At 61.2% G+C, this 56,371-nt stretch carries 46 protein-coding genes and 11 pseudogenes (2 of these 57 running past the window's edge); 43 read left to right on the forward strand and 14 right to left on the reverse strand.

Annotation, left to right across the window (positions count from 1 at the left end):
- A pseudogene (gene flhB, locus JCM21793_RS23295) lies at window positions 1-795 on the forward strand (flagellar biosynthesis protein FlhB); it begins 273 nt to the left of the window's first position.
- Between the two features lie 16 nt (window positions 796-811).
- Window positions 812-1,252: a BspJ family T4SS effector nucleomodulin gene (locus tag JCM21793_RS00320; protein ID WP_025029097.1), complete on the forward strand. Its 441-nt coding sequence runs from the start codon at window positions 812-814 to the stop codon at window positions 1,250-1,252.
- Between the two features lie 63 nt (window positions 1,253-1,315).
- On the opposite strand, the gene JCM21793_RS30815 is transcribed toward JCM21793_RS00320, so the two are convergent.
- The 7 genes and pseudogenes from JCM21793_RS30815 to JCM21793_RS23300 all read right to left on the reverse strand — a co-directional run bounded on the left by JCM21793_RS30815 (window position 1,316) and on the right by JCM21793_RS23300 (window position 9,444).
- Complete coding sequence (locus tag JCM21793_RS30815) at window positions 1,316-1,969, reverse strand: helix-turn-helix transcriptional regulator (protein ID WP_025029098.1); 654 nt, start codon at window positions 1,967-1,969, stop codon at window positions 1,316-1,318.
- 12 nt (window positions 1,970-1,981) lie between these two features.
- Window positions 1,982-2,674: a helix-turn-helix transcriptional regulator gene (locus JCM21793_RS00330; RefSeq protein ID WP_025029099.1), complete on the reverse strand. Its 693-nt coding sequence runs from the start codon at window positions 2,672-2,674 to the stop codon at window positions 1,982-1,984.
- 246 nt (window positions 2,675-2,920) lie between these two features.
- Window positions 2,921-4,009 (reverse strand): ABC transporter ATP-binding protein, encoded by a 1,089-nt coding sequence (locus JCM21793_RS00335; protein ID WP_025029100.1) that lies wholly within the window; start codon window positions 4,007-4,009, stop codon window positions 2,921-2,923.
- Window positions 4,006-5,694, reverse strand: a complete 1,689-nt coding sequence (gene bglA, locus JCM21793_RS00340) for a beta-galactosidase BglA (protein WP_025029101.1) — start codon at window positions 5,692-5,694, stop codon at window positions 4,006-4,008. Before bglA ends, JCM21793_RS00335 begins: the two co-directional genes overlap by 4 nt.
- An 8-nt stretch (window positions 5,695-5,702) precedes the next feature.
- On the reverse strand, window positions 5,703-6,839 hold the full coding sequence (locus tag JCM21793_RS00345; protein WP_025029102.1) for a carbohydrate ABC transporter permease: 1,137 nt from the start codon (window positions 6,837-6,839) through the stop codon (window positions 5,703-5,705).
- Entirely contained in the window at window positions 6,836-7,990 is a 1,155-nt protein-coding gene (locus tag JCM21793_RS00350; protein ID WP_025029103.1) for a carbohydrate ABC transporter permease, read from the reverse strand. The genes JCM21793_RS00345 and JCM21793_RS00350 overlap by 4 nt, the downstream gene beginning before the upstream one ends.
- An 84-nt stretch (window positions 7,991-8,074) precedes the next feature.
- A pseudogene (locus tag JCM21793_RS23300) lies at window positions 8,075-9,444 on the reverse strand (ABC transporter substrate-binding protein).
- A gap of 311 nt (window positions 9,445-9,755) precedes the next feature.
- Between JCM21793_RS23300 and JCM21793_RS29870 the strand changes: the two are divergent.
- The 3 genes and pseudogenes from JCM21793_RS29870 to JCM21793_RS23310 all read left to right on the forward strand — a co-directional run.
- A pseudogene (locus tag JCM21793_RS29870) lies at window positions 9,756-9,833 on the forward strand (hypothetical protein); the annotation flags it as partial.
- Window positions 9,834-9,982: 149 nt separating this feature from the next.
- Entirely contained in the window at window positions 9,983-10,783 is an 801-nt protein-coding gene (locus tag JCM21793_RS23305) for a substrate-binding domain-containing protein (protein ID WP_244439602.1), read from the forward strand.
- A 64-nt stretch (window positions 10,784-10,847) separates the two neighbouring features.
- A pseudogene (locus tag JCM21793_RS23310) lies at window positions 10,848-12,178 on the forward strand (GH1 family beta-glucosidase).
- Window positions 12,179-12,463: 285 nt separating this feature from the next.
- On the opposite strand, the gene JCM21793_RS00370 reads toward JCM21793_RS23310, so the two are convergent.
- Window positions 12,464-13,246, reverse strand: a complete 783-nt coding sequence (locus tag JCM21793_RS00370) for an SDR family oxidoreductase (protein ID WP_025029104.1) — start codon at window positions 13,244-13,246, stop codon at window positions 12,464-12,466.
- A 302-nt stretch (window positions 13,247-13,548) separates the two neighbouring features.
- On the opposite strand from JCM21793_RS00370, the gene JCM21793_RS00375 reads away from it, so the two are divergent.
- The 9 genes from JCM21793_RS00375 (at window position 13,549) to JCM21793_RS00415 (ending at window position 22,374) form a co-directional block, all read left to right on the forward strand.
- Entirely contained in the window at window positions 13,549-15,150 is a 1,602-nt protein-coding gene (locus JCM21793_RS00375; RefSeq protein ID WP_025029105.1) for an OpgD/OpgG family glucan biosynthesis protein, read from the forward strand.
- Complete coding sequence (locus JCM21793_RS29065) at window positions 15,134-15,289, forward strand: hypothetical protein (protein WP_155983348.1); 156 nt, start codon at window positions 15,134-15,136, stop codon at window positions 15,287-15,289. The genes JCM21793_RS00375 and JCM21793_RS29065 overlap by 17 nt, the downstream gene beginning before the upstream one ends.
- A gap of 56 nt (window positions 15,290-15,345) precedes the next feature.
- On the forward strand, window positions 15,346-17,142 hold the full coding sequence (gene mdoH / locus JCM21793_RS00385) for a glucans biosynthesis glucosyltransferase MdoH (RefSeq protein ID WP_025029106.1): 1,797 nt from the start codon (window positions 15,346-15,348) through the stop codon (window positions 17,140-17,142).
- A gap of 9 nt (window positions 17,143-17,151) precedes the next feature.
- On the forward strand, window positions 17,152-18,330 hold the full coding sequence (locus tag JCM21793_RS00390; protein ID WP_025029107.1) for an OpgC family protein: 1,179 nt from the start codon (window positions 17,152-17,154) through the stop codon (window positions 18,328-18,330).
- A gap of 272 nt (window positions 18,331-18,602) precedes the next feature.
- On the forward strand, window positions 18,603-19,235 hold the full coding sequence (locus JCM21793_RS00395; protein WP_025029108.1) for an amino acid ABC transporter permease: 633 nt from the start codon (window positions 18,603-18,605) through the stop codon (window positions 19,233-19,235).
- Window positions 19,232-19,903 (forward strand): amino acid ABC transporter permease, encoded by a 672-nt coding sequence (locus JCM21793_RS00400; protein WP_007008660.1) that lies wholly within the window; start codon window positions 19,232-19,234, stop codon window positions 19,901-19,903. The genes JCM21793_RS00395 and JCM21793_RS00400 overlap by 4 nt, the downstream gene beginning before the upstream one ends.
- Window position 19,904: 1 nt before the next feature.
- A complete protein-coding gene (locus JCM21793_RS00405) occupies window positions 19,905-20,639 on the forward strand; it encodes an amino acid ABC transporter ATP-binding protein (RefSeq protein ID WP_025029109.1) in 735 nt (244 codons plus the stop codon).
- 3 nt (window positions 20,640-20,642) lie between these two features.
- Window positions 20,643-21,560 (forward strand): isoaspartyl peptidase/L-asparaginase, encoded by a 918-nt coding sequence (locus JCM21793_RS00410; protein ID WP_025029110.1) that lies wholly within the window; start codon window positions 20,643-20,645, stop codon window positions 21,558-21,560.
- A 19-nt stretch (window positions 21,561-21,579) separates the two neighbouring features.
- Window positions 21,580-22,374 (forward strand): transporter substrate-binding domain-containing protein, encoded by a 795-nt coding sequence (locus tag JCM21793_RS00415; RefSeq protein ID WP_025029111.1) that lies wholly within the window; start codon window positions 21,580-21,582, stop codon window positions 22,372-22,374.
- Between the two features lie 46 nt (window positions 22,375-22,420).
- Here JCM21793_RS00415 and JCM21793_RS29070 read toward each other — a convergent pair whose 3' ends face one another.
- Both JCM21793_RS29070 and JCM21793_RS23315 read right to left on the reverse strand, forming a co-directional pair.
- Window positions 22,421-22,660 carry a type 1 periplasmic-binding domain-containing protein gene (locus JCM21793_RS29070; protein ID WP_155983349.1) on the reverse strand — a complete coding sequence of 80 codons (240 nt, stop codon included), beginning with the start codon at window positions 22,658-22,660 and terminating at the stop codon, window positions 22,421-22,423.
- Window positions 22,651-23,421 (reverse strand): LacI family DNA-binding transcriptional regulator, encoded by a 771-nt coding sequence (locus tag JCM21793_RS23315; RefSeq protein WP_155983350.1) that lies wholly within the window; start codon window positions 23,419-23,421, stop codon window positions 22,651-22,653. Before JCM21793_RS23315 ends, JCM21793_RS29070 begins: the two co-directional genes overlap by 10 nt.
- 70 nt (window positions 23,422-23,491) lie before the next feature.
- Between JCM21793_RS23315 and JCM21793_RS00425 the strand changes: the two genes are divergently transcribed.
- Complete coding sequence (locus JCM21793_RS00425) at window positions 23,492-24,394, forward strand: ROK family protein (protein ID WP_025029112.1); 903 nt, start codon at window positions 23,492-23,494, stop codon at window positions 24,392-24,394.
- Window positions 24,375-25,114, forward strand: a pseudogene (locus JCM21793_RS23320) (copper homeostasis protein CutC). The gene JCM21793_RS00425 and the pseudogene JCM21793_RS23320 overlap by 20 nt, the downstream one beginning before the upstream one ends.
- A 24-nt stretch (window positions 25,115-25,138) precedes the next feature.
- Here JCM21793_RS23320 and JCM21793_RS00435 read toward each other — a convergent pair.
- Window positions 25,139-25,789 (reverse strand): TetR/AcrR family transcriptional regulator, encoded by a 651-nt coding sequence (locus JCM21793_RS00435; protein WP_025029113.1) that lies wholly within the window; start codon window positions 25,787-25,789, stop codon window positions 25,139-25,141.
- A 112-nt stretch (window positions 25,790-25,901) separates the two neighbouring features.
- Window positions 25,902-26,845, reverse strand: a pseudogene (locus JCM21793_RS23325) (nucleoside hydrolase).
- A gap of 98 nt (window positions 26,846-26,943) precedes the next feature.
- Here JCM21793_RS23325 and JCM21793_RS00445 point away from each other — a divergent pair.
- From JCM21793_RS00445 to JCM21793_RS00460, 4 genes are all read left to right on the forward strand, one after another.
- Window positions 26,944-27,960 carry an isopenicillin N synthase family dioxygenase gene (locus tag JCM21793_RS00445; RefSeq protein ID WP_007008669.1) on the forward strand — a complete coding sequence of 339 codons (1,017 nt, stop codon included), beginning with the start codon at window positions 26,944-26,946 and terminating at the stop codon, window positions 27,958-27,960.
- A 108-nt stretch (window positions 27,961-28,068) separates the two neighbouring features.
- Entirely contained in the window at window positions 28,069-28,929 is an 861-nt protein-coding gene (locus JCM21793_RS00450) for an ABC transporter substrate-binding protein (RefSeq protein WP_007008670.1), read from the forward strand.
- A 38-nt stretch (window positions 28,930-28,967) separates the two neighbouring features.
- Window positions 28,968-29,918, forward strand: a complete 951-nt coding sequence (locus JCM21793_RS00455) for an amino acid ABC transporter permease (RefSeq protein ID WP_025029114.1) — start codon at window positions 28,968-28,970, stop codon at window positions 29,916-29,918.
- Window positions 29,915-30,721: an amino acid ABC transporter ATP-binding protein gene (locus tag JCM21793_RS00460; protein ID WP_025029115.1), complete on the forward strand. Its 807-nt coding sequence runs from the start codon at window positions 29,915-29,917 to the stop codon at window positions 30,719-30,721. The genes JCM21793_RS00455 and JCM21793_RS00460 overlap by 4 nt, the downstream gene beginning before the upstream one ends.
- A gap of 38 nt (window positions 30,722-30,759) precedes the next feature.
- On the opposite strand, the gene dgoD is transcribed toward JCM21793_RS00460, so the two are convergent.
- On the reverse strand, window positions 30,760-31,908 hold the full coding sequence (gene dgoD, locus JCM21793_RS00465) for a galactonate dehydratase (protein WP_025029116.1): 1,149 nt from the start codon (window positions 31,906-31,908) through the stop codon (window positions 30,760-30,762).
- 19 nt (window positions 31,909-31,927) lie between these two features.
- On the reverse strand, window positions 31,928-32,650 hold the full coding sequence (locus tag JCM21793_RS00470; RefSeq protein ID WP_036539206.1) for a FadR/GntR family transcriptional regulator: 723 nt from the start codon (window positions 32,648-32,650) through the stop codon (window positions 31,928-31,930).
- A 214-nt stretch (window positions 32,651-32,864) separates the two neighbouring features.
- Between JCM21793_RS00470 and JCM21793_RS00475 the strand changes: the two genes are divergently transcribed.
- The 23 genes and pseudogenes from JCM21793_RS00475 to JCM21793_RS00575 all read left to right on the forward strand — a co-directional run.
- A complete protein-coding gene (locus JCM21793_RS00475) occupies window positions 32,865-33,848 on the forward strand; it encodes an arabinose ABC transporter substrate-binding protein (RefSeq protein WP_007008675.1) in 984 nt (327 codons plus the stop codon).
- Window positions 33,849-33,953: 105 nt separating this feature from the next.
- The gene (araG, locus tag JCM21793_RS00480; protein ID WP_025029117.1) at window positions 33,954-35,465 is read left to right on the forward strand and encodes an L-arabinose ABC transporter ATP-binding protein AraG; all 1,512 of its coding nucleotides are present in this window, start codon (window positions 33,954-33,956) and stop codon (window positions 35,463-35,465) included.
- Between the two features lie 11 nt (window positions 35,466-35,476).
- A pseudogene (araH, locus tag JCM21793_RS23330) lies at window positions 35,477-36,426 on the forward strand (L-arabinose ABC transporter permease AraH).
- 84 nt (window positions 36,427-36,510) lie between these two features.
- Window positions 36,511-37,298: pseudogene (locus tag JCM21793_RS23335) on the forward strand (SDR family oxidoreductase).
- Between the two features lie 10 nt (window positions 37,299-37,308).
- A pseudogene (locus JCM21793_RS23340) lies at window positions 37,309-38,227 on the forward strand (2-dehydro-3-deoxygalactonokinase).
- A 2-nt stretch (window positions 38,228-38,229) separates the two neighbouring features.
- Window positions 38,230-38,867 (forward strand): annotated as a pseudogene (locus JCM21793_RS23345) (2-dehydro-3-deoxy-6-phosphogalactonate aldolase).
- A 274-nt stretch (window positions 38,868-39,141) separates the two neighbouring features.
- The gene (locus tag JCM21793_RS00505) at window positions 39,142-40,080 is read left to right on the forward strand and encodes a DUF6963 family protein (RefSeq protein ID WP_025029118.1); all 939 of its coding nucleotides are present in this window, start codon (window positions 39,142-39,144) and stop codon (window positions 40,078-40,080) included.
- A complete protein-coding gene (locus JCM21793_RS23350; protein WP_202901380.1) occupies window positions 40,067-40,633 on the forward strand; it encodes a TetR/AcrR family transcriptional regulator in 567 nt (188 codons plus the stop codon). The genes JCM21793_RS00505 and JCM21793_RS23350 overlap by 14 nt, the downstream gene beginning before the upstream one ends.
- Before the next feature lie 93 nt (window positions 40,634-40,726).
- A complete protein-coding gene (locus JCM21793_RS00515; protein WP_025029119.1) occupies window positions 40,727-42,391 on the forward strand; it encodes a thiamine pyrophosphate-dependent enzyme in 1,665 nt (554 codons plus the stop codon).
- A 50-nt stretch (window positions 42,392-42,441) separates the two neighbouring features.
- A pseudogene (locus JCM21793_RS31365) lies at window positions 42,442-42,495 on the forward strand (hypothetical protein); the annotation flags it as partial.
- Between the two features lie 172 nt (window positions 42,496-42,667).
- Complete coding sequence (locus JCM21793_RS29875) at window positions 42,668-43,651, forward strand: FAD-dependent oxidoreductase (RefSeq protein WP_244439594.1); 984 nt, start codon at window positions 42,668-42,670, stop codon at window positions 43,649-43,651.
- Window positions 43,652-43,721: 70 nt separating this feature from the next.
- Complete coding sequence (locus JCM21793_RS00525; protein WP_025029120.1) at window positions 43,722-45,320, forward strand: ABC transporter substrate-binding protein; 1,599 nt, start codon at window positions 43,722-43,724, stop codon at window positions 45,318-45,320.
- 7 nt (window positions 45,321-45,327) lie between these two features.
- On the forward strand, window positions 45,328-46,269 hold the full coding sequence (locus JCM21793_RS00530; RefSeq protein ID WP_025029121.1) for an ABC transporter permease: 942 nt from the start codon (window positions 45,328-45,330) through the stop codon (window positions 46,267-46,269).
- An 8-nt stretch (window positions 46,270-46,277) separates the two neighbouring features.
- Window positions 46,278-47,189 carry an ABC transporter permease gene (locus tag JCM21793_RS00535; RefSeq protein ID WP_025029122.1) on the forward strand — a complete coding sequence of 304 codons (912 nt, stop codon included), beginning with the start codon at window positions 46,278-46,280 and terminating at the stop codon, window positions 47,187-47,189.
- Window positions 47,186-48,841: an ABC transporter ATP-binding protein gene (locus tag JCM21793_RS00540; protein ID WP_025029123.1), complete on the forward strand. Its 1,656-nt coding sequence runs from the start codon at window positions 47,186-47,188 to the stop codon at window positions 48,839-48,841. The genes JCM21793_RS00535 and JCM21793_RS00540 overlap by 4 nt, the downstream gene beginning before the upstream one ends.
- An 11-nt stretch (window positions 48,842-48,852) precedes the next feature.
- Window positions 48,853-49,695, forward strand: a complete 843-nt coding sequence (locus JCM21793_RS31120) for an N-acyl-D-amino-acid deacylase family protein (RefSeq protein ID WP_306306716.1) — start codon at window positions 48,853-48,855, stop codon at window positions 49,693-49,695.
- A complete protein-coding gene (locus tag JCM21793_RS31125; protein WP_306306717.1) occupies window positions 49,670-50,320 on the forward strand; it encodes an amidohydrolase family protein in 651 nt (216 codons plus the stop codon). The genes JCM21793_RS31120 and JCM21793_RS31125 overlap by 26 nt, the downstream gene beginning before the upstream one ends.
- A gap of 99 nt (window positions 50,321-50,419) precedes the next feature.
- Window positions 50,420-51,559: a M20 aminoacylase family protein gene (locus JCM21793_RS00550; protein ID WP_025029124.1), complete on the forward strand. Its 1,140-nt coding sequence runs from the start codon at window positions 50,420-50,422 to the stop codon at window positions 51,557-51,559.
- Window positions 51,559-52,467, forward strand: a complete 909-nt coding sequence (locus tag JCM21793_RS00555) for a LysR family transcriptional regulator (protein ID WP_025029125.1) — start codon at window positions 51,559-51,561, stop codon at window positions 52,465-52,467. Before JCM21793_RS00550 ends, JCM21793_RS00555 begins: the two co-directional genes overlap by 1 nt.
- Window positions 52,468-52,574: 107 nt before the next feature.
- Entirely contained in the window at window positions 52,575-53,462 is an 888-nt protein-coding gene (locus JCM21793_RS00560; protein WP_025029126.1) for an NAD(P)-dependent oxidoreductase, read from the forward strand.
- Window positions 53,455-54,999, forward strand: a complete 1,545-nt coding sequence (locus tag JCM21793_RS00565) for an aldehyde dehydrogenase family protein (RefSeq protein WP_025029127.1) — start codon at window positions 53,455-53,457, stop codon at window positions 54,997-54,999. Before JCM21793_RS00560 ends, JCM21793_RS00565 begins: the two co-directional genes overlap by 8 nt.
- 86 nt (window positions 55,000-55,085) lie before the next feature.
- Entirely contained in the window at window positions 55,086-55,910 is an 825-nt protein-coding gene (locus tag JCM21793_RS00570) for a DUF3100 domain-containing protein (protein WP_007010788.1), read from the forward strand.
- 2 nt (window positions 55,911-55,912) lie between these two features.
- Window positions 55,913-56,371: the 5' portion of a hypothetical protein gene (locus JCM21793_RS00575; protein ID WP_007010787.1), read on the forward strand. It continues 18 nt past the right edge of the window; the window shows 459 of its 477 coding nt (coding positions 1-459); its start codon is at window positions 55,913-55,915; the stop codon falls past the right edge of the window.

Here is a 56,371-nt window from a genome sequence, read left to right on the forward strand (position 1 = left end):
GCAAAGGTTGTCGGTATCGTCATGCTTCTGCTCGTGACGGCTGGCGTTGCCGCATCCGTCTTGCAGAACACGCCGCGCTTTGTGCTCGACCGAATCAACCGAAACTTTCACGAATCTCGCTGAAAGAAGGCTGGAGCCGGATTTTTGGGGCCAAAGGTTTCGTCGAATTTGCAAAATCAGTAGGAAAGATCATCGTTGCAGGTGGTTTTCTGGTTCTGGCGATGCGTGAGGCCGAGACCCGCCTCCTTGCGGGTATGATCACCAACTGTCGAGTTCACGTCCGTCATCCGCGACATCGCGGTTCAAAGTCTTGTGGTCGTGACCCTGGTGGTCGCGGTTATCGCAGTCGCGGATCTTTTCTGGTCGCGTCACCAGTGGCGGGTGGACCTGCGCATGACGAGGCAGGAGGTGAAGGACGAGCACAAGCAGACCGAAGGTGACCCGATCGTCAAGGCGCGGCTGCGATCGCTTGCGCGCGACCGCGCCCGTCAGCGCATGATGTCGGCTGTGCCTCAGGCGACGCTCGTGATCGCCAATCCGACCCATTTCGCCATCGCGCTTCGCTATCGGCGGGATGAAGATGCAGCGCCGGTTGTCGTGGCAAAGGGGCAGGATCTCATTGCGCTCAGGATCAGGGAGATCGCCACGGAGCACAACATTCCCGTCTTCGAGGAACCGGTGCTCGCGCGCTCCATGTACAAACAAGTTTCGGTTGATAATTTGATTCCGTCACAGTTCTACAAGGCCGTGGCGGAGCTGATCCGCCGCATCTACAGAACCGGTGAAAGACCGTAGTCAGCAGGGATACACTATGGACAAGCAGCCGCATTCGCCTGCTCGAGAAATTATCGTTGCCAACGCCATTCGCGCGGTGGCCAACGAGTTGCGTCTTATCGACGTGGCCGACTACATCGCTTTCATTCGGCTGGAGAGCCTGGCGAGCGTCGCGGATATCGTGGAGTCGGCTGCGGAACTGTATTTCATGCCGGGCACATTGCGGCTTGGCCATGGCTGCGACGCGCATGTGACATGGGGGGGAAGCCCTCGCATATCGCTTGACCTTGAGCTTCGCCCGCAGGGGGCTACGGTTTATTTCACGCTGGAGCTGAGTGCCGACAATGCCGGCGTGGAAGTCAATTATGTGGCCTTCGATAACCCCTCGGACGACCCGGAAGCGAACTCGCGCTATCTCGCCGAGACCCTGCAGGCTTCGCGCATCGTGCGCACGGAAAGACCCTTGATCAACGGATAGCAGCGCCGCCCGTGGTCGGTTGCCGCCTCGTGTCCCTTGAAGTGATACTGACAGGTCCCGAACCTAATCGATGAGGCCTTTGCGTAGCGCCTTGGCAACCGCGTGGACGCGATTGACCGCGTTCAGTTTCTGGGTGGTGTTTGCCAGATATTGATTGGCGGTGTGCACCGAAAGCCCCAGCCGCTTTGCAATTTCATCGCTGGTCAGGCCGTTCGCGGTGAGTTTCAGGCACTGGAGTTCACGCCTCGATATGGCCGGGCCGCTGGTTCCGCCGGGAAGCGGATCGTGCTCCAGAAACCGGGTGAAAAGGGCGTGACACCGGCTATGGAGATCGAGCAATGCATCGCGCTCCAGGCAGATTTCTCCGCCGAGAAAGAAGATGGCGCCATGATGTCGCTGGTCCGTCGCAAGCGGCAGTACCAGGCCACTTTCCTCCTCAAGCGGTGGAATCTCCTCCCAATGCACTCCAAAAGTCTCTTCCGGCATGGCGATGCCCCAGAGAAGCGGATGGAACGTTTCGGACAGCTTGTCCACGAAGCGCTTGCTTAATCGGCCGGCGAGTTCGAGGGCTTCAGTGTGGTTCTGCGTGCCCGTCTGCTCCAGACAGGGGGTCAGCCTTGGTTTCCCAAGACCATTGACCAGATATAGATGAGATCGGGCGGCGCTGACGCTTTCGGTGAGCTCCTGCAGCTCGACTGCCATGTCCGAAAGCGTCATCGATCCACCGCTTTATATAAGGCCGTTGCGAATGGCCGTCGCAATTGCCATCGCGCGATTTTTGGCTGCCAGCTTGTGGATCGCGTGGGCGACGTAACTGTTCACAGTGTTCGATGACACGTTGATGATGAGTGAGACCTCATCGGCGGTTTTTCCTTCGGAAACCCAGTAAAGACATTCGCGTTCGCGCTCGGAAAGCGGCTCGCCGATCGGATTTGTTCTTGCCTTGTAACCGGAAAGCAGGTGGCACAGCCCCATCTGCAGGCGCTGGAGTTCTGTTGTGTCGAGTGCATCGGCCTCATCTGCCGAAATCAGGGCGACGTAGCGCTTCTTTCCCGAGGGGAGCTTGAGGAGGAACACTTCCTGTTGTTGGTGAAGCGAAAGGTGTGCAACCTCGTCACAGGCGACGAGTGCCGCAAGCGCAAGCGGGTGCCAGCCGCGCGGAGCTGCACCGGGAAATGTGGAAATGGGACTTTCGACAAGGCGCGTGATGGCATTGAGGCCCACATCCTCGATGGTGTCGAAACTCCAGTTGGAGACCAGGATGCTTGCCATTCCTGTGGCGCTGTCAGGCGCAGCCTCAGCGATCAGGTAGGAAATGTTTTTGCCGGAACGGCAATAACCGCGCGCGAGGCTGGAGACGTCGCGCCGCGATGCGGCTTTGTACTGCCGGGCACTGCGTTTCTCTTTCGTCTCAGTCGCCATTCGGTCTCACCGCAGATCCGCACCGCCGGATGGCCGGTGCTTTAGGGTTCGCGGATACGCAATACGAGGCCCGCTATTTGCCCGCTCCAAGTGAGATGATGGTGAAAAGGTCGAAACCGGTCACTTCAAAACGGGCAGCACAAGAGAGCAGATCCAGTGTGGATTTTTGGCTGCCCCCAGTCACCCGCTTATGGTTAGGTAAGCTTTCGATTCGGGTCAAGAAATCCTCAAATCGGTTAAAATGTGTCAGATATGGAGGAGCGAGCGGCCCTCTTCGGTGAAAAGATGCATCTTTTCCGGGGCCGCGGCGATGCGCAGCCGGTCGCCCTTGGCGTATTTCTGGACACCGGCCACCTTCACCACCACCGCGTCATCCACATCTTTCACATTCATGTAAACATTTGTCACTTCTCCAAGGCGTTCGACGAAGTGCACGTCGCCCTCGAAGAGGAAGTCGTCCCCCTCCGCGATCCGCATATCTTCCGGGCGCACACCGAAATGGACCGGCGCTCCGGAGAGCGTTTCAGGCGAGGGGATTGGCACCACGGTTTCGCGCCCGGCAAGGCTGACAACCGTCTCACCGCCCGTCTTCGCGATTCGGGCGGGCTGGATGTTCATGGCGGGCGAGCCGATAAAGCGGGCGACGAACAGGTTGGCCGGCTTTTCGTAGAGCTCGATCGGGCCTCCCACCTGTTCGATGCGGCCTGCCGACAGAACCACGATGCGGTCGGCAAGCGTCATGGCCTCCACCTGGTCATGCGTGACATAGATCATGGTGGTTTCAGGCATGGAACTTTTCAGCTTGGCGATCTCGATGCGCGTGGCGACACGCAGCGCTGCATCCAGATTGGAGAGTGGCTCGTCGAACAGGAACACTTTCGGATTGCGGACGATGGCGCGCCCGATGGCGACCCGCTGGCGCTGACCGCCTGACAGCGCCTTTGGCAGCCGGTCAAGATAGGGTGTCAACTGGAGAATGTCGGCGGCCGTCTGCACGCGTTTGTCGATTTCCTCCTTCGGCGCTTTGGCAATCTTCATGCCGAAGGCCATGTTGTCGTAGACTGTCATATGCGGATATAGCGCGTAGGACTGAAACACCATGGCGATACCGCGCTGTGAGGGCGGTATGTCGTTGACGCGCTGGCCGCCTATGAACATGTCACCGCCGGTGATGTTTTCCAGCCCGGCGATCATCCGCAGCAGGGTGGACTTGCCACAGCCCGACGGACCGACGAAGACGACGAACTCCCCATCCTCGATCTTCAGGTCGATGCCGTGAATGACACGGGTTGCGCCGTAGCTCTTGTGGATGTCTTTCAGGTCGAGCGCCGTCATTGTCCCACTCCCCTGCTGCCGAACCAGTATCCATAGGCCGGCAGCTTCAATATGCCGTTTTCCGCGGCTCCGCTGCTTTCCGCGCCCTGCATGGTCGCGTATGCTCCAGCATCGAACGCGAGCTCAACCGGATGACCGGCCATGTTGATGGCCACCAGTATCGAATGCGCAGCCATCGAGCGTTCGAAAACGATAACGTCCTCGCCGGCATCGCGAAACGCAATATCGCCCTTGGCGAAGACCGGGTGGCGGGCGCGGAAGGCAAGCGCCCGGCGATAATGAGCGAGGAGAGAGTTCGGCCCGTCCTGTGCCGAGACCGCCAGATGGAGATGTTCCGGCGGGACTGGCAGCCAGGGCTTTGCCGCCGAAAAGCCTGCATTGACCTGTGTTTCCGACCAGACCATTGGCGTACGGCAGCCGTCACGCCCCTTGAAGGTCGGCCAGAACTGGATGCCGTAGGGATCCTGTAGATCCCTGAAGTCGAGCACCGCTTCCGTGAGACCGAGCTCTTCTCCCTGATAGAAGCAGACCGAGCCGCGCAGCGACAGAAGCAGTGTTGTCGTCATCTTCAGGAAAGCTTCGCGGTCGTGTACCTGGTCGGCCCAGCGCGAGGCGTGGCGAACCACGTCATGATTGGAAAAACTCCAGCACGACCAACCATCCGGAGCCTTTTCTTCAAAGGCCTCAAGGACGTCCCGAACGCGTTTCGGTGTGAGAGGCTTCTGCGAGAGGAAATCGAAGGAATAGCACATATGCACCTTGTCGCCGCCGCTCGTATATTCGGCGACGATATCGAGGCCACGCTGCGCGTCACCCACTTCGCCGACGGCCGTGGTGCCGGGGAATTCATCGAGCAGGGCGCGGAAGCGCTTCAGAAACTCCAGGTTTTCCGGCTGGTTCTTGTCGTAGAGATGTTCCTGGTAATTGTAGGGATTGACCGCCGGTGCGATTGAGGCGTTGCGCTCGTCCTGATTAAGCGGCGGATTGTCTTCCAGACCGGCCGAATGAACATAGAAATTGATCGTATCGAGCCGGAAACCGTCGGCACCGCGCTCGAGCCAGAAGCGCACCGCGTCGAGCAGCGCATCCTGCACGTCCGGATTGTGAAAGTTGAGGTCGGGCTGGCTGGCCAGGAAATTGTGCAGATAGTACTGGCAGCGGCTCGTATCCCACTGCCAGGCCGAGCCGCCGAAGATCGACAGCCAGTTGTTGGGCGGGCTGCCATCTGGCTTCGGGTCGGCCCAGACATACCAGTCGGCGCGCGGATTCGTGCGGTTCTGCCGACTCTCGATGAACCACGGGTGCTGGTCGGATGAGTGGGAAATCACCTGGTCAATCATAACCTTGAGGCCGAGCCGGTGCGCTTCGGTGATCATGGCGTCGAAATCGGCCAGCGAGCCGAACATCGGGTCCACTTCTCTGTAGTCAGATACATCGTAGCCGAAGTCGAGCATGGGTGATTTGAAGAAGGGCGAAATCCAGATCGCGTCCACACCGAGCGAGGCGATGTAGGGGAGGCGCTGGGTGATCCCCTTCAGGTCTCCGATCCCGTCTCCGTTGGAATCCTGAAAGGAGCGCGGATAAATCTGGTAGATGACCGCGCCGCGCCACCAGTCGGTGTCTTCTGCATGGCGGCTGATGGCTCCAGGGGCATGTTCGAAGGGAACATCGTGCAGGACATTCATGGGAGCGGTCAGCCTCCTTTGACGGACCCGGCCAGAAGGCCGCGGACCAGGTAACGTTGCATTGCGAAGAAAACGAGAATGGGTACCACGATGGCCACGAAGGCCGAGGCGGTGAGGATTTCCCAGTTGCCACCGCGCGAGCCGAGCAGTTCGCGCAGGCGACCTGTGAGCACAAGCTGTTCCTCATTGTTGCCAAGGAAAACCGTGGCAACGAGCAGGTCGTTCCACACCCAGAGAAACTGGAAGATGGCGAAGGAGGCGAGTGCGGGGAAGGACAGGGGCAGGATGATCTTGCGAAAGATTTCGAAATCCGAGGCGCCATCGACGCGCGCGCTCTCGATGATTTCGCGCGGCAGGCCGGCCATGTAGTTGCGCAGGAGATAGATGGCGAGCGGCAGGCCGAAGCCGGTATGCGCGAGCCAGATGCCGATGAATGACTTGCCGATGCCGACCGTGTTGTAGAGGCGCAGGAGCGGGATGAGCGACATCTGAAGCGGCACGACAAGCAGGCCGACAATCGCGGCAAGCAGAAGCGCGCGGCCGGGGAATTCCATCCAGGCCAGGGCATATGCCGCATAGGCGGCTATCAGAATCGGGATGACGGTGGCTGGAATGGTCACGGTCATGGTGTTGATGAAGCTCTTGCCGAGTCCTTCGGAGAACAGGACGTTCTCGTAATTTGCGGTGGTGAATTTCGGTGGCTCGACGGAGCTTACGAAAATACGCTGGCCGCGGCCGGGTTCGGGCTCTCCGGCATAGGCAATCGTGTAGTCGCCATTGGCCTCGACGGTGAGTGTGGCGTCACCGCGCAGCTCGGCTTCCTCGCCGACTGCGAAGGCCGACGGGTCGCGTGAAGAAATGCCAAAGCCAGTGACCTCTCCGCTGCCGCCCTCGAACACATTGCCGGTCAGCACATAGCGGCCGCCTTCCAGCGTGGCATTCTCCGGCGGTGCCGCGCGTGCGACCAGGTTGCGCTCGGATGAGGTCAGTGCCGTCCACCAGCCGCTGACGGCGAGTTGATCCTTGTCGCGCAGCGAAGAGACGAGAATGCCGAAGGTCGGCAGTGTCCAAAGGGCCACAAGCAGAATGACGGAAATGTTGACGACCCATGCAAGCGCGGGCCGGGAACCGACGGGCGTGCTCATTTCATGTCCTTCCGTGCTTCGCGGATGTTCCACACCATGATGGGGGTGACCATGGCCATGATGACCAGCGCGATGGTGGATGCGCGGCCGAAGTCCAACCCGCGGAACATCCAGTCGAACATGTAGTTGGCGAGCACCTGGCTGCCCCACTGGCCGTTGGTCATGGCCAGCACGATGTCGAACACCTTGAGAACCAGAATGGTGATCGTGGTCCAGACAACGGCGATGGTGCCCCAGATTTGCGGTACCTTGATCTTGTAGAAGATCTGAAAGGGAGAAGCGCCGTCGATGATGGCGGCTTCGATTGTTTCCTCCGGAATGCCGCGGAGGGCGGCGGAAAGAATGACCATGGCAAAACCGGTCTGGATCCAGATCAGGATGACCATCAGGAAGAAATTGTTCCAGAAGGGGATGGTGATCCACGCCTGCGGCTCTGCCCCGAAGAAAGTAACGATGGCGTTGAGGATGCCGATCTGATCGGAGCCTTCGGCGCGGTAATCATAGATGAACTTCCAGATCACGCTCGCGCCGACGAACGAGATCGCCATGGGCATGAAGATGAGGCTTTTGGCAACATTGCCCCAGCCGATGCGGTCGGTCAGGGCTGCTGCGATGAGGCCGAAGAAGGTGGCGGCGGCGGGCACGACGATGAGCCAGAGAATGTTGTTGCGCATGCTCTCGCGGAAGGCCGCATCCTTGGCGAGCCAGGCGTAATTGGCCCCGCCGACCCAGGTCTCGCCGCTCGGTCCGTGGAAGGACAGGACGATCGAATTGATAACCGGATAGACCAGATAGATGCCGAGAATGACAACCGCGGGCCCAAGGAACAGCCACGGCCGGATGCCGTTGGCCGCGTTGATGTTTTCGGCCACCCGGCTGCCGCGGGGCGGGTAGATTACGTCGAGCAGCCGGTTGGAACCCCAGAAATAGCCGAAACACGCCGCCACGCCGAGCACCATGACCAGCATCGCCTGGACAAGCTTGATATCGGGGAGGACCGTGTTGAGCGCGGCAAAGACGGCGACGGCACACAGCACCGCGAAGACGATGCCAGCCACCATGATGACGAGCGCAATCGCCAGATTCAGAAGGAAACCACCGGGGCCGGGAGAGCCGGCGGGCGAGGCTGTTTCGGTCGAGGAAATTGCCATGACTGCCTCCTGGGGCGCATGCGCAGAAGTTGGCCGTTTCCCGCCGTCTACGGTTCGGGCGGCGGGCTCGTCAGATGTTTGCGCCTATTTGATGGCGTCCCACTCCTTCTGGATGTCGCCGGCGACATCCCCGGCGGACTTGCCGCCGACATAGTCGATCATCCCGGTCCAGAACGCGCCGGCGCCGATCTTGCCGGGCATAAGGTCCGAGCCGTCGAAACGGAAGGTGGTCGCACTGGTCAGGATTTCACCCTGTTTGCGAAGGGCATCATTGGCGTAGGCCTCGGGGTTCACACCCTTGTGCGGGGTCAGGAAACCGGCCTGCGCCATCCATATTTCATGCGCGATGGGGGTTTTCAGGAACTCGATGAAGGCGCGCGCCACTTCCGATTCCTTCGTGATGGCAAACACCGTGCCCGCACCGAGCACCGGTTTGCCCAGGTCTCTGTCTGCATAGGCCGGCAGGTAGAAGAAGTCGGCATCGCGGCCAAGCTGTGTCCCTTCCGGGAAGAAGGATGGGATGAAAGATGCCTGCCGATGCATGTAGCATTTGGGCGGTACGGCAAAGAGCCCCTTGGGGCTGTCGCGGAAGTCGGTGGAGGCCACGGCGCCCGCGCCGCCATCCACATAGTCGTCGTTGCGGGCAAACGCTCCGAATTCCTCGATTGCAGCAACGATCCGTTCATCGTTGAACGGGATTTCATTGGTCACCCACTGGTCGTAGACCTCGGGCGACTGTGTGCGCAGCATCATGTCCTCCACCCAGTCGGTGGCAGGCCAGCCGGTCGCGCCGCCGGAGCCAAGGCCGATGCACCAGGGCGTCTCGCCGTCGGCGACGATCTGCTCGGAGAGGGCTTTCAGCTCTTCCATGGTCTGCGGCACTTGATAGCCGGCATCCTCGAAATTCTCCGGGACGTACCAGGCGAGCGACTTCACATCTGCCTTATAGGGAAAAGCGAAGAAAGCTCTGGTCCCGTCCTGGTTTTCATACGTGCCAAGATCCACCCAGGATTGACCGGCTGCATAATTGTCCTTCATCCATCAGCGGTATCGCTGCCGAGCGGCACGAGCAGGCCTTTGGAGGCAAGGTCGGCGGCGAGGCCCGGTTGCGGAAAGACGGCGACATTCGGCGCACTGCCGGCCTGCGTGTCGATGACGATCTGTTGCTCGAAGGAATCGGAGCCCGAATAGTTGACCTTCGCGCCCGTGGCCTCCTCGAAATAGGCGGTGACGGATTCGATCAGATCCTTGTCGGCGCTGAGCCAGGGGCCGAACAGGCTCATCTCCTGACCGGAGAGGTCGTTTGCGGCCTTGAAATCCTCAAAACTCTGCCAGTTGAAGCGGGCATCCTCGCCCGGAGCGAACTTTAGGTCGGCGGCCTGGGCTGCCGTGACGGCGGCGGTGGTGCCGGCCAGCGCCAGGGCAAGCGCGCCGATTAGCATGGACGTCTTCATGGTTCCTCCACTTGCGGCGCAAGGCCGCTCCTCCTCGGGTCTCTGCATGTCCGGCGCAATGACAACGATTTAAACAAAATTCAAAGCGCTTTGGATATGTGCAGCATCAATCTGTGACGCTCGCGAGTCAAGAGGACAAGGAATCTGTCGACGAAATTTCGGAAAAATACCGATTTAATGGAAGTTGCTCTGGAAATTATTGTTCCTGGAGAGAGAAGGGCTTGATCTGCCTGAAAGGCTATGACACCAATTTTTTAAAGCGCTTTGAAAAAGGAAATGTGTTGTCTGCCCGTAAAGCGATCAATCTGAAGATGCTCTCGGAAGCTCTAGGACTGTCCCAGACGACCGTCTCTCGGGCGCTCAATGGCTTTCCGGAGGTGGCCGAGAAAACACGCGCCCGGGTGATCGAGGCGGCGGAGCGGCTGAACTATCGCCCGAGCCCCAGCGCGGCGAGCCTGGCCACAGGCAAGTCGCGCATGATCGGCCATGTGGTAAGTCTATCCGAACATATCATGATCAACCGCATTTCGCCGACTTCATCGCCGGCGCGGGCGAGGTCTATGGCGAGAACGGTTACGACATTCTGCTGCGGCTTGCCTCACTTGAGGAGCAGGAGGGCGTCTATCGCGATCTGGTGGATGATCAGCGTGTGGACGGCGTGGTGGTCCATGGCCCGCTCACCGGTGACAGCCGCATCGGCCTTCTCAATGCCCTAGGGCTTCCGTTCGTCGTGCATGGGCGCAGCGATGAGGAGGGAGCGGACTATTGCTGGATGGACGTCAACAACCGCCGCGCCTTTCATCGCGCCACGAAGTTCCTGCTCGATCTGGGCCATCAGCGCGTTGCGCTTGTCAACGGCCTTGAAACGATGAACTTCGCAGACCGGCGCCGGCAGGGCTATGAGGTGGCGCTGGAGGAGGCGGGCATCGTTCTTGACGAGCAACTACTGCACAGTGCCGACATGGTTGAACCCTATGGCTATCACGCCACACGCGCACTGATGGATCTCGCAGAACCGCCGACAGCCATCGTCGTGGCAAGCGTCCTGCCCGCCATGGGCGTGACGCGGGCGCTGGCCGATCTGGGCCTGCGTGCAGGCGAAGACGTGTCGATCATCGCCTTCGATGACTGCCTCTCCTTCCTGCAGTCCGGCTATAAGGGCAGGACGCCTGACATTCCATATTTCACGGCGGTTCGGTCCTCCATCCGCGACGCGGGCAAGCGCGTGGCCCAGATGCTGCTTGAGCGCATCGAGAATCCTGCGGGACCGTTGCAGAGCGAATTATGGGAAGCCGATTTTGTAATCGGCCAGACCACCGCACCGCCGCGTCGGCGCTGATAGCGAGCAAAACATCTACGATTGAACCCGGGAGACCCTCATGTCCGCCACCGACACGGAAACCATGGAGCTTGACTTCTCCCGCGCGGATTTCCCGGACGATTTCGTCTTCGGAACGGCGACCTCGAGCTACCAGGTCGAGGGTAGCCGGTTTGGTGGCTGTGGCACATCGCATTGGGATACCTTCGCCGCCACCCCCGGCAATACGGTTCGTGGCGAGGACGGGGCGACAGCCTGCGCCCATTACCATCGCTGGGAAAGCGATCTGGACCTGGTGCGGGATGCCGGGTTTGACTGCTATCGTTTCTCGACATCCTGGTCGCGTATCCTGCCGGAAGGGCGCGGTGTGCCCAATGCCGGAGGGCTCGATTTCTACGACCGCCTCGTTGACGGCATGCTGGCACGGGGGCTGAAGCCTTTCGCCACGCTCTACCATTGGGATCTGCCGGCGCCGCTTGCCGATCTTGGTGGCTGGCGCAACCGCGACATTGCAGGCTGGTTTGCCGATTATGCCGAAGTGGTGATGAAGCGCATCGGCGACCGGGTGGCGACGGCGGCCACCGTCAACGAACCGTGGTGCGTGGCCTGGCTCAGCCATTTCATGGGCGAGCATGCGCCGGGCGTGCGCGACATTCGCGCCGCCGCACACGCCATGCATCATGTGCTTCTTGCACATGGGCGGGCGACGCAGGCCATGCGGGCGCTGGGCATGGGCAATCTCGGCCTTGTCACCAATTTCGAGTATGCGGCACCTGCCGATGACAGCGAAGCGGCGAAAAGGGCCGCCCGCCTCTATGATGGAATCTACAATCGCTGGTTCCTGGGCGGAGTGTTCGACGGGGCCTATCCGGAGGACGTGCTGGTGGGGCTTGGCCCCCACATGCCGGAAGGCTTCGAGAACGATTTCGACATCATCGGTACGCCGGTCGACTGGCTCGGTATCAATTATTATACGCGCAAGCTGATCGCGCCGGACGGCTCAGGCCAGTTCCCGGAGCTGAGGGAAATCGAGGGGCCGCTGCCCAAGACGCAGATGAACTGGGAAATCTATCCTGAAGGTCTGCACCATTTCATCACCTGGGTGCATGATACCTACACCAAGGGTCTGCCGATCTATGTGACGGAAAACGGCATGGCCTCGCCCGATCAGGTGCTGAACGGAAAAGTGGCGGACCCCTCCCGCATCGATTTCCTGAATCGACATCTCGGCGCGGTGCGGCGCGCGATGGCCGGGGGCGCTCCCGTGAAGGCTATATCGTCTGGTCGCTTCTCGACAATTACGAGTGGGCGCTTGGCTATGAGAAACGCTTCGGTCTCGTGCATGTCGATTTTGAAACGCTGGAGCGCACGCCCAAGGCATCGTGGCATGCGCTCGGGCGTGCGCTGAGACGCTAGGGTCAGGACCCATTAATATGGCCGCAATGGCGATCGATAGACCAAGAGATGCAAGGAGAAGCCCGCAGAGCGGGGTCCTCCCCCCGGTCAAGGGTTTGACGTGGCAGGTCGCCGGTGTATCGAGCGTCCTTCGGATCGGCCTGATTTGCACGGCCTACTTTGTCGCAAGACCTTGAAAGACATGAAGTCTTCCTGTGGTCTTGCTTCGCGTATCCGCACAAATCAGGCCGACCATTGCGGCCATATTAATGGGTCCTGACCCTAGGTTCTGACCCTAAGGCCTGCTCAGACCGAACGGGTAGCGCCGCCGTCGATCCGAACCTTTGTTCCGGTGACATAGGAGGCGCGCTCGGAGGCAAGGAAAACGGCCATGTTGGCGAATTCCTCCGGATCGCCGTAGCGCCCCATCGGAATGGTCTTTGCTGCTGCCGCGGAAACCTCTTCCACCGGCTTTCCGGAGCGGCTTGCCGCGGCGGTGTCGAGTTCGACGACGCGCTGTGTGTGGATGCGCCCGGGCATCAGGATGTTGACCGTCACGCCATCGCGGGCGACTTCCGTGGCCAGTGTCTTCGACCAGCCGACGATTGCCGAGCGGATGCCGTTAGACAGCGCCAGAACCGGAATCGGCTGTTCCACGCCAGACGAGGTAACCGTCAGAATGCGGCCCCATTTGCGCTCGCGCATGGCTGGAAGGATGCGCCCGGTCAGGTGAAAGATGTTGGCGGCCATTGTCTCGAAATTCGCGATCCAGTCGCCGCGTCTGGCATCGACGGCGGTGGAAGGGGGCGGGCCGCCGGTGTTGTTCACAAGAATGTCGACGCCTCCATCGGCCAGCAGCCTGTCAGCGAGATCGTCTATCGCGGCGTGATCGGAAAGATCGAGCTCATGAGCCTCGACCGAACCCGCGCCTGCCGGCAGGTCCCTGGCCCAGGCCTCGATCTTGTCCCTGCTGCGTGCAGCTGCGACCACGGTCGCGCCTTCCTTCGCCAGCCCCTGGGCGATGGCGGCGCCGAGGCCGCGGCTTGCGCCGAGCACCAGGGCGCGCTTGTTCTTCAGTCCTAGATCCATCGGCAAATTCCCGGATTGATGCACCGCCGGCCGCATTGCTGTGGTCCGGCCATGGCGCTGGATGGTGGGTTTTCTCACCCTGGGTGAGGTGGCGCGATTGGGCACGATTCAGAACAGGATTGCAAGTCTCGAGGGGACGCTGTACAGCGATCCGCCGCCCTGCGCTGTGCCTTCAAATCTTGGTAACGGACAGTCTCCGAATGTTATGTCTACTGCCGAAACTAAACCGCAATTAATGCGTTGAAAGCGCGTGGTTTGTGCCGCGGCTTCACCCTAAGTTTTCTTGCATACGAGTTCCATATATGGACCGACGATCCTTCCTTGTTTCCTGCCTGTCAGCATCGCTGTTGGGTACGTCCAGCCTCACGGCCCTTGCAACCCATGCGCGCGCTGAAGGCGTTGCCGCGCAAGGTGTTGATGTGAAGGAAGAGGCGCAGCCTTTTTCCTTCGAGGCGCTTACGGAGGCGATGAAAAACAAGGCTTCCGAACCCTTCGCCAAAGCCGAATTCAAGCTCCCCGAGCAGATTGCCGGGCTGACCTACGACCAGCACCGGGCGATTCGTTTCCGGCCCGACCACGCATTGTGGCAGGGTGAGGCCCCGTTCGAACTGCAGGCCTTTCACATGGGCTGGCTGTTCAAGGAGCCGGTGCGCCTTTACGCGGTGGAGGGCGAGGCTGCCACGCCGATCCTCTTCACCGGTCGCGATTTCGAGTATCGCAAGCCGCTTGACCCCTCGCGGTTCGAAGATCTGGTCATGGAGGGCGAGGCGGGCTTTCGTCTGCATTATCCGCTCAATGCACCCGATGTGATGGATGAGCTGGTGTCCTTCCTCGGCGCGAGCTACTTCCGTGCGCTCGGCCGGGACACACTCTACGGATTATCGGCACGCGGGCTGGCCATCGGCACCGCGACAACCAGCGGGGAAGAGTTTCCGCGCTTCACCGACTTCTATATCGAGAAGCCTAACCGGCGCAGCAAGGAAGTGACCGTCTATGCCGCGCTCGACAGCGAGAGTGTGACGGGTGCCTATCGCTTTGTGATTGCGCCTGGCCGCAACACGGTCATGACCGTGACGGCCCACCTCTTCGCCAGAAAGGCCATCGGGCGGCTCGGTGTCGCGCCGATGACATCCATGTTCCTTTTCGCCGAAAACAATGACAGCGCATTTGATGATTACCGTGGCCAGGTTCACGACAGCGACGGGCTGAAGATCGTCCGTAAGGATGGTGACGAGCTGTGGCGCAATCTGAACAATCCGTCCGAGCTTGCCACGTCGTTCTTTTCCGAAGACAGCCCGCAGGCATTCGGCCTCTACCAGCGCGACCGCGATTTTGCGCACTTCCAGGATGCGGGCGCTCATTATGAGCGCCGGCCGTCGCTCCTCGTGGAGCCGCTTGAAGCCTGGGGACGCGGCAACATCACGCTTGTCGAGATACCGACCGATCTTGAGGTCAACGATAACATCGTCGCGTTCTGGGTTCCTGAAAAGGATGTTGAAGCGGGAGATGCGCTTGAGTTCAACTATCGCCTGACCTGGGGTGCCATCGATGAGCCGACCAACCGGTTTGCCCGGGTCATGGCGCTTCGCAGTGGCGAGGGCGGTGTCTCCGGTGTCAAGAACGAGGAGGGGTTGCGCAAGTTCGTCGTCGATTTCGATGGCGAGGTTCTGCGGAACCTTCCGGGCGATTCAAACATTGAAGCAGTTGTGAATGTCAGCCGTGGCGAGATTGCGCATTCGGCGGTTTCCCGCATCGACAGCAATGGCATGTGGCGTCTCGTGATCGACCTCAAACCGAGCGGTGCGGGACCTGTTGAAATGAGCGGTCACCTCAAGCTCGATGACAAACGCCTTTCTGAAATCTGGAGTTATCAGTGGAGAGATGCAGATGACGCACGTTCGTGAGACGGATAGCCAGCCGATGACGTATGGCCGTCACGCTCTGCCGGTTGCGCCCATGGCGATGCCCGAGCAGGTGCTGGAACGCCGGCGTGCGCGCCCCGCGCTGTTCTCCGTGCTGCTCAAGCGACTGGCCTGGAAGTGAAATTACGGGCCCGATTGAGAGACGGGAATGGTGGTCGGTGAACCCATGAGAGTGTGATGGTCAGTGTAAGACGCGTATTGTCGATCCTTTTCTGCCTGCTTATGGCAGGGCTCGTCGCCTCGCTTGCCGTCGGCTATTTTTCAGCCGATGGCATTCAATGGATCGACGCCGTCCGCATCGTGCTGCTGGCCGCCAGCACAGCCTGGCTCGCATGGGGCGCGGCGTATGCGTTCAACGGGCTCTTAAGCTCGCCCTTCAGGGAGAGAAAGCAGTCATTCGAACTGACGCCGACCAGCGCACGAACGGCGGTGCTCGTCCCTGTCTACAACGAAGATCCGGTCAAAACGTTTTCGCATGTGGCCGCGATGATCGGCAGCCTTCACACGCTTGGCGTTGCCGGCCGCTTCGATTTTGCGATCCTGTCTGACACGCGTGACGAGCGCGTTGCGGCGGAGGAAGAGCGCTGGTTCGAGCGCCTGCAGGCGGAATGCGGCGCACACACGGCCATCTATTACCGGCGGCGGGAGCAGAACACGGGCAAGAAAGCCGGCAATGTTGCTGATTTCATTCGGACATCTGGCGCGATGTATGAATACATGATCGTGCTCGATGCCGACAGTCTGATGGAAGGCGCGACGATGGCCGAGATGGTGCGGCGCATGGAGGCGGAACCCAGGCTCGGTCTCCTGCAGACCCTGCCGAAAATCGTCCATGCGCGTTCTTTCTTCGGCCGGGCGATGCAGTTTTCCACCAGCTATTACTCCCCGGTTTATACGCGTGGCCTGGCCGCGCTGCAGGGAGAGTCCGGGCCGTTCTGGGGGCACAATGCGATTGTCCGTACACGTGCTTTCGCCCAGAGCTGTGGCCTTCCCGAGCTCTCCGGTGCACCGCCATTTGGCGGGCATATACTGAGCCACGACTATGTCGAAGCAGCGCTTTTGACCCGCAATGGCTGGATTGTGCGGGTCGATCCCGATCTGGCTGGCTCCTATGAAGAGGGACCGGATAATGTTGTCGACTTCGCCAAGCGCGACCGTCGGTGGTGCCAGGGTAATCTTCAACATGGCCGCGTGATGGTGGCTCCGGGCCTCAAGCCCTGGAGCCGGTTCGTGTTTGTCCAGAACATAATGGCTTATGTGACCTCACCGCTCTGGGCGCTGTTCATCATTGCCTCGATCGCCGCACCGCTGCTGAAGGGCGTTCCGGACTATTTCCCCGAGCCGGGGCTTTTTCCCGTGTTTCCACGCGTTGAGCAGGGGCTGGCGCTGACGCTGCTCGTCGGCGTTTTTGGCCTGTTGATCGGCCCCAAGCTTCTGATTGTTCTGCGTGGCGCACTGAGTGGCGTTAACGATGCGTTCGGCGGCACCGGTCGCGCTCTTCTCAATACGCTGACGGAGATTCTGTCCACCAGCCTGCTCGCGCCGATCATGCTCATGTATCAGTGCCGGGCGGTGATGGAGGTGTTTCTCGGGATGGATGGCGGCTGGCCCGCCACCGACCGGGAAGCCGGCTCTGTCAGCCTTTCAGAAGCGTGGTCTGCGAGCTGGTGGATCAGCGCCACTGGACTGGTGACGCTGGGGCTGGCCTTCCAGTTTGCTCCGGAATATGTCGGCTGGCTGCTTCTGGTGGCAGGGCCGCAGGTCTTCGCGCCTCTCCTGATCCAAGTCAGTTCGCGGAGCGCGCTCGACGCTGCGGCGGCCGGGCTTTTCCAGACGGCGGATGACCGCGACCCTTCACCGGTGGTCCTTCGTCAGGAAGTCATACTTTCCCGTTGGCGCGGCGCCGCACAGACTGCGCCCGTAAGCCAGCCGGTGGCGGAACCGGCGCTCAAGCCCGCTGACGCGGAACAGTGAGGCTGCCTCATGAACGCCCCCTTCATTCCTTCAAGCGTTGGCCGTGATCAGCGCCTGGACGTGTTCCGTGGTCTGGCGCTGATCACGATCTTCATCAACCACGTGCCCGGCAATCTCTATGAGAACCTGACGTCGCGCAATTTTGGCTTTTCCGACGCGGCCGAGGCTTTCGTGCTCATGTCTGGCATCGCCGTTGGGCTTGCCTATTCGCGCGGGTTTCGCGGAGGAGCCTTTTTCTCCTCATGCATGAAGGTCTGGAGGCGTGCCGGCCTGCTCTATGTGACGCACATCGTTACGTCGTTCATGGCCATTGCCCTTGTCGCCGGCGGGGCGCTCTATCTCGGTGTCTTCGAGATGCTCAGCCGGATCAATTTCGGGCCGCTTCTGACGAAGCCACTGCAGACCATGGTCGGCGTGCCGCTGCTTGGCCATCAACTTGGCTATTTCAACATTCTGCCGCTTTACGCCATGCTTCTGCTGATCTCGCCGCTCTACATCATGATCGGCCTGCGCAGTCCGCGGGCGCTGATCGGCGTGGCCGTTGGTGTCTGGCTTCTTGCGGGTGCTTTCCGCCTGAACCTGCCGAATTATCCGAACCCGGGTGGCTGGTTCTTCAACCCGATAGCCTGGCAGCTTATCTTTGCTGTCGGCATCGCCGGCGGGCTTTGCATGCTGGAGGGGAGAAAGCTCGTTCCCTATCGTGCCTGGCTGTTCTGGCTGTGCACTGCCTTCCTCGCATTCTCCTGTGTCTGGGTTTCGATCAGGGCAGGAGCGCTGCCGGGACGCAGGATGCTGCCGTTCTTCATTGCCGGGTTCGACAAGACTTTCCTGTCGCTGCCGCGCCTTCTGCATGCGCTGGCTCTCGCCTATGTTTTGACCAATGTCGCCTGGGTGGTGCGCGCTTTTCAATGGCCTGTGTTCCGCCCGGTCGAACTGATGGGCAGGAACGGTCTCGCTGTCTTTGCGACTGGTTCGGTTCTGGCGATCGCGCTGCAGATCCTGCGTTTGCGCCATGAAACCAGTTTCGCTTCTGATGCAGTCCTCCTGAGTGCCGGTATCGCCATTCAGTATGCCGTTGCCCGCTTCCTTTCCTGGCAGAAGTCAGGGAAGAAGGACGCACCTCGCGCGGCAGAACGCAGGTTCATGCCAGGTCCGGCGGAGAAAGAGCGCCTCAGCGAGAGCGTTTGACAGTCTGCCGGACGCATTGTTTTGCCCGGCATATAAACCCACGGACATGTGTTCCTGATCTGAACCGTGGTTGTTTTTGGTCCGTCGGTTCTGGCCGTATGCCGACTTGTGTTCCTTCTTTGCGCGGGTAGTGAAGCCGCGGAAACCTGGTGGGTCTTTCCCGGACACCCTTGACAGGGCGCGCAAGTCATCCATTATGAAAGCGCTTTCACTTTGAGGAGAGGGGGGACGTTGAATCAGCTCTGGGTTACGCTTGCGCCGCACCTGCCTTCATGCTCGAGGGGTTTCTGCTCACCGTGTTCGCCTGTACGCTGGCGATTATCGGGGCGGTGATCATCGGGGCATTGATGGCGTCGCTTCGCACGTCCGGAAACCGGATCGTGCGCGGGGTTGCGTTCGCCTATAGCGATGTGTTCCGCAACACGCCGTTCATCGTTCAGCTCTTTTTCTTCTTCTACGGCCTGCCGGAAATTGGCATCTATATCGGCGCGTTCGAGACCGGCGTGATCGCCCTGTCGATCATCGGTGGCGCGTTTGTTTCCGATGTCATCCGCTCGGGCATTCTGGCGGTGGATCAGGGCGTGATCGAGGCGGCGAAGGTGAGTGGCCTCAGCCGCTGGACCATTTTTACCAAAATCGTTCTGCCGATTGCGCTGCGCACCTCCGTGCGCCCGATGGGCTCAGTGCTGATCAACATGGTTCTGACCTCCTCGATCCTGTCGACCATCACGATCAATGAACTGACGGGCACCGCCAAGATCGTGGCTTCGACCACCTTCAAGCCCTTCGAGGTCTATCTGGTGCTGCTCGTTCTCTACGCCTCGCTCACCTATGCGCTGTCGCTTCTGATCAACACGGTTCACAGGCGGCTCAACCGGGCGATGGATACGGGAGGTGCGGCATGAGGTATGCGGACTTCACGCCCTACGATCTGGTGCTGCTTGCGCAGGGGCTGGGCGTCACGGTGGGGCTCTTCACGCTCACCACGCTTGTCGGGCTTCTGATTGCGGCGCTCTTCACCCTGGTCGACTATTACCGCGTGCCGGTGCTGCGGCAGGTGATCGTCACGATCAGCGAAGCACTCAAGAACTCGCCGGTTCTGGTTCAGCTCTTTCTGGTCTTCTTCGGGCTGCCGGCCTTCTTTCACATCAACATGACGCCATTCGTGGCGGCATCGCTCACCATCAGCCTGAACACGGCGGCGTTCGCCTTCGTGATCTTCCGCTCGGGCATCGATGCGGTAGAGGCGGATCAGGTGGCGGCGGCAAAGGTCTATGGGCATTCGCGCTGGCAGATCCTGCGCTTCGTGCTTCTGCCGCAGGCCGCCGCGTTCTCCATCGGGCCGCTGGTCGGCCTTCTGGTGAACCAGCTTCAGGTCACATCGCTGATCTCGGTCATCGGCGTGTTCGATCTGACCAAGATCGGCAACATTCTCAATCTGCGCACGCTCGAGCCGTTCATCGTGTGGACCGTGGTGGGGCTCCTCTACTACGCGCTGGCAAAGCTTCTGGCGAGTGTGGGCGCGCGCATTGAAAAGCGGCTGCGCAGGTCGGTCGTCTGGGAAGGAATCTGACATGATTGTCATTGAAAACGTCGAAAAGCGCTTTGGCGAAACGACGGTCCTGAAGCGCATAAACCTGACCATCGAGCCGGGCGAGGTGGTGACCATTCTGGGCTCAAGCGGTTCGGGAAAGTCGACGCTGATCCGCTGCATCAACGGGCTGGAGGCCCTCTCTGGCGGGAGTATCACTGTCGATGGCAATGACGTGTCCACCAAGGCGGGGCTCGCGGCGGCGCGCCGTCGTTCGGCGACGGTGTTCCAGCTGTTCAATCTCTACCCGCACATGACGGCGCTGGAGAACATCACGCTGGCGCCGATCAACGTTTTGAAGAAGCCGCGCGCGGAAGCCGAGGCGCGGGCGCGCGAGCTCCTGAAGCTGGTGGGGCTCGCCGATCTTGCATCGGCCTATCCGCAGCGCCTGTCGGGCGGCCAGCGTCAGCGCGTGGGCATCTGCCGTGCTTTGGCGATGGATCCCAACTATCTGCTGCTCGACGAGGTGACGAGCGCGCTCGACCCCGAAATGACGGGCGAGGTGCTCGACATACTGGCCGAGCTTGCGCGCGGCGGCACGACGATGCTGTTCGTGACCCACGAGGTCGAATTTGCGCGGCGCATTTCCAGCCGCATCGTTTTTCTGGAGCAGGGCGAACTCATCATCGACATGCCCACCGAACGTTTCTTTGCGGAGGATGGCGGGTTTGCCGTGCCGCGCATCCGCCAGTTCCTGACCAAGATGAAGAAAGACTGACGCGTGATACTTCTTGCCAATTGCGAGGCCGAAGCCGGATTTTCCGAATCCATTGCCGACCTGAAGAACGGGAAATCCGCCGTGGATGCGCTGGTGCGCGGCATCGGCTTCGTGGAGGCCGATCCGAAGGTGCGCAGCGTCGGCTATGGCGGCTGGCCCAACATGCTGGGCGTGATGGAATGCGACGCCGGCGTGATGGACGGAACGACCCGCGCCGTGGGCACGGTGGCCGCCGTTCCACGCACGCTGCATGTGGCCGCACTCGCCTGCGAGGTGATGCGTCGACTGCCCCATGTGATGCTGACCGGAGAGGGCGCTCGCAGGTTTGCAGATGAAATCGGTTTCACGCCCGACGAAATGCTCTACCCGGACAGCAAGCGCGTCTGGTGGGAAAAGCTCGACGGCCTGATGACCGAGGAACAGAAGGGCGCTTTCCCCGACACGCCGCTGGCGGGGCTTCTGGGCGCGATCACCGACCCCGAGCGGGTGCGCGACACGACCGTGTTTCTGGGGCAGGACCAGACCGGCGGGATCGCGACCGTCACCTCGACCTCGGGCTGGGCGTGGAAATATCCGGGCCGCGTGGGCGACAGCCCGATCCCCGGCGCAGGCTTTTACGCCGACAGCCGCTATGGCGCGGCGGCGTGCACGCATACTGGCGAGATGACCATGCGTTCGGCGACGGCGCACGCAATCGTGCACGGCATGAAATGCGGTCTGTCTCTCGATGACGCGATCCAGAGCGCTGCCGACGATCTGCTCGCGCTCGACACCGGTTTCATCGGCGAAGTGGTGATCCACGCGCTCGACACGCACGGCAATCACCGTGTCGTCAATCTCCATGGCCAGGGCACCGTTGCCTACTGGTTCTGGGAGCCTTCCATGGCCGCTGCGGAAAAGCGGCAATCGCAACCGATTTGATCCAAGAAGGAGGAGTTCAATGAAATCACTTGTGAAGAAAACCATTGTGGCGCTGGCGACCTGTGCCGCGCTCGCCGGACCGGCGGCAGCCGGCATGCTGGATGACATCATCGAGCGCGGCAAGGTGCGCATCGGCGTGTCGCTGGGCGGCGAGCCCATCGGTTTCCGCGACGACAAGAACAACCCCGTCGGCTATGACGTGGACGTGGCCACCCTGCTTGCCGAGAAGATCGGCGTGCCGGTGGAGTTCACCGACGTTTCAGGCGATGCGCGCGTTTCGATGCTGGTTTCCGGTCAGCTCGACATCGTTGTTGCAAACACGTCTGCCACGCTGGCGCGTGCCAAGGCGGTGAGTTTCTCGATCCCCTATAACCGTGCCGGCCTGCGCGTCATTGCGCAGAAGGATGCTGGGATCAACACCCTTGCCGATCTCGACGGCAAGCGCGTCGTCGTGGGGCGTGGCACCACGGGCGAAGCGTTCCTAAAGCGTGAAGTGCCGGGTGCGGAGCTGGTCTACACCGACACGTTCTCGCCGGATGGCGTCCTGCTTCTGCGCCAGAAGCGCGTTGACGCGGGTATTGAGGATTCCTCCATGCTCGACTATCTGGCGGCAAAGGAAGAAGGCCTGGTCACGGTTCCGGGTCTCTATTCCAACGATCCGATCGGCATTGCCGTCGCCAAGGGAGATCCGGACTTCGTGCGCTGGCTCGACATGTTCGTCTCGGACTACATCCAGTCCGGCGCCTATGAGGCGAACTACAAGAAATGGTGGGGCGAAGACGCCAACCCGCCGGAGCTGAACCCGCTCTGGTAAACCCGAATGGCCCGCTGGCGAGCAACCTTGCCGGCGGGCATTCTCGTTATCCGGTGCTGCGCTCGACGAAACGGGTGCGCAGCTCATGCACTTCCGGGTGGTCGCGATAGCCGGCCGGATCCTTCAGAAACATCGAAATGCCATGGATCAGTTCCGCCCTGTCAAAGCCGATCGAGGAGATGTCGAAGGCGTTGAAATTGGCGTTCACCACGGCGTCGAACCCGTAGAGACGATAGTCGCGCGGCGGCAGAAGATCGCGCGCTCTCAGCCCGTCCATCATGCCCATGGCCATGCGTCCGAGGTGCAGAAAATCGCATCGGGAAGGCTGGCGCCGTCTATGCTACGAGCGAGGGCAAGCCCCGACGCGTAGGAATAATCGCCCTGCAGTTCCTGAACGAGATCGAGACCAGCCCCGGCGCAGATGTCGCGATAGGCCTGAATGCGGGCTTGCTCGATGAGCGAGGTCTGACGGCCGGTAACCAGCGCGCCGGTTTTCGCCCCGCGTTCCAGCGCACGCGTCACCGCCTCGCGAATGCCCGCCGCCTCGTCAATCGTGATGTAGGCGGACTTGGCGTCGAAGCGCCCGTTGAGCATCAGCACATTGTCACTGTGGAAGAGCGTGCGCACGCCCTCGGCATCCGCAAAGTCGGAAAAGACGAGCGCTGCATGAACATGAAACGCGGCGCTGTTGCGCAGGAAATCTTCGATCTTCTCGGTGTTGCCGACACGGATGATGACCGCCTGCTTGCCAAGCGCCTGGATCGCTTCGAGCAGCGGGTCGAACAGGTCGAGATCGGAAAGATCGGTGATGTGGTTGACGATGACCGCCACCATGTCGAGCGAATTGGTGGCCAGACCGCGCGCCAGTGGGTTCTGGTTGTAGCCAAGCTCCGCGGCCGCCTTCAGAACACGCTCGCGCTTCTCGCGCGAGACCGGACGGCGCTCCGGCGAGAGCGCACGGGAGACAATCGCCGGCGCCACGCCCGCCCGCTTCGCGACATCGGCAATCGTCGGCCTTTTGCGTCGCGCGGGTTTGTCTTCGGGCATGGATTCTTCCGGTTTTCTTGTAATGTTCTGGCCTTCGCGGCCTTATGCCATCAAACACGAAAGAATTGAAATGATATGTTGTTTTGACATCGGCGGGTCCAAGGCCGTCGTTGCCGACATGGGATCGGACAACAGGCCGGTCATTCGCAGCAGGCAGGCGACGCCCGCGCGCGATTACGACGCTTTCCGCGAAACGGTGAAGGCGATGGCGGGAGAGGGCGATGCACCGGTGGGCATCTCCATCGCGGCGGTGATCGATCCCGTGACCGGGCTTGCGCGCAGCGCGAACATTCCCTGCATCACCGGCCGCAACGTGGCGGAGGATCTGCGCGAAACACTCTCGCGCCCGGTCTATGTCATCAATGATGCGAATGCCTTTGCGCTCGCCGAAGCGCAGACGGGTGCAGGCATCGGGCACCGGCAGGTGCTTGCCGCAATCATCGGTACAGGCATTGGCGGCGCGGTGGTGATCGATGGCCGCGTGATGACGGGTGCGACCGGCAATGCCGGCGAATGGGGCCACGGACCGGCCAGCGCCATGCGCACGGGCACCGTGCTGCCGGCGATTGAATGCGGCTGCGGGCAGGTGGGCTGCGTCGACACGCTGGGCGCCGCGCGTGGCATCGAGCGGCTGCACTGGCACCTGCACGGCATCGAGAGCGACAGCGTGACGATCCTCGCGCAATGGCATGCCGGTGAGGAGCTGGCGACACGCACCGTCGATGTCTTTCTCGACATTGTCGGCGGCGCGCTGGCCAACATCGTCAACATGGTCGATCCGTCCATCATCCCGGTCAGCGGCGGGCTGGCACAGGATGAAGCACTCATTGAAGCGCTTGATGCGGAGGTGCGCCAGCGCTGTCTGATCGAGCGCAGCGAACGGCTGCTTGTCCCGGTTCTGGGCGGGGCGGAAAAGGCGCTGGTGGGCGCTGCAATCTTTGCAAGGGAGGCACATGATGCGGGCAACGCTTGAGGTTTGCGTGGATAGCTTGAAGGCGTGGAGGCCTGCGTTGAGGGCGGGGCGGACAGGATCGAGCTGTGCTCGGCGCTGCCGCTTGGCGGGCTGACGCCATCCCATGGCCTGATGCGAGCGGCGGCAGGATGCGGCGTGCCGGCCTATGCCATGATCCGGCCGCGCCAGGGCGATTTCTGCTTCAGCGAGTGCGAAGTTGCGCTGATGCTGGATGACATCGCGGCGGCGCGCGATGCCAGGCTTGCCGGTGTGGTTCTGGGTGCTACGACCGTAGATGGCGTTCTCGACGAGCGAACGCTTGCGGCGCTGTGCGAAGCGAGTGCGGGCATGGGCCGTACGCTACACCGCGTGATCGACACGGTGGAGGATCGGCTGGCGGCAATCGAGACTGCGGTCGCGCTTGGCTTTGAGAGAATCCTGACCTCCGGCGGCGCCCTGACGGTGCTGGAGGGGAAGGATGCCCTTGCTGCCATGCACACCCATGCGGACGCGCGCATCGAGATCATGGCCGGGTCGGGTGTCTCGACTGAGAATGTCGAAGCGGTCGCGCGCTCAACCGGCATCCGCTCGTTTCATGCCTCCTGCAGTGAAGCAATGGCCACCGATGACAGGCTGGCCCGCTTCGGTTTCACGTCGCCCGTGGAGCGGCGAACGTCGGCGCGGCGTATCTGTGAGATGCAGGCTGTTTTGCAGCGCATTTCCGGACCGAAGGAGACTTGAGCGCCGGGCTTCGGACACGCGGGCCTATTTGCCCTCCGTGTCCTGCCAGTCCTTCGGCAGGTTGGGCTCCTGCACGAGCGGTGCAAGGAGAACCTTGCCGTAGATCGGGCCATGGCGCCTGCGCTGTTCAGGGTCTTCCTCGAAGGAAAGCGCGTACTGGCCGATCTGATGGAAATAGGTCAGCCGGGCACGCACAAGGCTTTCCTCCGGGCCGTAGCCCATGGCGCGAAAGGCACGCTGAAGAAGCGTGATGCGCAGGTCGTCCATGGCCGCCACTTCTCTGCCGAGCGCTTTGGAGGTGCGTGACCAGTCGCGTACGGCAAGATCCAGCAAGGGGCTGAAGGGCTTTTCGTCCACCCAGATGTGAACGATCTCTGTGAAGAACTGCAGGCCATCGATGTCGGTGACGTCGCGCTTTGCCTCGAAGGGCGCGCAGTTCGCGCGGCGCCATTCGTTCAGCAGTTCGTCGTGGAGATCCTTCAGGCTGGAGAAGTGAAAATAGAAACTTCCGCGCGTGACCTTGAAGTGACGGGCGAGCCGGTCGATCTTGACCTCGGCGATGCCGCGTTTTTCCAGGACCTTGCGCGCGGCCTTGACCCAGGCCTCGCGGCTCAGCGTCTGGCGCGGTGAGGACTTTGGGTCCGAGGCGGGTTTTGCATTCGTCTTTCTTGCCAACGCTGTCTCCACTTCGGATAGGTTGCCGGGCCCGGGCCAGGCAGAACTCAAAATTGGACCATAGCGACCCGGCTTCCGCTAGCAGAAGTTGCGCACGCGGTCATCCCATGCCTTATGGGAGTGCGCTGATGCGCTCGAGCATCAGGTCGAAGAACGGCACCGGTTCGATCCGCCGCAGCACATTGACGTTCTTCTCTTTCCCGGTGACGTGCCACCAGTCGACGACGGTCATGCCGATGGTCTCGGATGACGAAATATCGACGGTCACGTAACACTGGCGCTGTTCATAGATATTTGGGGAAAGCAGATAGCCCGTCACGCAGGCATCGTGGATCGGCCGCGCCTGGTGGGGAATTTGTGATCGCCATACTGGCAATAGAATTCAGCCATGTTGGCGGCTTCCAGGGCCGCGCGGCTGCCCGTGGCGCGCAGGGTTCCAAGCCACTCCGGTGTCATCTGCGCCGTGTAGGTGCAGTCAATCGGCGCCATGGTGACCGGGACGCCCGAATGGAACACTTTGTGAGCTGCATGTGGATCGACGAAAATGTTGAACTCCGCCGCAGGTGTCGCATTCCCTCCTTCGAAGAAACCGCCCCCCATCAGCACCACTTCGCAGATGCGCGGGACGATACGCGGCTCCATGGTCATGGCCATGGCGAGGTTGGTCATCGGTCCAAGCGTGCATACGGTGATCTCGCCTTCGGGCGCGGCCATGATCGTGCGCACCATCCAGTTGACTGCATGCTCGTCCTGTACGGGGGTTGCCGGTTCGGGCAGTTCCGCGCCGTCGAGGCCGGTCTCGCCATGGACGTATTCCGCTGTCATCAGCTTCTTCACCATTGGCGCCGGGCACCCCGCGAAGACGGGGACGTCCGGGCGTCCCGCCAGTTCTACGACCTTGAGTGCGTTTTTTGTGGTCAGCGAAAGAGGCACGTTGCCGCCGACGGTTGTGATGCCGACCACTTCAAGGTCTTCAGGGGAACCCAGGGCGAACAGGATTGCAAACGCGTCGTCCTGTCCCGGGTCGGTATCGATGATGATTTTCCGTGGCGCCATGCTCGTTATCCAATTCCGTCTGCTGCGGCTATTGCCGACCACAATCTGATATGCATAAATACAGTACTGTATGGTATCTTCAAGCTGGGATGGTGGTCATGTCAACGAGTACACGCGGCGAGTTCTCCGAAATTCCTGTTCTCGACGTCTCCGGTCTCTATGGAGGCGATGAGGACGCGGTGCGCGCGGTTGCTTCAACTCTGCGCGGTTATCTGGAGAATATCGGCTTCCTCTATATCGTGGGCCATGAGATTTCTCAGTCCGACATCGAGGCCGTGCGTGAGGCGAGCAAGCAGTTCTTTGCTCTTCCGGAAGAGGAAAAACTGAAGCTGCGGATCGACAGGAACTTCCGCGGCTATCTGCCTTTTGCCGGTTCCACGATCGTTACCTCTTCGGTTGCCACCGTCAGCAAGCCGAACCAGAGCGAATCGATTTTCTTCATGCACGAGGTCGATGCAAACGACCCGCGTGTTGCTGCAGAAAAGCCGCTGCAGGGGCCCAACCAGTGGCCGGACGCCGCGCTGCTGCCGGAGTTCCGTGAGACCATCGAGCGCTATGTCGCGCAGATGACCACGCTGGCCCGCAAGATGGTCGGTGCAATTTCAATCTCGCTCGGTTTGTCGCCGGACGAACTGAACGCCCATTTCGACGATCCGACAACCTTCCTGCGGCTTCTGCACTATCCCACGCAGAAGGCGGAAGAGGGGCTTTTCGGCTCTGCGCCACATACGGATTATGGGTTCATAACGCTGCTCGCGCAGGATGACGTCGGGGGACTTGAAGTGAAAAACAAGGCCGGAGACTGGGTGCCGGCGCCGCCGATCGCCAATTCCTTTGTCATGAATGTGGGCGACATTCTCGCCCGCTGGTCGAACGACGTCTTCGTTTCCACGCCGCACCGCGTGATCAACCGTTCGGGCCGCGAGCGCTATTCGCAGCCCTTCTTTTTCGACCCGTCGATGGAAGCTCTGATTGAAGCCCTGCCGGCCTGCGTCGCGGAAGGTGCCGCAGCGAAATACGAGCCGGTGCTCTATGGCGATTATCTGATGGAGCGGATCGACAAGAACTACCATTACCGCAAGAAGCAGGCAGCCCAGGAGAGCGCTGCGCGCTGACAGGCGGGGGTGATACGGCCTGACGGTCCCAAGGGACGCCAGGGCCGTTTGCAAAGGGTTATGCAGCCGAGCTTCGGCATATAAGAATGGATTGAGAGGAGAACGGGTATGAACAGGCACCTTAAGCAACTCGCAGGCGCTGGCTTCGCCGCCCTGCTTGGCGGGTGGAGCGTTTCGGCGATGGCTGCCGATGTTTCGAAATCGCCGGAGGTCGAAGAGACGGGCAAGCTGACGGTCGCAAACACGATCGACTTTGCGCCATTCGAATATCTCGATGCCGATGGTAAGCCGACCGGCATCATCATCGAACTGGCCGGCGAAGTCGCCAAACTTGTGGATGCCGAGCTTGATGTTCAGCGAACCCCGTTCCCGTCGATGATCCCGGGTCTGGCTGCCGGTCGCTTCAAGATTGCCTGGGAAACCTTCTCGGCCAATCCGGATCGTTTGAAACAGGTCGATTTCGTGATGTTCATCAAGGCCGGCATTGCCGCCTCCACATCACCGGAGAAGAAGGACGAGTTCACAGGGGAACTGCCCCTTTGCGGCAAGCGTGTCGGCGTTTCGGCCGGCAGCGCGTCCGACTTCCTGGTCGACAAGCTGACCGCCGAATGCACGGAGAAGGGGCTCGAGCCCATCGACAAGTCGGTGTTCAATTCCTCAACGGACATTATCCAGGCGGTGCTTGCCGACCGCGTTGATGCGCGTATGGACGATGCGACCGCCTCCAGCTATTTCGAGGTCACGAGCAAGGGCCAGCTGGTCGTGCTGCCGACGCTCTATGACGTTGCGCCGCTCGGCCTTGCCATCGCCAAGGACGACAAGCCGACCGCCGACATGATGGTTTCGGCCCTTTCCGAACTGTTCGAGAATGGCACCTACCAGTCTATCCTCGAGAAATACGGAATGGGCGCCTATGCGATCAAGGAACCCTATTTCGTCGGTGACATGGAAGCGCTGCGGGCCGAGTAGTCGGCCCATAGCGTCATTGCAGTGAATTTGGAGAAACGATGAGCAAGGTCGACGCGAGCGAAACTCGCCCCCAGCCATCCTCCCTGGTCGCGGATGTCGACCGTCTCGTCGTGGTGCCGCGCCGCAACTATGGCATATGGATCGGTACGGCACTCACCCTGGTGCTCTCGTTCTTCATACTGCGCGCTTTCGCCGTGAATCCGGCTTTTGGATGGGAGACAGCCGCAGGCTATCTCTTCCATCCCTCTATCATGCGCGGTCTGCTGAACACGCTGATCCTTACCGTGGTGATCATGGCGCTGGCCATCATCATTGGTACGGTGGTGGCGGTCATGCGGGTTTCTCCGAGCCCCGTCCTGCGTGGTTTCGCAGGGGCTTATGTGTGGTTCTTTCGCGGTGTCCCGGCGCTGATCCAACTCATCTTCTGGTTCAATCTGGCGCTTCTGGTCCGCGAGATTTCGCTGACGCTGCCGTTTGTCGGCGAGGTGTTCTCGATCCGCACAAATGACTTCATGACGCCGTTCTTCTCTGCCGTTGTCGCCCTGTCGCTCTGTGAAGCGGGATACATGGCCGAGATCATCCGCGCGGGCATCAAGTCGGTGCCTTCGGGGCAATCGGAAGCAGCAAGCGCGCTCGGCATGCCCTACCGCAACATCCTGAAGCGCATTGTCCTGCCGCAGGCCATGCGTTTCGTCGTGCCGCCCACGGGCAATGAGGCGATCAATCTTCTCAAGATGACCTCGCTCGTGACCTTTATCGCGGTCGATGACCTTTTCTATTCGGCGCAGTCAATTTACGCGCGCACCTTCGAGACCATCCCGTTGCTCATCGTGGTTGCGGTCTGGTATCTCGCGGTTGTCTCCATCATGTCGGTGGGGCAGCACTTTCTGGAGCGCCATTTCGGCCGCAGCGAGACCCGGACGGATTCATGGGCACTGCGCGTCATTCGCAGTGCATTCGGATCCCGCGCCAAGGAATTTTCAGCATGAGCAACACGCCAAGCGAAAATCGCGCGCGCTTTGGCGTGCCGGAAAACTCCATGGTGTTTGCCCGCGGCGTGCGCAAATCCTATGGTCCGCTTGAGGTGCTGAAGGGCGTGGACATCGATGTACCGGCCGGTTCGGTTGCATGCATCATCGGCCCGTCCGGCTCCGGAAAAAGCACGTTTCTGCGCTGCATCAACCATCTGGAAAAGCTCACCGGTGGCATTCTTCTCGTCGATGGCGCCTTTGTGGGGTACGACCTGCGTGACGATCGTCTCTACGAGGTGAAGGACGACGAGCTTTGCCAGCGGCGCGCCGAGATCGGCATGCTGTTTCAGTCCTTCAATCTGTTCTCTCACATGACGGTGATGGAGAATCTGGTCGAAGCGCCCATCCATGTGCGTCGGATGCCGGCGGAACAGGCAAAGGCTGAAGCTCTCGAACTGCTGGCGCGCGTGGGGCTGTCCGACAAGGTCGACCGGTATCCGCGAGAATTGTCAGGCGGTCAGCAGCAGCGCGTGGCCATCGCCCGGGCCATGGCGATGAAGCCCAAGGTGCTTCTTTTTGACGAGCCCACTTCCGCACTCGACCCCGAGCTTGTGGGTGAGGTTCTGCAGGTGATGCGTGATCTCGCCGAAGCCGGCATGACCATGGTCGTTGTCACCCACGAGATCGGCTTCGCCCGCGAAATCGGCGATCAGCTTATTTTCATGGATGGCGGCGTGATCGTCGAGCAGGGCGATCCGCGTGAGATGATCGCCAACCCGCAATCGCCGAGGACGCGGGAGTTCCTCTCAAAGGTTCTCTGAGGGGCCGCCTTTCCGAAGCACGTTCTGTCCAGGGCGGGTCACCATTCAGCGATTGATCCGTCCTCGTGACGCCACACAGGTGCGCGCCAGCGGTGCCCGATCTCTGTCTGCTTTCGCACAAAATCCTCGTTCACCCGAATGCCGAGGCCGGGCCCCCTGGGGATTTTGAGAAAACCATCCTTGAGTTCAAAACCATGGCCTGGCTCGAGATAGTCGGCCATGTCCTGGGTGGCATTGTAGTGGATGCCGAGGCTCTGCTCCTGAATGAAGGCATTGTGGCATACGGCATCCACCTGCAAACAGGCGGCCAGCGCGATCGGTCCCAACGGGCAATGCGGTGCAAGGGCGACATCATAGGCTTCGGCCCAGTGTGCAATGCGCAGCATTTCTGAGATCCCGCCGACATGTGCGGTGTCCGGGTTGATTACGCTTGCTGCCCGCTGTTCGAACACCGGCTTGAAGTCGAAGCGCGAATGCAGCCGCTCGCCGATGCACAGCGGGATCGACGTTTGCCGGGAAAGATCGGCCAGCGTGCCGATATGAGCGGAATCGACCGCGTCTTCGATGAATATCGGCCTTAGATGCTCTATCTCCTTCAGCAACTGCTTCGACATGGGCGCGTGAACGCGGCCGTGGAAATCGAAGGCGAGATCCATCTCGGTACCGACCGCAGAACGCAGATCCGACAATTGCCGGACGACGCCATCCAGCTTTTTATAGCTGTCGATGATCTGCATTTCGGCACAGGCATTGAACTTGCAGGCAGTGAAGCCGCGATCCATCAGGTCTTTCGCGCCGGCGACGAGATCCGAGGGGCGGTCGCCTCCGATCCAGCAATAGCTGCGGATCCTGTCGCGGACAGCACCACCCAGGAGGTCGTGAACGGGAGCGTTGTAATATTGCCCCTTGATGTCCCATAGCGCCATGTCGATGCCCGACAGGGCGCTCATCAGAACCGGGCCTCCCCGGTAGCAGCCATTGCGGTAGAGCATGTGCCAGATGTCTTCGATCCGCATGGGATCGGCGCCGATCAGGAAATCGGAGAACTCCTCGATCTTGGCAGCAAGCGTTGCCGCATGGCCTTCAAGAACAGGCTCGCCCCAGCCGGAAATGCCCTCGTCCGTCTCGATCTTGAGAAAGAGCCACCGCGGCGGAACCAGGAACGTGGTGAGTTTGGTGATCTTCATGAAAACGTGTCTTTTCCCGTTATGGCTTGACGGACCGGGCCGCGCTCACATCGTGCTTTGCCTTGGCGATCAAGGCGAGGGCGAGTTTGCGTGCTCCTTCCGCGTCCCTCAGGCGCAGCGCCTCGACCAACGCGCCGTGCTGGCCGATTGATTCTTCGAGGTTTTCTGCCGAATGCGCCGAGGTGGAGAGCATGAAGTTCAGCGCCGGATCCATGAGCGCGCCGAACTGCTGGAAAATGCGGTTGTGGCTGGCTTTTAGAAGGTGCTCATGAAACACGATGTCTGCGGCGATGAAGGCCTCGACATCGTTGCCGGCAGCCGCCATCGCCTGCCACGCCGCTTCAATGTCTGCGATCTCCTGCATGGTGGCGCGTCGGGCCGCCAGCTCAGCGGCCATCGGTTCGATGGCACCGCGCGCTTCCAGAATGCAGTCCACAAGTCCCATCCTGTCGAGATTGGGGCCTATCCATTCGAGAACCTGAGTGTCCAGAATGTTCCATTCATCCTGTCTGCACACGATGGTACCAATGCGTGGGCGGCTCACCACCAGCCCTTTCGCCTGAAGGATTTTCAGCGTTTCGCGAATGACCGTGCGGCTGACGCCGTATTCTTCGCAGAGATCGTTTTCACGCGGCAGGTTCGTCCCCTCGGCGAATTTTCCAGAAAAGATGTCCCGGGCGATGGATTGAGCGACAGACAGGCGGACGCGCGGTCTCGTTGATCTGCCTGCTGGGACTTCCATGGTCGAAACGGTCACTGTCCGGTTGCCTCCGCATTGTTGCCCGCCCGCTTTTGACAAAGCCGAGCTTGGATTTTGTCGGCAGTCATGGCCGTCTTTCGTGCGTTGTCAAACCAGTATCATTATTTATCATACAAATGCAATTGACTAATATGATGATTGGACGTAATTTTCCCACGCTCTCAGGAGGGCGTCGCAGAGCAACAGGGAGGTTCTCATGCGCTTTTTGAAAACTGCAGCGATGGCTGCGATTGCCGGCACGCTTTTGGCCGGGTCGGCGCTGGCCGATGACGTGAAGATCGGATTTCTGGTCAAGCAGCCGGAAGAGCCGTGGTTTCAGGACGAGTGGAAATTCGCCGATATCGCAGCTTCGGAAAAAGGCTTCACGCTCGTCAAGATCGGTGCCGAGGATGGCGAAAAAGTCATGTCCGCCATCGACAATCTGGGCGTTCAGGGCGTGCAGGGGTTTGTCATTTGCACGCCTGATGTGAAGCTTGGGCCGGGCATCGTCGCGAAGGCGGCGGCCAATGGTCTCAAGCTGATGACTGTCGATGACAGGCTGGTCGGTTCCGATGGTGAGCCTCTCGCCGATGTGCCCCACATGGGTATTTCAGCCGTGAAGATCGGCGAAACGGCGGGTGAAGCCATCGTCGCCGAAATCGAGAATCGTGGCTGGGACATGACCGAGGTAGGTGCGATCCGGGTGTCCTATGATCAGCTCCCGACGGCGGTTGATCGGGTTGAGGGTGCTATTGCCAAGCTTAAAGAGGCAGGCTTTCCGGAAGCCAACATCTTCGATGCGCCGCAGGCGCGCACGGACACCGAAGCCGCTCTCAACGCGGCGACCGTGGTTCTGAACAAGAACGCGGACATCAAGCACTGGGTCGCCTTCGGTCTGAACGACGAAGCCGTTCTTGGCGCGGTGCGGGCTGCCGAAGGCGTGGGCATCGGAGCGGACGCCATGATCGGTGTCGGTATCGGCGGTGCGGATTCGGCGATCAACGAATTCAGGAAGCCCGAGCCGACCGGCTTCTTCGGAACTGTGATCATTTCGCCAAAACGCCATGGCTACGAAACCGCGCTCAACATGTATGACTGGATCGTTGACGACAAGGAGCCGGAGAAGCTGATCCTGACGTCCGGCGCTCTGGCCCTGCGCGATAACTATCAGGACGTGCGCAAGGACCTTGGCATCGAATAGGCAACTGTTCGTGTAGCGCCGGCGCGTGAGCCGCGCCGGCGCCCTTCTTCCCGCCCGTGAGGGCGGGTTTCCGACACTGGCTATGCTTTGGAGGAAGCCGGCTTTATGTCTGCCTATCTCGAATTCTCCGGCATTTCGAAGAGTTATCCTGGCGTCAAAGCGCTTTCCAACGTCTCCTTCGGGGTTCGGAAGGGGGCGGTTCACGGGTTGATGGGAGAAAACGGAGCGGGGAAATCCACCCTGATCCGCATTCTCTCCGGTGACGCCGCTGCCGATGAGGGCACGGTGCGCCTCGATGGCGAGACGCAGCACTATCAGTCGACCCGCGATGCTTTCGATGCGGGCGTGGTGGTCATTCACCAGGAACTGCAGCTTGTGCCCGGGCTCACCGTTGCAGAAAATCTCTGCCTTGGACGGTTTCCGGCAACCGGCGGCGTGATCGGTTTCAGCGCCATGTATGAGGATGTCCGGCGCAAGCTCGAGCTTGCCGGCATCTCGGTCGATCCGACGCGCAAGGTTGCAGAGCTTTCCATCGGCGAACGTCAGATGGTGGAAATCGCCAAAGCCGTCATGCTCGATGCCCGCGTGATCGCACTGGATGAACCAACCTCCTCGCTTTCCTCACGCGAGAGCGAGATCCTCTTTTCCCTGATCGACAGGTTGAGGGAGGATGGCCGCGTCATACTCTATATCTCACATCGACTGGACGAAGTCTTCCGCCTCTGCGACAGCCTTACGGTGCTGCGTGATGGCCGGCTGGCGGCGCACCATGAGACGATCAAGGGGGTGACGCGAGATCAGATCGTGTCCGAAATGGTCGGGCGGGAAATCAGCGACATCTGGGGGTGGCGCTCTCGTCCCGTCGGGGCGGTCGAACTGGAAGTGGACAGTGTTCATGGCGAAAAGCTGCCTGTTCCTGCCTCCTTCGAGGCGCGTCGGGGTGAAATCCTCGGCTTTTTCGGTCTGATCGGGGCAGGTCGCTCGGAGCTGTTGCGCATGATCAGCGGTGCCGATCCGCGCGCCGGCGGCCATGTGCGTGTCGGTGGCGTGGAGATCGCCTCCGGCCAGCCGGCGGAGGCGATCCGCAAGGGGGTCGTTCTGTGCTCCGAGGACCGCAAGTTCGACGGCATCATCCAGGGCCGTTCGCTCGAAGAGAACATCCTTATCTCTTCGCGCCGGCATCTGACACGCTTCGGTGTGCTGGATCTGCGCCAGGAAGGGCAGGTGGCCGAAACCTTCCTGAAAAAACTCAGGGTGCGCACGCCCTCGCGCAAGCAAGACATCATCAACCTGTCCGGCGGAAATCAACAGAAGGTCATCCTGTGCCGCTGGCTCTCGGAAAAGGGTGTCAGGGTTCTGCTCGTCGACGAACCGACGCGCGGTATCGATGTCGGCGCCAAATCCGAAATCTACGACATTCTCTATCAACTCGCGGAGGAGGGGATGGCCATCGTCGTCATCTCCAGCGAACTGCCCGAAGTCATGGGCATTTGCGACCGTATCCTCGTGATGTGCGAAGGGCGCATCAGCGCAGAGATCGAGCGGGCTGACTTCAACGAACAATCCATCCTCGCCGCCGCGCTGCCGGACGAGGTGACCGCCGCGTCGGTCGGTTAAGAGGCTTCACGATGACGACTTCCATCAAAAAGCTCATCCTGGGCGACCAGGGACTGCTTGTAATCTTCATTCTCGCCTTCGCGCTCGTGTCGCTGACGGTCCCCAACTTCCTGACCGAACGCAACATGCTCGGTCTTTTGCAGTCCGTGGTTACCGTCGGTGTGATCGCCTGCACCATGATGTTCTGTCTCGCGGCGCGGGATTTCGACCTGTCCGTCGGCTCCAACGTCGCTTTTTGCGGCATGGTGGCGGTTATGGCGTCGAATGCGACCGGCTCCATCTTTCTGGGCATCCTGACGGCGCTGGCTGCGGGCGCGCTCGTCGGGCTTTTCAATGGCGTGGTCATCGCCAAATTCCGCATCAACGCGCTGATCACGACGCTGGCAACCATGCAGATTGTGCGCGGGCTTGCGCTCATCTCGTCGGATGGGCGGGCTGTGGGCATCGACGATCCCGGTTTTTATCAGCTCGCCCTGTCCAGGTTTTTAGGCGTGCCGACACCGATCTGGGTTCTGGCGGCGCTGTTCGTCGTCTTCGGCTTTGTCCTGAACCGCACGGTGTTCGGCAAGAACACGCTCGCCATGGGCGGCAATCCCGAGGCTTCGCGGCTTGCGGGCGTCAATGTCGACTGGATGCGAATCTGGATTTTCACCCTGCAGGGATTCATCTGCGCGGTGGCTGGCATCCTGCTTGCCTCCCGCATCACATCCGGCCAGCCCAACGCGGCGACGGGGCTTGAGCTTTCGGTGATATCGGCCTGTGTTCTGGGCGGCGTATCGCTGGCCGGCGGCCGCGCGACGATGACCGGCGTAATCGTCGGTGTGATGATCATGGGCATAGCGAGAACGTCATGAACCTTTTGAACATTCAGGCCTTCTATCAATATGTCGTGCGTGGGTTCATCCTCCTGCTCGCAGTGCTGCTCGACAATATGCGGTCAAGCGCGATCGGGCGGCGTTGATTCAAAGGGGGGCTGTTTGAACAAGAGGTCTGGCCGGACGTGCAGGAAACGGGCGGCAGCGCATTGGATACGGGGAGGCATCGCATGACATCCGGACAGGGGCGGCTGAGCGGCAAGCGCATCTTTTTGACAGGTGCTGCCCAGGGCATAGGCCGGGCCATCGCCGAAGCCTGCCTGCGGGAAGGGGCCTCTCTGTTTCTGGTGGACCGGGACGCGTCGCTTCTGGAGCAGACGGTTGGCGAACTCGGTGCTCCCGACGGGCGGCTCGCCCATGCCGTTGCCGACATCTCGGATGCCGCGGCCATCCGGGATGCTGCCGGCGAGGCCGGGAAGACCATCGGCGTTCCCAACGCACTCATCAACAATGCCGGTGTCAACGTCTTCCACGAACCGCTTGAGACCGACGATGAAGAATGGGCGCGCTGCTTCGATATCAATCTGAAGGGGGCATGGCATTGCTGCTGTTCGCTGCTTCCCGGCATGATTGAGGAGGGGGGTGGCGCCATTCTCAACATTGCCTCGACCCACAGTTTCACGATCATTCCGCATACGTTTCCCTATCCGGTGGCCAAGCACGCGCTTCTGGGCATGACGAAAGCGCTGGCGCTGGAATATGCGGGCAGGGGGGTGCGTGTGAACGCCATCGCGCCGGGCTATGTGGAGACACAGAAAAACGTCGATTACTGGAACAGTTTTCCCGATCCAGCGGCTGCGCGCGCCGAGACGCTGGCCATGCATCCGGGCGGTCGCATAGCAACGCCCGGCGAGATCGCCATGCGTCGGTTTTCATGATTTCCGACGAATGTCCCTTCATGAATGCCGCCTGCCTCGTTATTGATGGTGGCCTGAGCGTTTTGCAGCATCCGGCCTGAGTTCATTTTCATGACTGACCCTTCCCGTTCGTTCTGCGCTGCCGTTGACTGGGGCACGAGCAGTTTTCGCCTCTGGCTTCTGGACGATGAGCACTGTCATCGCCTCCAGCAGCAGCAATGAGGGGATGATGCACTGCGCGGGCACGGGCTTTGCGCCGGTTCTCGAAGCTCATCTTGCCAAAGTGGGTGCGCCTGCCGGCACGCCTGTGTTGATCTGCGGTATGGCGGGTGCAAGGCAGGGCTGGCTGGAGGCTCCCTATATGGAGGTTCCCGCAAGCCTCATGGCGCTTTCGGCACAGGCAGCGCGGGTTTTGGATGCCGAGGGCGATGTGCGCATCCTGCCCGGCCTCTCGCTCAACGATCCGCAGGTGCCGAACGTGATGCGTGGCGAAGAGACGCAATTGCTGGGCGCGGTGGGCGAGAATGGCAATGCGCTGGTGTGCATGCCCGGCACGCACAGCAAATGGGTGAAGATTGAGAACGGCACGGTAACCCATTTCAGCAGCTTCATGACCGGAGAGCTGTTCTCGCTTCTGACGAAGCACGGAATCCTTCAGCACGCGATTGAAGCAGATCGGGCCGTTTCGGCGGATGATGCGGCGTTCCTGTCCGCGCTTGAGCGCGCCACGGCGCAGGCGCATGCTGCGCTCTCCGGTCTCTTCGGTGTGCGCGCGGCACAATTGCTGGGGTTCGAGGAGCGCGCTGTTGGCGCTGCACACCTTTCCGGTCTTCTGATCGGTGGAGAAATATCCGCTGCGCGGGGGCTCTACGGGGAGGGCCTGGAGGTCACGCTGATCGCGTCTCACCCGGTCGATGCGCTATACCGGACCGCCCTGGAACGTCAGGGCTTCAGCGTCGCGTTGAAAGACGCTGGCGAAGCCTCACGGGCCGGGCTTTTCAACTCGGCGAAACGAATCTGGAGCCAGTAGTCATGGCAGAACGAGATATTTTCTGGCCCGGAAATAAACGGGCCCTGGTGGCGATCCTGCGTGGCATTCGTCCCTCCGAGGTCGCGGCCATGACCGAGATGCTGATCGACGAGGGCATCACCTCCATCGAGGTGCCGCTGAACTCGCCCGACCCGTTCCAGTCCATCGAAACGGCCATTGCTATTGCCGGAGACCGCGCGCTCATTGGCGCCGGCACCGTGCTCACCGTCGAGGATGTCGACCGACTGTCGGACATCGGCGGCCAACTGGTCGTCAGCCCGAACACCGATCCCGATGTGATCCGGCGCAGCGTGGCGCTTGGCATGGTCTCCATGCCCGGCGTCTTCACACCCAGCGAAGCGCTTCTCGCGCACAAAAGCGGTGCCTCGGCGCTAAAATTCTTTCCGGCTTCCGCATTGGGTGTTTCCGGCATTTCAGCATCAAGGCAATTTTGCCGGAAGAAGCACTTGTCTGCGCTGTTGGCGGTGTTTCCGATGCTTCGTTCGGCGACTATTTCAAGATCGGTGTGCGCGCCTTCGGTCTTGGGACGGGCCTATACCGGCCTGGTGATGCACTCGACGCTGTTCGCGTCAGGGCTCGCAAGACCGTCGAAGCCTATGATCGCGCCTCCGCAGACTGAGCTTCATTGAGCGGCTGCCGGGTCGATCTCGGCAGATAATATCCGCGCCGACCGGGCCCCTGGTGGGGCCCCTCTCATTCGGCTGGTCATGCGTACCACTGCCCCGGCAGACCCGGTTGCAGCATGCTCGATCTCTGTTCATCAAACACATCATCATTCGCTTTGATCGATTGACAAGGCTGTGAGTTTAGCACTAGCTTTCAAATGTGACCAGGTGTTCACATTTTGGCAAACGGGAGGTGTCGACCTCCTGAAAATCGGCTGAGGTTCGGTCTTGACCATCGGAATTGCGGCATATGGCAAAGGCTCAGTGGCGGCCATTCAGACAGCCGTTTCAGCGGCGGAGCTCTGTGGCCGTGGAGCCATTGGCGGCTTTGCCGTTCTGGCGGTTATCGAGGCCGATGGTTCGGTTGCTTACAGAACCACACAGAATGGCGGAATCTCCTCGCTCGACATTCCCGAGGAATGGTTTCGGGCCCCCTGCGCGGCTGTGATCTCGAGCGGACCCGACCGCCCTGAGCCTTTGACACAGTTTCTCGTGGGGCGGGCCGGCTCCGGTCTCGTGACCGGGCATCGTCTTCCCAACAGCGTTTCGGCCGATGGCGTGTCCGTCAACAGTGCCGTTCTGGAGAAACTGGCTGGTGGTGAGGCGCCGCAGGGCAGTGTTGACGCGGTGCTCGCCCAGGATCCCGAGATTGATGCCGGGTTGATCGCCGTAACCATCGATGGACGGTTGGGAACCGGAAATTCCGGCAGAGTGTTGCGGCGTGGCGATCTCGGACAGGCGCACCGCGAAGAGGGGGGCTGTGGATTTTCGCTGCTTCACAACTCAATTTTCGCGGCCACCGGGACGTGTCAGGCGCTTGCGGAGATTCTCGGTGAGCTTGCCTGGCAGGAACTGACGGGAATACCGGCCGGCCACGCGATCATCCGGCTGGAAGCGCCGGTCACCGTCGAGGCTGCCGCGCGTGACCGCGTCCACATTGATCTGAACGGCCGGATTGTCGCGCTGCAGAGTGCCGATCCGCGCGTGTGTGCGGCTCGCCGCCTGGGGACGGCTGTCTACCTTTCCACCGAGGTCTGGCAAGAAGGGCAGCCAGTCGGCTTCGCGGAGACGGAACTGGTTGCCCGTCTGGCGGATGGACTGGCCCATCCTCACGGTTTGCCCGTTCAAAGAAGCATGATGATGAGGAGAAGCCATGTCACGGCGTGAGCGGACCGAGCGGTCCATCCTTCAGGCGCTGGAGGAGCAGATCTGCGAGACGGGCATGGCCGGCGTCGGAGTTAACTCCGTGGCCAAGCGCGCGGGTGTCAGCAAGGAGCTGATCTATCGCTATTTCGACGGCATGCCGGGTCTCATGCTGACCTGGATGCAGGAGCAGGATTTCTGGACCAAGAGCTCAAGCATCGTGAAGGGCAACGAATCGAGCGAACGCCCGCCGGCTGATCTCATCCTGACGATGCTGCGCGAGCAGATCGATGCGCTGGCCAACAATCAGCCGCTTTGCGAGGTCCGCCGCTGGGAGTTGATTGAGCGAAACGATGTCAGCGCCAAGCTGGCGGATCGACGCGAAAGCGCCGCACGCGCCTTCATCGACCGTGTCGACGGTCTGACGGAGGAAGCCGATGTGCCCGCCGTGGTCAGCATCATGCTGGCCGGCATTCTCTATCTGATGCTGCGCGCAAAAACCGAAGAGTACTTCCTCGGTGTCCCCCTTCGCACGCCGGAGGGCTGGGACCGGCTCTGGAAGCTGTCGAACACCTGACAGCGTCTTTGCCCGAAGATCTGAAATCAAAATCGCTCCGCACGCTGGAGGGCAAACGCCCATCCGCTGACACCGGGAAGGATAGGTAAATTGATGAAGCGTGCTGCCGACCTTCTGGTGGAATCGCTCAGGGTGCACGGCATAGACCGGGTTTTCTGCGTGCCTGGCGAGAGTTATCTCAGCGTGCTTGACGCTCTTGTCGAACAGCCAGCCGTTTCGGTCGTGACGACAAGGCATGAAAGCGGTGCAGGCTTCATGGCGCTGGCCGATGCGCGGCTTACGGGCCGTGCAGGCGTCGCTTTTGTAAGCCGCGGGCCGGGCGCCATGAACGCGGCGATCGCTGTTCACTCCGCCCAGCAGGATGCCGTTCCTCTGGTGCTGTTCATCGGGCAGGTGGAGCGCGCGCATCGACAGATGAACGCGTTTCAGGAAATGGATTACGGCAGGGTCTTCGGCTCGGTCGCGAAATGGGTTGTCGAAGTCAATGACGCTGCCCGCCTGGTCGATACCGTGGCCACGGCATTCCACGCCGCATCGAGCGGTACGCCCGGGCCGGTGGTCGTCGCCCTCCCGGAGGACATGCTGGAAGATCTGGTTGAAGCGCCCGCCGTGCAGGTCAACCGTGTTGCCCGTTCTGCTGCCTCACAGCAGGACATGATCGATCTCCGGGATATGATCGCGGATGCCGAACGGCCACTGCTGATCGCTGGAGGGCTGCTCAAATCCGATGCAGCGCAAACGACCCTGAAGGCCGTGGCGGAAGCGTTTGCCATCCCCGTGTCAACGGCTGTGCGGCATGCCGACGTTCTGCCAAACGATCATCCGCAGTTTGCAGGCCATCTCGCCTATGGCGCTCCGGCTGCGCTTGCCGAAGCCGTTGCAAAGGCCGATCTCGTCATCGGCGTCGGCACAAGGCTCGGTGATGTGACGACGCAGGGCTACACCTTTCCGGCCGCGCCTCTGCCGGCGCAGAAGGTGGTGCAGGTCTGGCCCGATGCCATGGCGGTCGGCCATGTGCGGGGTCTCGCAATGGGGCTGGCGGCGGAGCCCCGGATATTTCTAGAACAGCTTCTTGCCATGGCGCCCGATGCGCCTGCGTCGCAACACACCGACTGGAGCGCAGCGCTTCACGCGGTTGCCCGGTCCCTGCGCGAATGGCGGGGCGCCGGGGATGTGGAGGACGGCGTCGTTTTCGGTGACTTTGTCGCGGCTGCCGACCGCTTGCTGGCCGATGACGCAATCATCACCATCGATTCAGGAAACTTCGGTGGCTGGGTCCAGCGCCTGATGCGTTTCGGTGGCGGTCGTACGATGCTGGCACCCGCCTCCGGCGCCATGGGATATGGCGTGCCTGCGGCGGTGGCCGCAAGCCTGCGGCATCCGGAGCGGCAGGTTGTCTGCTTTGTCGGAGACGGCGGCTTTCTGATGACAGGCAATGAACTGGCGACGGCCATGCATTATGGCGCGAAGCCGATTGTGATCGTGTCGGACAATGGCTCCTACGGCACCATTCGCATGCATCAGGAAAAACATTTCCCCGGTCGGGTCGGCATGACCGGCCTGACGAACCCGGATTTTCCGGTCTTTGCATCCTCTTTCGGAACGCTGAGCCTCACGGTGGACAACGTCTCGCAGATCGAGGGTGCCCTCAAGGCCGCAGTCCAGGCCCGATGTGCAGCCGTCATCACCGTTCGCACGAGCCTGGAGCACATTTCGGCGGCTGCTACGATCGCGGCGTTGCGCGGGAGCGCGGCATGAACAAAGGGCACAAACACGTTGTGGTGATCGGCGCCGGCATTGTTGGCCTGATGACCGCCTACTTCCTGAGGCGCGACGGTCACACAGTGACGGTGGTGGACAGGAACGCTGAACCAGGACTTGAGACGAGCAGGGCCAATGGCGCCCAGTTGAGCTATAGTTTTGTCGCGCCGCTTGCCGATCCGGCAGTCCTGCCCAAATTGCCATCCTGGTTGATGGACAGGGATGCACCGCTGAATTTCCGGCTGCGTGCCGACTGCACAGTGGCGCTGGGGATTGGCATTCCTCAAAGCGTGCCGTCGGGAAACGGTTCACCGCACGACCCGCGACATGCTGGAGCTCGGGCTCTCGAGCAGGGCGCTTCTGCGCGAGATGGTTGCGCGCGAAGGCTATGCCTTCGACTTCTCCTCCACCGGAAAGCTGCTCGTCTATCAGGATCAGGCAGCTTACGCGCTCGCCTGCCGGCAGTTACAGATGCACGATGCCACAACCGGTGGACAGCGGATTCTGAGCCGGCGCGACTGTCTGGAAATGGAGCCTGCCTTACAGGCAGGCGGTCATGGAATCGTCGGTGGCATTTTCATGCCCGAGGAAGACGCAGGCGATTGCCTCAAGCTGTGTGTCCAGATGCACCGCCAGCTTTCGGCCGCCTCGCACAATGTAACCTTTCGCTTCAACACCGAAGTAAGGGGCTTTCGCTTCAGCGGGCAGCAGGTCGTCGGCCTTGAGACCGATGGGCCCTCGCTGTCTGCGGACGCCTATGTCATCGCAAACGGGCTCGGTGCACAGAAACTTGGATTGGCGGCAGGCTTCAACCCGATGATCCATCCGCTCAAGGGATACAGCCTGACCTATGAGCTGACGGAGAAGAGCCGTGCGCCCGCCCGCAGCGTCAGCGACATTCACAGAAAAGTGGTCTATGCCCGCCTCGGCAACCGGCTGCGTGTTGCGGGCATGGTCGACATCGGGGATCGGGATTCCGGCGTGACCGCGCGGCGTATCGATCTTCTCAAATCTCAGGTCAACGCATTGTTGCCGGAGCTTGCCCCGGCGGCTCAGCCGAAGGTGTGGGCGGGGATGCGTCCCGCCCGGCCCGACAGCACGCCGCTTATCGGTGCGACGCCGTGCGGCAATCTCTGGATCAACGCCGGTCACGGCATGCTCGGTTTCACCCTAGCTGCGGGAAGTGCCCGGCTCCTCGCCGATCGCCTGACCGGCCGGCCCTGTGCCGTTCAACGAAATGCTTTCGCGCTCCATTAGCGCGTTTGACGAGATCCGCCCGGCGAAACCGGGCGGCGGAATTGGAATGCAACCACAAAGGGGAATAATGATGATCTTGTCTTGCAAGAGTTTGCTACGCGGAAGCCGTGCCCTGCTTTGCGCCGCTTCCGTGCTTGTTCCAGTCGCGGCCTCGACGGGGGCGCAGGCCGAGACGGTGAAGGCCGTGATGATGTCGGGCCTCCGCGTGATGGATCCGGTGATGAGCACTGCTTTTCTCACGCGTGATCATGGCTACATGATCTACGACACGCTTCTCGGCGTCGATTCGGAGTTCAAGGTGCAGTCGCAGATGGCGAGCTGGACGGTTTCCGACGACAAGAAGACCTACACTTTCACACTGCGTGATGGTCTCAAATGGCATGACGGCGCGCCGGTGACGTCTGAGGACTGCATTGCCTCGATCAAGCGCTGGGGTGGGGTCGACACCACCGGACTGGCGCTGATGACAATGGTTGAGGACATCACCGCGACCGACGACAAAACCTTCGTCATCAAGCTGACGCAGCCGACGACGCTCCTGCTATCGGGCCTCTCCAAGCTTAGCTCCCGCCCTGCTTTCATGATGCCCAAGCGTGTGGCAGAAACGCCGGGCTCTCAGCCGATCACAGAATATGTGGGCTCGGGTCCGTTCCGGTTCATCGAAGAGGAGTTCCAGCCGGGCGTGCGTGTGGTTTACGAAAAGAACGGGGATTATGTGCCGCGGGATGAGCCGCCGAGCTGGACCGCCGGGGGCAAGGTGGTGAACGTCGACCGGGTCGAATGGGTGACGATGCCCGACCAGATGACGGCCATCAATGCGCTGCAGAATGACGAGATCGATTTCATCCAGCAGATTCCCTTCGACCTTCTGCCTCTGGTAGAGGCTGCCGATGGCATCGATGTGAAGGTCATCGACAAGCTTGGTTCGTGGACCTATTTCCGGATGAATCATCTTCACCCGCCTTTCGACAACGAACTGGTCCGCCAGGCCGCCATGGCGGCGGTGGGGCAGGAAGATGTCCTGCGTATGCTTGTGGGGAACCCGGAATATTTCCAGACCTGCGCGGCGGTCATGGGCTGCGGCAATCCCAATGAAGACACTTATGGCGAAGAGTGGGTCGTCAGCGCGGACATTGAGCGCGCCAAGGAACTTCTGAAGGAGGCCAATTACGATGGTACGCCGGTCGTGCTTCTTCAGCCAACCGACATTGCCATGCTGGCGGCACAGCCCATTGTAATGGCCGATGCCTGGCGCAAGGCCGGGTTCAATGTCGACCTCAAGACCATGGACTGGCAAACGGTGGTGACCCAGCAGGGCAACCAGAAGTCTCCGGAGGAGGGCGGCTGGAACGCCTTTTCCACCTACAGCATTCTGGCAACCAGCGGTGATCCGTTCGGCAACACCACGCTGTCGACGGCGGGTCGCAAATCATGGGCCGGCTGGCCGGATGTGCCGGAGATCGAGGCGCTGCGTCTTGACTACGCGCGAGCGGCGAATGCGGAAGAGCAAAAGGCCATTGCCGCCAAAATCCAGAAACTTGCCATCGACAAGGGCGTGGTGGGGCCGCTTGGCCAGTTCCGCATTCCCGCCGCCTATGACAGCGAATGGACCGGATTTCTGGAAGCGCCGGTGACCCTGTTCTGGAACATCCAGAAAGCGGCGGAGTAACAGCTTGATGTTTTCCTATGTCATCAAACGGGCAGTGGCGACACTGCCGGTGATGGCCATGGTCGCGGTCGTGGTTTTTGCCATGCTTCGCCTGACGCCTGGCGATCCGGCCGCCATCCTTGCCGGTGACGACGCCTCCGGTGCGCAACTGGAGGCGATCCGCCGCAGCATGGGGCTGGATCAGCCGATCATGGTCCAGCTCTATGTATGGATGAAGCAGCTCGCCCAGGGAGACCTGGGCGTGTCGCTGCTCTCCGGCACGCCGGTTCTAGAGATGATCGGCGGCCGTATCGGACCGACGCTTTCACTCGCGGTCCTGACCATCCTGCTGACGATCGTCGTTGCGATCCCGATGGGGGTGGTCGCCGCGCGCAATCCCGGCGGGTTGCTCGATCGCACGGTAATGACCTTCTCCGTGCTCGGGTTTTCCATTCCGACATTCGTCATCGGATATCTTCTGATCTATGCCATGGCGCTCAAACTCGGATGGTTTCCCGTGCAGGGGTACAGTTCCGTCGATAAGGGTCTGTGGCCGTTCTTCCAGCGCCTTGTCCTGCCAACGCTCGCCCTGAGTGGCATCTATATCGCGCTTGTGGCGCGCATGACCCGCAGCAGCGTGATCGACGTGATGGGCGAGGATTTCATCCGCACCGCCCGTGCCAAAGGCGCGAAGGAGACCAGCGTGCTCCTGCGCCATGCCCTGCGCAATGCGGCAGTGCCCATCGTCACGGTGATCGGCATCGGTGTTGCGTCTTTGATCACGGGCGTGGTGGTCACTGAATCCGTGTTCAATCTTCCCGGGCTCGGGCGACTCGTCGTGGAGGCGGTGCTGGCCAGGGATTATCCCGTCATTCAGGGACTCATCCTGCTGTTTTCGTTCACCTACGTCCTGATCAACCTGGCGGTGGATATTCTCTACACCGTTTTTGATCCGCGCATCCGCTACTGAGGATCACGATGAGCAACAATACAATTCAGGGGGAGCTGCTTGCAGAACCGGCAGCGCGCGCGCCGACGCGCGGTGACAGGTCATCCCTTGCAGCGCAGATGCTTCTTTCCCTCAGAAGCGTTCCCGTTTTCCTGGCCTTTGTCGTGCTGACGGTGGTCTCGCTTCTGGCCGTCTTCGCGCCGTTCCTGATCAGGGCGGATCCGATTGCGATCGATCCGCTACAGCGCTTTGCGGGCGTTTCGGCCGAGCACTGGCTGGGCAATGATGCTTTCGGGCGCGATGTCTATTCGCGTCTGCTTTTTGGCGCGCGCGTTTCGCTGATCGTTGGTCTGGGTGCGGCGGCAGCCAGCCTTGTGGTCGGCCTGATCATCGGCGTGGTTGCGGGTTACATCCGTTTCGCCGACACCTTCATCATGCGGGTGATGGACGGCATCATGGCGATCCCCAGCATTCTGCTTGCCATTGCGCTTGTTTCCCTGACGGGTGCGTCACTGGTGACCGTGCTCGTGGCCATCACCGTGCCGGAGATTCCGCGTGTGGTCCGGCTGGTGCGCAGCATCATTCTCAATGTGCGCTCCGAAGCCTATGTGGAGGCCGCGATCTCGCTCGGGACGCCGACCTATCGGCTGTTGATCCGCCATATGGTGCCGAACACGGTCGCGCCGCTGATCGTGCAGGGGACCTTCATATTCGCCTCCGCCATTCTGACGGAAGCAACCCTTAGTTTCCTTGGAGCCGGCCTGCCCACGGAAATCCCCTCCTGGGGAAACATGATGGCCGACGGTCGTATGTATTTTCAGCTTTATCCGAGCCTCGTCCTCTATCCCGGCATCATCCTGGCGTTCACGCTTTTGAGCGTGAACATTCTTGGCGATGTGCTGCGTGACGTGCTCGATCCCAAGATGGCGAAGAGAACATGAGCAATCAGAAAAACGATCTGGCGCAAACCGGGAGGCCAGTGCTCGACGTTCGCAATCTTGCCGTCAGCCTTGCTGGAAATCCCTCGGCGAAGGTGGTGAGCGACGTGAGCTTCACGGTGCATCCGGGAGAGACGGTCTGCGTGGTGGGAGAATCCGGATCGGGCAAATCTGTCACAGCCTTCTCCATCATGGGGCTTCTTTCGCGCGAAGCGCTGCACTGTTCAGGCGGGCGCATCGAACTCGATGGCGAGAACGTTCTCGAAGCGGATAAGGAACGCCTGCGTGCCCTGCGCGCAACCAGAATGGCGATGATCTTCCAGGAGCCGATGACAGCGCTCAACCCGGTCGAGACCGTGGGTGAGCAGATCGATGAGGTGCTGCGCATCCACAAACGCATGGGCAGGAAGGCTCGGCGCGAGAAGGTCATGGAGATGCTCGAAGCCGTGCATTTGCCGGAGCCGGAACGCATTTACAGTTCCTACCCGCATCAGCTCTCCGGAGGGCAGCGGCAAAGGGTGGTGATCTGCATTGCGCTGATCCTCGAGCCCAGGCTTCTGATCGCGGATGAGCCGACCACGGCACTCGATGTCACCACCCAGAAGCAGATATTGCTGCTGATCCGCGAACTTCAGGAAAAGCACAACACGGCTGTGCTTTTCATCACCCATGATTTTGGCGTCGTAGCCGACATCGCCGACCGCGTGGTGGTGATGAACCGGGGCGAAGTCGTCGAGGTCGGGACGCGGGAGCAGATATTGTCCGCCCCAGACAAGGACTACACCCGAATGCTGGTATCTTCGGTTCCAAGCCTCGTGCCGGAGGCGCGCGAAGCCCATGACGGCGACATCGTGCTGTCGGTCAAAGGGCTGGGCAAGGTCTACGCGCAGAAAAGGTTCCTCGGTGCCAGGCGTGAAGTGGCGGCGGCGGTGGATGTCGACCTGACCGTGCGCCGGGGGGAGATCCTGGGCGTGGTCGGTGAATCCGGGTCCGGAAAATCCACGGTCGCGCGCTGCATTGTGCGTCTTCAGGACCCGACGCAGGGCGAGGTTGTCGTTTGCGGAGAAAACATTGCCGCTGCTCGAGGCTCGGCGCTGCTTTCTGTACGCAAACGCATCCAGATGGTTTTTCAGGACCCGTTCCGCTCCCTCAATCCTCGCCTGACCGTTGGCGAATCCATTATCGAGGGGTTGACGAATTTCGGTGTGGCCCGCGCGCAGGCGCTGCGCCGTGCGGGCGAACTGATGGGGCTGGTCGGCCTGCCGGCGGATGCCCTGAAACGCTATCCGCACCAGTTCTCGGGCGGTCAGCGCCAGCGCATCTGCATTGCGCGCGCGCTGGCACTGGAGCCGGATGTTCTGGTGGCCGATGAAGCAGTGTCCGCGCTCGATGTGTCCGTTCAGGCTCAGGTGCTCGAGCTTCTCGACGATATTCGCCGCAAGACCGGTGTCGGTGTGCTGTTCATCACCCATGATCTGAGAGTGGCCGCGCAGATCTGCGACACGATCATGGTCATGCAGAAGGGGAAGATCGTCGAGTTCGGCCCCGCTGCCGACGTGCTGACGTCCCCAAAACAGCCCTACACCCGATTGCTGCTGGAGGCCGCGCCGGGTCGCCATTGGGATTTCCAGAACTTCCGCCCGCTCCCACTATGAAGGAAAACACCATGCCGCAGGGCTTCGACATTCTGATCCGCAAAGCGCTTGTCATCGACGGAACGGGCGCCGAGCGTTACGCGGCCGATGTCGGCGTTTCGGGCGACCGTATCGCTGCCATAGGGAACCTTGCCGGTGCCCGCGGGGAGACCGAGATTGATGCGACGGGTCTCATCCTTGCTCCCGGCTTCATCGATTCTCACACGCATGACGATCGCATCCTGCTTTCGGCCGGCGATATGACGGCCAAGGTCAGTCAGGGCGTCACCACTGTTGTGGGCGGCAACTGCGGCATTTCGCTTGCGCCCATGCCCGAGCCGGTGCGCAAGCCGGTGACCCCGCCGCTCGATCTGCTTGATGAGACCGGTGACTGGTATCGCTACAGGACTTTCGCTGACTATCTCAGCGCGCTCGAAGAGCAGCCGGCGGCGACGAACAGCGCAATGCTCGTCGGTCATACGACCTTGCGCGCCATTGCCATGGATGACCTCAACCGCGCGGCGACGCCCGCCGAGATTGCGGCGATGCAGGCGCTTGTGGAAGAGGCAATGCAGGCAGGTGCCATCGGCGTTTCGACAGGGCTGGCCTATCCACCGGCGCAGGCGGCAACCACCGAGGAGGTGATTGAGGTTTGCCGGCCCATGGCCGCTCATGACGGGCTCTACGCAACACACATGCGCGACGAGGGCGACCACACGATGGAGTCGCTTGAAGAATCCTTCCGGATCGCATCCGAGGTCGGGGTGCAGCTTCTGATTTCGCACCACAAGCTCGCGGGCGTCAACAATCATGCCGGTCGGTCGAAACCCTGGCCTGATCGACAAGCAGATGAAGGAGCAGCCCGTTTGTCTTGATTGCTATCCTTATACCGCGTCCTCGACCATTCTTACGGCTGATCACGCGCGCAACTCGCCAAAGACGGTGATCACCTGGTCGCGGCCGCTGCCGCAATATGCCGGACAGACCCTCGATGACGTGATGGAAGCCATGGGGTGCGGTTTTGAAGAGGCCGTTCAGCGCCTGCAGCCGGCCGGTGCTGTCTATTTCCGGATGCATGAGGATGATGTTCAGCGCATCCTGAAATACGTACCGACCATGATCGGGTCGGACGGCCTGCCGCATGACGAGAACCCTCATCCGCGCCTCTGGGGGACTTTCCCGCGTGTGCTCGGACATTACAGCCGCGATATCGGCCTCTTCCCGCTTGAGACGGCCGTGTTCAAAATGACCGGTCTCACCGCGCTTGAATTCGGCTTTGCTGATCGTGGCGTTGTGCGGGAAGGGGCGTATGCGGATATCACCCTTTTCAACCCGGACACCGTCATCGACTGCGCCACGTTTGAAAACCCCAAGACGCTTGCCAGAGGCATAGAGGCGGTTCTGGTCAATGGAACGATTGTCTGGCGGGAGGGGCAATCAACTGGCGCACGCCCTGGCCGTGTGCTGCGACGATCCCGAAAGGCTGAGGCCACCGCCTGATCGCATACCGTTCTTGACAATTCCGGGTTCCTCTTTCACGACCATTCTGGTGCGTCGCCGTTGGCCGCCTTCTGCCGACATTGCTGAAAGGGTGAGAGAATGTTCGAAAGCGCTCATATTGATGAGGCTGTTGCGTGGCGGCGCGACCTGCACCGTCATCCCGAACTGGGGTTTCAGGAAGAGCGCACATCGAAGCTGATTGCCGGCCTGCTGGAGGGTTGGGGCTGGCAGGTTCAAACCGGGCTCGCGCAGACCGGCGTTGTGTCCCGGCTGGGCGAGGGAAACCGTTCGGTCGGTCTGCGGGCGGATATCGATGCACTGCCCATTGAGGAAGCAACGGGGCTTGCCCACGCTTCGACCCATCCAGGCATGATGCACGCATGCGGGCATGACGGGCACACCGCGATGCTGCTTCTGGCAGCGCGCCAGATGGCGACCGACGGGGTGACCGGCGGAAACGTGACGCTGATCTTCCAGCCGGCGGAAGAAAACGATGGCGGCGCACGGGTGATGATCGAGGACGGCCTTTTCCGTCAGTTCCCGTGCGATATGATTTTTGGCATTCACAACTGGCCGGGGCTCGCACCCGGCCGGCTTGTCGCCCGCGACGGCGAGATGATGGCAGCATTTGCCATCTTCGAGATCACGATCGAAGGGCGTGGCGGGCATGCTGCGATGCCGGAGCAGAGCGACGGTGTGGTGGCCGCCGCTGCGCGGATGGCCGCCGCTTTGCAGGAACTGCCGGCGCGGCGACTGTCGCCACTGGTGCCGGGTGTGGTTTCGGTGACACAGATCCACACCGGGTCTGCCTTCAACGTCTGCCCGGACCGCGCCGTGGTGCGCGGCACGGCGCGCTGGTTCCAGCCGCAGGCGGGGGATGAAATCGAGGCGCGGCTTTCTGAAGTGATCCAGGGCATCGCTGCGGCACATGGCTGCCGGGCGAGCATCGATTATCAGCGTCGTTATCCGGCAACGATCAACAGCGTGGATGAGGCGGCGCTGGCGAGGCGTGTCGGCGGGGCCATGGGGCTTGATACTGGCGAGGCAGGACCGAGCATGGCATCGGAGGATTTTGCCTTCATGCTGAACGAGAAGCCTGGAGCCTATATCTGGCTGGGCGCGGCGCGTGCGGGGGACAATCCCGGGCTCCATTCACCGCATTTCGATTTCAATGACGATGTGCTGCCAACCGGTGCCGAATTCTGGGTGCGGCTGGTGCGGCAGGTTCTGTCAGGCTGATGGACGCACTGGACAGCCGCTTTCTGCGGGCGTTTCTGGTCGTTGCCCGCGAGGGTTCGATCCGTCGCGCTGCCGAACGGCTGAACATGGCGCCTTCGGCGATCAGTCGCAAGCTCGTCGAAGCGGAGGCGCGGCTTGGCGTTGCCCTGGTGGAGCGCAGCGCCCAGGGCATTGCGTTGACGGATGCCGGGCACCTGGTTCGTGAGCATGCGCTGGTTCGGCAGGATGAGGAGACGTTCCTGCTCGATCAGCTTGGCAAGTTCAGGGACACGGGCGGTCAGGTGGTGCGTATCGCCGTGGGCGAAGGGTTTGCCGCCGATTTGATGCAGAATGGCCTCGGGCCGCTCGGCAGCAAGCACCCCCATCTGCGCTTTCGCATCGATATTGCAGGGACTGAGGAAATTCAGCGCCGGGTGATTGAAGGGGACGCGGACCTGGGTATCGCCTACAATCCCGTTCCCATGGAGGCAACGCGCTCCGTCGCTCTTGCCAGACAACCGCTCTGCGGTGTTGTTCCCGTCGGCTCCCCGCTCGCCGAACACCGGTCCGTACGGCTCGCGGAGATGCTTGATCATCCCTTTGCCATTCTCGATGTCCGCCACGGCATCAGGGCTCTGGTGGCGCGTGCGGCCGGTGATCTCGGCCTGGCGCTGCGTCCGCAGGTCGAAACTTCGTCCATCGCCGCTCTGATCCGTTATGTCGGTGCTGGCATGGGCGGCAGTTTCCTTCCGCGCTTCTCCGTTTCGATCCAGGCTGAGCGGGGCGAAGTCGCAATCATTGACCTCGACGAGGAAAGCCTGCGGCACGTCAGTGCGCATCTCATGGTGCGGGCGCGCCGGCGCCTGCCGCAGTCCGCTGCGGTGACGGTCGACTATCTGGCCGCAAACATGGTGGCATTTCAAAACTAGATCGTTCGGTGTTGCCGAAATGGCAACGCTACGTGCCTCAATCGCTATCTATACAACAACACGCTGTCACCGCAGTGTCATGAACGGTAAGTGAGACGGGAGGTATCATGACGCAGTCGGTCGGTGTGATCGGTCTTGGAGCGATGGGAATGGGTATGGCCCGCTCCCTTCTGGCCAAAGGGTTTTCGGTGGCAGCGTTTGATCTTGCCCCGCAGGCCATGGCAGGAGCCGCGGAAGCAGGCATCGTTCCCCATGAGGCGTCGGCCGGGGTGATCGAAGCAAGCGATGTGATTGTGCTCTCGCTTCCTCTGGCCAGCCACGTGAAGGCGACGATCGAGGCCGGACTGGCTGCCGGTGCTTTCAAGACCCCGAAAATCATTGTCGACACGTCCACCTCCGAGGCGTCGGTAAGCCGTGAGCTGGCGGCGAAACTCGCCGATACTGGTCATGGCTTCCTCGATGCGCCTGTCAGCGGTGGGCCCCAGGGGGCGGCCAGCGGTTCTCTGTCGGTGATGCTGGGCGGCGATGCGCGGTGGGTCGCGCAGGCGAAACCGGTTCTGGATGCGCTTGCCTCCAGGGTGCTCCATGTCGGGCCAAGCGGTTCCGGCAACATCGCCAAACTGGTCAACAACATGCTGGTGGCCTGCCACATGCTGACCACGGCCGAAGGCCTGCGCCTTGCCGAGGCATCGGGCCTGCCGGCGGAAGACGCGCTTTCCGTCATCAACAGTGCCACGGGTCGCAGCGCGCTTAGTGAAATTCATTTTCCCAACTGGGTCATGAGCGGCAGTTTCGACAGCGGGTTCTCCGCCGGGCTGATGCGCAAGGATGTGTGGCTGGCGCTTGAACTGGCACAGGAAAGCGGGTGTGCCATGCCGGTGTCGGAGCTGGTGGCGAGCCTCTGGTCCGAGGAGAATTCAGGCGTTTCCGACAATCAGGATTTCATGCTGCTCGGCCGTGTTGAGGCCGTGACGAAAGAGAAGACGAATGGCTGACGACATGATCCCCGCAACCGACACGCGCGCCGAAGTCGCACGGCTGCTGACCGAGCTTCTGGGCAGTGTCGACGTGCAGAACCATGTGGCAGGACGGCTGATGCGGGGCGATGGCGAAACCCTTGCGCTGACCGACCCTGCTACCGGCAAGATTTTCGCCGAGTTCCCGGATGCCGGTGCGGCGGTCGTGAATGCCGCGGCCGAAGCAGCCGTTGCCGCTCAGCGCGAATGGCGGGGCAATACGGCCTCCGAGCGCGGGCGCATCATGTTCGAGATTGCACGCCAGATTCGTTCCCATGCGGAGCCACTCTCGCGTCTCGAGGCGATCTCTGCCGGCCGCCCGATCCGTGATGCTGCTGGCGAGCCGGCGCGCATGGCCGAGATGTTCGAATATTATGCCGGCTGGTGCGACAAGATCACCGGCGATGTCATCCCGGTGCCGTCGAGCCATCTGAACTACACCCGCCATGAGCCCATTGGCGTCGTGACGCAGATCACACCCTGGAATGCGCCACTCTTTACCTGCTGCTGGCAGGTTGCACCGGCGATCTGTGCGGGCAATGCCGTGATGCTGAAGCCGTCTGAGCTGACACCGCTGAGCTCGCTCGTCATTGCCGCCCTGTGCGTCAGGGCAGGTGTGCCGAAGGGGCTCGTCAATGTGATTGCCGGGCAGGGACCGACTGCCGGCCAGAAAATGATCGGACACCCTGCCACGGGACTGGTCGTCTTCGTCGGCTCGGCCACGGGTGGCGCGGCGATTGCCGCGGCTGCGGCCCGGCGTCTCATCCCGTCGATCCTGGAACTGGGCGGCAAGTCCGCCAATATCGTGTTCGCCGATGCGGATGTCGACCGTGCGGTGATCGGCGCGCAGGCGGCGATCTTCGCCGCGTGCGGTCAGAGCTGTGTGGCGGGATCGCGCCTCCTCGTGCATCGCAGCGTGCATGCCGAGATGGTCGAGAAACTGGCACAGGCCAGCGCGCGCATTCCCGTCGGTATGCCGCTCGATCCGGCCACGCAGGTTGGCCCGGTCAACAATGCGCGCCAGTGGGACAAGGTGGACACGATGGTGCGCACCGCCGTTTCAGAAGGTGCGCATCTGGCGACCGGCGGGGGCAAGCCAGATGCCCTAGGGGAAACCGGCGGTTTCTTCTACGCCCCGACAATTCTCGATCGCGTGTCGCGCGAGATGGAGATCGCCTGCGAGGAAGTGTTCGGTCCTGTTCTGTCGGTTCTCTCCTTCGAAGACGAAGAAGAGGCGGTCGCGCTTGCCAACGACACACCCTACGGGCTCGCAGGCGCGGTCTGGACGCGGGATGTAGGGCGTGCGCACCGGGTTGCGGCGAAAGTTCGCGCTGGCACATTCTGGATCAACAGCTACAAGACCATCAACGTTATGTCGCCCTTCGGCGGCTTTGGCCAGTCGGGCTACGGGCGCTCTTCCGGCCGGGAAGCGCTCGCCGCCTACACGACAACAAAATCGGTCTGGGTCGAAACCGCAGCCGATCCAACGATCGGCTTCGGTTACGCACCGGGCTGAACCGCATGGGCGGTCCCTCAAGGGCCGCCCTTTGTTCCATCCCGGCCCGCGTTAAGAATGGGACGGGCTTACGAGAGGGGATCTCTATGGAGAAGACGAAAGACATACTGCTGGACTGGCGCCTTCATCTGAGTGTGCTGGTCATCACCATCATCGCGGAGGCCATTGGCGTGGTCGCCGTGCCGATCGGCATCGGGTCGATCCTGCTTCTGCCGTTGCTCTACGCCTTTGTGATGGGACTGGTTCTCAATCCCAATGTCATACGCAAAGTCGAAGGCTGGATGGGGCAGCGCGAGGTTCGTGCAGCGTCACCGCTGATCGTGATCGCGATCATGCCGTTCATCGCCAAGTTCGGCACGATTATCGGTCCGTCGATGGAAAAGATCATCGCCGCGGGCCCGGCGCTGATCCTGCAGGAACTTGGCAATCTGGGCACCATTCTGCTTGCTTTCCCGGTTGCCGTTCTGCTTCTCGGCATGGGGCGTGAGGCGGTGGGCGCCACGTTCTCCGTCGCACGTGAGCCGAATATTGCCATCATTGCCGACAAGTACGGGCTGAAATCCGCCGAAGGCGCAGGGGTCATGGGCGTCTATGTCATCGGCACGCTGTTCGGGACCTTTATCTTTGCCATTCTCGCCTCGCTTCTAGCGACGTCGGGCTGGTTCAGCATCGAGGCGCTGGCCATGGCGTGTGGCATCGGATCGGGTTCGATGATGGCGGCCTGTTCGGGTGCATTGTCTCATGCTGTCCCGGCCATGGAAGAACAGATCCTCGCACTGGCCGGGGCCAGCAACGTGCTCACCTATGCGACCGGACTTTACCTGTGCATCTTCGTCGCCCTGCCGGTGACCGAAAAACTGTATGACCTTCTGGGCCGAAAAGAGCCCGTAGCCAGCAACGCCGGAGAGTGATCATGAGCACTGCTGAACTTCCCGTGGACTACGAAGCGGAAACGAAGCCCGATCTGGCGCAGCACGCGGTGCTTCTTGCCGCCGTTTCCCTTATCGCGCTGGTGGGCAACACCGTCGCCACCGACGCAACCGTCATGCAGGGGCTGGTCGGTCTGGCTGTCCTTTACGTGATCGCATTGGTCGGTCTCGTGCTGACCCATGTCGTGCCGGTCGGCCTGCCGTCGGTCGCCTGGATCTCGCTGGTTGGCATTCTTGTTACCCTGCCATGGACGCCGGGCAGTGCCTGGGTTCTGGACAAGGTGAGCCACGTCAACTTCCTGACGCTCGCAACGCCATGCCTTGCATATGCGGGTATCGCGATCACACGCCGCGAGATTTCGATCGCCAGATCTTCCGGCTGGAAGCTCTTCATCGTGGCCGTGTTCGTGATGACAGGCACTTATCTCGGGTCGGCAATCATA

It is taken from the genome of Nitratireductor aquibiodomus NL21 = JCM 21793 (assembly GCF_000615975.1).
Taxonomy (GTDB): domain Bacteria; phylum Pseudomonadota; class Alphaproteobacteria; order Rhizobiales; family Rhizobiaceae; genus Nitratireductor; species Nitratireductor aquibiodomus.

What these genes read in the sequence shown, in the direction of transcription:
- JCM21793_RS00330 (WP_025029099.1), bottom strand. Translation starts at nt 2,674, where the DNA reads ATGGCGACTGAGACGAAAGAGAAACGCAGTGCCCGGCAGTACAAAGCC.
- mdoH (WP_025029106.1), top strand. Translation starts at nt 15,346, where the DNA reads ATGGTCAGTGTAAGACGCGTATTGTCGATCCTTTTCTGCCTGCTTATG.
- JCM21793_RS00515 (WP_025029119.1), top strand. Translation starts at nt 40,727, where the DNA reads ATGAAGCGTGCTGCCGACCTTCTGGTGGAATCGCTCAGGGTGCACGGC.
- JCM21793_RS00415 (WP_025029111.1), top strand. Translation starts at nt 21,580, where the DNA reads ATGAAATCACTTGTGAAGAAAACCATTGTGGCGCTGGCGACCTGTGCC.
- JCM21793_RS00395 (WP_025029108.1), top strand. Translation starts at nt 18,603, where the DNA reads ATGCTCGAGGGGTTTCTGCTCACCGTGTTCGCCTGTACGCTGGCGATT.
- JCM21793_RS00375 (WP_025029105.1), top strand. Translation starts at nt 13,549, where the DNA reads ATGGACCGACGATCCTTCCTTGTTTCCTGCCTGTCAGCATCGCTGTTG.
- JCM21793_RS30815 (WP_025029098.1), bottom strand. Translation starts at nt 1,969, where the DNA reads ATGACGCTTTCGGACATGGCAGTCGAGCTGCAGGAGCTCACCGAAAGC.
- JCM21793_RS00565 (WP_025029127.1), top strand. Translation starts at nt 53,455, where the DNA reads ATGGCTGACGACATGATCCCCGCAACCGACACGCGCGCCGAAGTCGCA.
- JCM21793_RS00455 (WP_025029114.1), top strand. Translation starts at nt 28,968, where the DNA reads ATGAGCAAGGTCGACGCGAGCGAAACTCGCCCCCAGCCATCCTCCCTG.
- JCM21793_RS00550 (WP_025029124.1), top strand. Translation starts at nt 50,420, where the DNA reads ATGTTCGAAAGCGCTCATATTGATGAGGCTGTTGCGTGGCGGCGCGAC.
- bglA (WP_025029101.1), bottom strand. Translation starts at nt 5,694, where the DNA reads ATGAATGTCCTGCACGATGTTCCCTTCGAACATGCCCCTGGAGCCATC.
- JCM21793_RS00530 (WP_025029121.1), top strand. Translation starts at nt 45,328, where the DNA reads ATGTTTTCCTATGTCATCAAACGGGCAGTGGCGACACTGCCGGTGATG.
- JCM21793_RS00445 (WP_007008669.1), top strand. Translation starts at nt 26,944, where the DNA reads ATGTCAACGAGTACACGCGGCGAGTTCTCCGAAATTCCTGTTCTCGAC.
- JCM21793_RS00400 (WP_007008660.1), top strand. Translation starts at nt 19,232, where the DNA reads ATGAGGTATGCGGACTTCACGCCCTACGATCTGGTGCTGCTTGCGCAG.
- JCM21793_RS31125 (WP_306306717.1), top strand. Translation starts at nt 49,670, where the DNA reads ATGAAGGAGCAGCCCGTTTGTCTTGATTGCTATCCTTATACCGCGTCC.
- JCM21793_RS00555 (WP_025029125.1), top strand. Translation starts at nt 51,559, where the DNA reads ATGGACGCACTGGACAGCCGCTTTCTGCGGGCGTTTCTGGTCGTTGCC.
- JCM21793_RS00460 (WP_025029115.1), top strand. Translation starts at nt 29,915, where the DNA reads ATGAGCAACACGCCAAGCGAAAATCGCGCGCGCTTTGGCGTGCCGGAA.
- JCM21793_RS00345 (WP_025029102.1), bottom strand. Translation starts at nt 6,839, where the DNA reads ATGAGCACGCCCGTCGGTTCCCGGCCCGCGCTTGCATGGGTCGTCAAC.
- JCM21793_RS00450 (WP_007008670.1), top strand. Translation starts at nt 28,069, where the DNA reads ATGAACAGGCACCTTAAGCAACTCGCAGGCGCTGGCTTCGCCGCCCTG.
- JCM21793_RS00525 (WP_025029120.1), top strand. Translation starts at nt 43,722, where the DNA reads ATGATCTTGTCTTGCAAGAGTTTGCTACGCGGAAGCCGTGCCCTGCTT.
- JCM21793_RS00470 (WP_036539206.1), bottom strand. Translation starts at nt 32,650, where the DNA reads ATGGAAGTCCCAGCAGGCAGATCAACGAGACCGCGCGTCCGCCTGTCT.
- JCM21793_RS00350 (WP_025029103.1), bottom strand. Translation starts at nt 7,990, where the DNA reads ATGGCAATTTCCTCGACCGAAACAGCCTCGCCCGCCGGCTCTCCCGGC.
- JCM21793_RS29065 (WP_155983348.1), top strand. Translation starts at nt 15,134, where the DNA reads ATGACGCACGTTCGTGAGACGGATAGCCAGCCGATGACGTATGGCCGT.
- JCM21793_RS00425 (WP_025029112.1), top strand. Translation starts at nt 23,492, where the DNA reads ATGATATGTTGTTTTGACATCGGCGGGTCCAAGGCCGTCGTTGCCGAC.
- JCM21793_RS23350 (WP_202901380.1), top strand. Translation starts at nt 40,067, where the DNA reads ATGTCACGGCGTGAGCGGACCGAGCGGTCCATCCTTCAGGCGCTGGAG.
- JCM21793_RS00540 (WP_025029123.1), top strand. Translation starts at nt 47,186, where the DNA reads ATGAGCAATCAGAAAAACGATCTGGCGCAAACCGGGAGGCCAGTGCTC.
- JCM21793_RS00335 (WP_025029100.1), bottom strand. Translation starts at nt 4,009, where the DNA reads ATGACGGCGCTCGACCTGAAAGACATCCACAAGAGCTACGGCGCAACC.
- JCM21793_RS00405 (WP_025029109.1), top strand. Translation starts at nt 19,905, where the DNA reads ATGATTGTCATTGAAAACGTCGAAAAGCGCTTTGGCGAAACGACGGTC.
- dgoD (WP_025029116.1), bottom strand. Translation starts at nt 31,908, where the DNA reads ATGAAGATCACCAAACTCACCACGTTCCTGGTTCCGCCGCGGTGGCTC.
- JCM21793_RS31120 (WP_306306716.1), top strand. Translation starts at nt 48,853, where the DNA reads ATGCCGCAGGGCTTCGACATTCTGATCCGCAAAGCGCTTGTCATCGAC.
- JCM21793_RS23315 (WP_155983350.1), bottom strand. Translation starts at nt 23,421, where the DNA reads ATGCCCGAAGACAAACCCGCGCGACGCAAAAGGCCGACGATTGCCGAT.
- JCM21793_RS00570 (WP_007010788.1), top strand. Translation starts at nt 55,086, where the DNA reads ATGGAGAAGACGAAAGACATACTGCTGGACTGGCGCCTTCATCTGAGT.
- JCM21793_RS29070 (WP_155983349.1), bottom strand. Translation starts at nt 22,660, where the DNA reads ATGGGCATGATGGACGGGCTGAGAGCGCGCGATCTTCTGCCGCCGCGC.
- JCM21793_RS00560 (WP_025029126.1), top strand. Translation starts at nt 52,575, where the DNA reads ATGACGCAGTCGGTCGGTGTGATCGGTCTTGGAGCGATGGGAATGGGT.
- JCM21793_RS00320 (WP_025029097.1), top strand. Translation starts at nt 812, where the DNA reads ATGGACAAGCAGCCGCATTCGCCTGCTCGAGAAATTATCGTTGCCAAC.
- JCM21793_RS00390 (WP_025029107.1), top strand. Translation starts at nt 17,152, where the DNA reads ATGAACGCCCCCTTCATTCCTTCAAGCGTTGGCCGTGATCAGCGCCTG.
- JCM21793_RS00535 (WP_025029122.1), top strand. Translation starts at nt 46,278, where the DNA reads ATGAGCAACAATACAATTCAGGGGGAGCTGCTTGCAGAACCGGCAGCG.
- JCM21793_RS00370 (WP_025029104.1), bottom strand. Translation starts at nt 13,246, where the DNA reads ATGGATCTAGGACTGAAGAACAAGCGCGCCCTGGTGCTCGGCGCAAGC.
- araG (WP_025029117.1), top strand. Translation starts at nt 33,954, where the DNA reads ATGTCTGCCTATCTCGAATTCTCCGGCATTTCGAAGAGTTATCCTGGC.
- JCM21793_RS00475 (WP_007008675.1), top strand. Translation starts at nt 32,865, where the DNA reads ATGCGCTTTTTGAAAACTGCAGCGATGGCTGCGATTGCCGGCACGCTT.